At 35.9% G+C, this 52,074-nt stretch carries 51 protein-coding genes and 1 other annotated feature; of the genes, 15 read left to right on the forward strand and 36 right to left on the reverse strand.

The annotated features are described in order from the left end of the window. Positions 1-126: 126 nt before the first annotated feature. The 8 genes from tpx to refZ form a co-directional block, all read right to left on the reverse strand. The gene (tpx, locus tag BN999_RS01890; RefSeq protein ID WP_096269696.1) at positions 127-627 is read right to left on the reverse strand and encodes a thiol peroxidase; all 501 of its coding nucleotides are present in this window, start codon (positions 625-627) and stop codon (positions 127-129) included. A gap of 83 nt (positions 628-710) precedes the next feature. Then, a complete protein-coding gene (gene ytfJ, locus BN999_RS01895) occupies positions 711-1,301 on the reverse strand; it encodes a GerW family sporulation protein (RefSeq protein ID WP_096269697.1) in 591 nt (196 codons plus the stop codon). 19 nt (positions 1,302-1,320) lie between these two features. Continuing rightward, on the reverse strand, positions 1,321-1,923 hold the full coding sequence (locus tag BN999_RS01900) for a DUF2953 domain-containing protein (RefSeq protein ID WP_176481843.1): 603 nt from the start codon (positions 1,921-1,923) through the stop codon (positions 1,321-1,323). Positions 1,924-2,057: 134 nt separating this feature from the next. Beyond that, positions 2,058-2,267, reverse strand: a complete 210-nt coding sequence (locus tag BN999_RS01905; protein ID WP_096269699.1) for an alpha/beta-type small acid-soluble spore protein — start codon at positions 2,265-2,267, stop codon at positions 2,058-2,060. A gap of 114 nt (positions 2,268-2,381) precedes the next feature. After that, positions 2,382-3,584 (reverse strand): tRNA uracil 4-sulfurtransferase ThiI, encoded by a 1,203-nt coding sequence (gene thiI / locus BN999_RS01910; protein ID WP_096269700.1) that lies wholly within the window; start codon positions 3,582-3,584, stop codon positions 2,382-2,384. Between the two features lie 6 nt (positions 3,585-3,590). Beyond that, the gene (locus BN999_RS01915; RefSeq protein WP_096269701.1) at positions 3,591-4,730 is read right to left on the reverse strand and encodes a cysteine desulfurase family protein; all 1,140 of its coding nucleotides are present in this window, start codon (positions 4,728-4,730) and stop codon (positions 3,591-3,593) included. 98 nt (positions 4,731-4,828) lie between these two features. Beyond that, positions 4,829-6,520, reverse strand: coding sequence for a septation ring formation regulator EzrA (ezrA, locus tag BN999_RS01920; protein WP_096269702.1), 1,692 nt, complete (start codon positions 6,518-6,520; stop codon positions 4,829-4,831). Between the two features lie 697 nt (positions 6,521-7,217). After that, positions 7,218-7,826 (reverse strand): forespore capture DNA-binding protein RefZ, encoded by a 609-nt coding sequence (gene refZ, locus BN999_RS01925; RefSeq protein WP_096269703.1) that lies wholly within the window; start codon positions 7,824-7,826, stop codon positions 7,218-7,220. A gap of 116 nt (positions 7,827-7,942) precedes the next feature. Between refZ and BN999_RS01930 the strand changes: the two genes are divergently transcribed. Next, the gene (locus tag BN999_RS01930) at positions 7,943-8,422 is read left to right on the forward strand and encodes a GAF domain-containing protein (RefSeq protein ID WP_096269704.1); all 480 of its coding nucleotides are present in this window, start codon (positions 7,943-7,945) and stop codon (positions 8,420-8,422) included. A gap of 111 nt (positions 8,423-8,533) precedes the next feature. Here BN999_RS01930 and BN999_RS01935 read toward each other — a convergent pair whose 3' ends face one another. Continuing rightward, entirely contained in the window at positions 8,534-10,372 is a 1,839-nt protein-coding gene (locus BN999_RS01935; RefSeq protein WP_217988456.1) for a sensor domain-containing diguanylate cyclase, read from the reverse strand. A 348-nt stretch (positions 10,373-10,720) separates the two neighbouring features. Between BN999_RS01935 and rpsD the strand changes: the two genes are divergently transcribed. Together rpsD and BN999_RS01945 are read left to right on the forward strand one after the other, a co-directional pair. After that, positions 10,721-11,323 (forward strand): 30S ribosomal protein S4, encoded by a 603-nt coding sequence (gene rpsD / locus BN999_RS01940; RefSeq protein ID WP_096269706.1) that lies wholly within the window; start codon positions 10,721-10,723, stop codon positions 11,321-11,323. Between the two features lie 205 nt (positions 11,324-11,528). Continuing rightward, positions 11,529-12,584, forward strand: a complete 1,056-nt coding sequence (locus tag BN999_RS01945; protein WP_096269707.1) for a hypothetical protein — start codon at positions 11,529-11,531, stop codon at positions 12,582-12,584. Positions 12,585-12,710: 126 nt separating this feature from the next. On the opposite strand, the gene BN999_RS01950 is transcribed toward BN999_RS01945, so the two are convergent. Beyond that, positions 12,711-13,667, reverse strand: coding sequence for an acetamidase/formamidase family protein (locus BN999_RS01950; protein ID WP_096269708.1), 957 nt, complete (start codon positions 13,665-13,667; stop codon positions 12,711-12,713). A 289-nt stretch (positions 13,668-13,956) separates the two neighbouring features. Between BN999_RS01950 and BN999_RS01955 the strand changes: the two genes are divergently transcribed. Then, entirely contained in the window at positions 13,957-14,496 is a 540-nt protein-coding gene (locus BN999_RS01955) for a DUF6241 domain-containing protein (RefSeq protein WP_096269709.1), read from the forward strand. Between the two features lie 51 nt (positions 14,497-14,547). On the opposite strand, the gene tyrS is transcribed toward BN999_RS01955, so the two are convergent. Beyond that, positions 14,548-15,819 (reverse strand): tyrosine--tRNA ligase, encoded by a 1,272-nt coding sequence (gene tyrS / locus BN999_RS01960; protein ID WP_096269710.1) that lies wholly within the window; start codon positions 15,817-15,819, stop codon positions 14,548-14,550. A gap of 58 nt (positions 15,820-15,877) precedes the next feature. After that, positions 15,878-16,093 (reverse strand) — a binding site (T-box leader). Positions 16,094-16,216: 123 nt separating this feature from the next. Here tyrS and BN999_RS01965 point away from each other — a divergent pair. Continuing rightward, positions 16,217-19,174, forward strand: coding sequence for a transglycosylase domain-containing protein (locus tag BN999_RS01965; protein ID WP_096269711.1), 2,958 nt, complete (start codon positions 16,217-16,219; stop codon positions 19,172-19,174). 134 nt (positions 19,175-19,308) lie between these two features. On the opposite strand, the gene BN999_RS01970 is transcribed toward BN999_RS01965, so the two are convergent. Then, entirely contained in the window at positions 19,309-20,178 is an 870-nt protein-coding gene (locus BN999_RS01970) for an aminoglycoside phosphotransferase family protein (RefSeq protein ID WP_255247379.1), read from the reverse strand. 253 nt (positions 20,179-20,431) lie between these two features. Here BN999_RS01970 and BN999_RS01975 point away from each other — a divergent pair, with 253 nt between their 5' ends. From BN999_RS01975 to BN999_RS01985, 3 genes are read left to right on the forward strand one after another with little or no spacing between them, the layout of a single operon-like run. Further along, positions 20,432-21,079 carry a GNAT family N-acetyltransferase gene (locus BN999_RS01975; protein WP_096269712.1) on the forward strand — a complete coding sequence of 216 codons (648 nt, stop codon included), beginning with the start codon at positions 20,432-20,434 and terminating at the stop codon, positions 21,077-21,079. Next, positions 21,079-21,729 carry an acetoin utilization AcuB family protein gene (locus BN999_RS01980; RefSeq protein ID WP_096269713.1) on the forward strand — a complete coding sequence of 217 codons (651 nt, stop codon included), beginning with the start codon at positions 21,079-21,081 and terminating at the stop codon, positions 21,727-21,729. The genes BN999_RS01975 and BN999_RS01980 overlap by 1 nt, the downstream gene beginning before the upstream one ends. Next, positions 21,726-22,874 (forward strand): acetoin utilization protein AcuC, encoded by a 1,149-nt coding sequence (locus BN999_RS01985; protein WP_096269714.1) that lies wholly within the window; start codon positions 21,726-21,728, stop codon positions 22,872-22,874. Before BN999_RS01980 ends, BN999_RS01985 begins: the two co-directional genes overlap by 4 nt. 49 nt (positions 22,875-22,923) lie before the next feature. Here BN999_RS01985 and motS read toward each other — a convergent pair whose 3' ends face one another. The 3 genes from motS to ccpA are packed head-to-tail and all read right to left on the reverse strand — an operon-like array spanning position 22,924 to position 25,587. Beyond that, a complete protein-coding gene (gene motS, locus BN999_RS01990; protein WP_096269715.1) occupies positions 22,924-23,718 on the reverse strand; it encodes a flagellar motor protein MotS in 795 nt (264 codons plus the stop codon). Continuing rightward, on the reverse strand, positions 23,708-24,532 hold the full coding sequence (motP, locus tag BN999_RS01995; protein ID WP_096269716.1) for a flagellar motor protein MotP: 825 nt from the start codon (positions 24,530-24,532) through the stop codon (positions 23,708-23,710). Before motP ends, motS begins: the two co-directional genes overlap by 11 nt. Positions 24,533-24,591: 59 nt before the next feature. After that, the gene (ccpA, locus tag BN999_RS02000; RefSeq protein WP_096269717.1) at positions 24,592-25,587 is read right to left on the reverse strand and encodes a catabolite control protein A; all 996 of its coding nucleotides are present in this window, start codon (positions 25,585-25,587) and stop codon (positions 24,592-24,594) included. 214 nt (positions 25,588-25,801) lie between these two features. Between ccpA and BN999_RS02005 the strand changes: the two genes are divergently transcribed. Beyond that, a complete protein-coding gene (locus BN999_RS02005; RefSeq protein WP_176481844.1) occupies positions 25,802-26,347 on the forward strand; it encodes a hypothetical protein in 546 nt (181 codons plus the stop codon). A gap of 63 nt (positions 26,348-26,410) precedes the next feature. On the opposite strand, the gene BN999_RS02010 is transcribed toward BN999_RS02005, so the two are convergent. After that, positions 26,411-27,484 (reverse strand): bifunctional 3-deoxy-7-phosphoheptulonate synthase/chorismate mutase, encoded by a 1,074-nt coding sequence (locus tag BN999_RS02010; protein WP_096269719.1) that lies wholly within the window; start codon positions 27,482-27,484, stop codon positions 26,411-26,413. 183 nt (positions 27,485-27,667) lie between these two features. Between BN999_RS02010 and BN999_RS02015 the strand changes: the two genes are divergently transcribed. Beyond that, positions 27,668-29,806 (forward strand): cell division protein FtsA, encoded by a 2,139-nt coding sequence (locus BN999_RS02015; protein WP_096269720.1) that lies wholly within the window; start codon positions 27,668-27,670, stop codon positions 29,804-29,806. A 68-nt stretch (positions 29,807-29,874) separates the two neighbouring features. Here BN999_RS02015 and BN999_RS02020 read toward each other — a convergent pair whose 3' ends face one another. The 8 genes from BN999_RS02020 to BN999_RS02055 all read right to left on the reverse strand — a co-directional run bounded on the left by BN999_RS02020 (position 29,875) and on the right by BN999_RS02055 (position 38,688). Further along, positions 29,875-30,270 (reverse strand): YtxH domain-containing protein, encoded by a 396-nt coding sequence (locus BN999_RS02020; RefSeq protein ID WP_096269721.1) that lies wholly within the window; start codon positions 30,268-30,270, stop codon positions 29,875-29,877. Between the two features lie 13 nt (positions 30,271-30,283). Then, positions 30,284-30,685 (reverse strand): DUF948 domain-containing protein, encoded by a 402-nt coding sequence (locus tag BN999_RS02025; protein WP_096269757.1) that lies wholly within the window; start codon positions 30,683-30,685, stop codon positions 30,284-30,286. 307 nt (positions 30,686-30,992) lie between these two features. Next, positions 30,993-32,294, reverse strand: a complete 1,302-nt coding sequence (murC, locus tag BN999_RS02030) for a UDP-N-acetylmuramate--L-alanine ligase (protein WP_096269722.1) — start codon at positions 32,292-32,294, stop codon at positions 30,993-30,995. A 143-nt stretch (positions 32,295-32,437) separates the two neighbouring features. Then, a complete protein-coding gene (locus BN999_RS02035; RefSeq protein WP_096269723.1) occupies positions 32,438-33,559 on the reverse strand; it encodes a nicotinate phosphoribosyltransferase in 1,122 nt (373 codons plus the stop codon). A gap of 76 nt (positions 33,560-33,635) precedes the next feature. Next, complete coding sequence (locus BN999_RS02040; protein WP_096269724.1) at positions 33,636-35,969, reverse strand: DNA translocase FtsK; 2,334 nt, start codon at positions 35,967-35,969, stop codon at positions 33,636-33,638. Positions 35,970-36,608: 639 nt separating this feature from the next. After that, entirely contained in the window at positions 36,609-37,211 is a 603-nt protein-coding gene (gene ytpR / locus BN999_RS02045; protein WP_096269725.1) for a YtpR family tRNA-binding protein, read from the reverse strand. Between the two features lie 19 nt (positions 37,212-37,230). Further along, complete coding sequence (locus BN999_RS02050; RefSeq protein ID WP_096269726.1) at positions 37,231-38,034, reverse strand: DUF1444 domain-containing protein; 804 nt, start codon at positions 38,032-38,034, stop codon at positions 37,231-37,233. A 141-nt stretch (positions 38,035-38,175) separates the two neighbouring features. Beyond that, positions 38,176-38,688: a hypothetical protein gene (locus BN999_RS02055; protein WP_096269727.1), complete on the reverse strand. Its 513-nt coding sequence runs from the start codon at positions 38,686-38,688 to the stop codon at positions 38,176-38,178. A gap of 153 nt (positions 38,689-38,841) precedes the next feature. Between BN999_RS02055 and BN999_RS02060 the strand changes: the two genes are divergently transcribed. Beyond that, on the forward strand, positions 38,842-39,282 hold the full coding sequence (locus BN999_RS02060; protein ID WP_096269728.1) for a YtoQ family protein: 441 nt from the start codon (positions 38,842-38,844) through the stop codon (positions 39,280-39,282). 26 nt (positions 39,283-39,308) lie between these two features. Here the strand turns inward: BN999_RS02060 and BN999_RS02065 are convergent, their stop codons facing one another. Both BN999_RS02065 and BN999_RS02070 read right to left on the reverse strand, forming a co-directional pair. After that, the gene (locus BN999_RS02065) at positions 39,309-39,812 is read right to left on the reverse strand and encodes a DUF84 family protein (RefSeq protein ID WP_096269729.1); all 504 of its coding nucleotides are present in this window, start codon (positions 39,810-39,812) and stop codon (positions 39,309-39,311) included. 66 nt (positions 39,813-39,878) lie between these two features. Beyond that, complete coding sequence (locus BN999_RS02070; protein WP_096269730.1) at positions 39,879-40,943, reverse strand: M42 family metallopeptidase; 1,065 nt, start codon at positions 40,941-40,943, stop codon at positions 39,879-39,881. 173 nt (positions 40,944-41,116) lie between these two features. Between BN999_RS02070 and BN999_RS02075 the strand changes: the two genes are divergently transcribed. Continuing rightward, on the forward strand, positions 41,117-41,431 hold the full coding sequence (locus tag BN999_RS02075; RefSeq protein ID WP_096269731.1) for a PepSY domain-containing protein: 315 nt from the start codon (positions 41,117-41,119) through the stop codon (positions 41,429-41,431). A gap of 93 nt (positions 41,432-41,524) precedes the next feature. Here BN999_RS02075 and BN999_RS02080 read toward each other — a convergent pair whose 3' ends face one another. From BN999_RS02080 to trmB, 3 genes are all read right to left on the reverse strand, one after another. Beyond that, positions 41,525-42,271, reverse strand: coding sequence for an SDR family oxidoreductase (locus BN999_RS02080; protein WP_096269732.1), 747 nt, complete (start codon positions 42,269-42,271; stop codon positions 41,525-41,527). 21 nt (positions 42,272-42,292) lie between these two features. Beyond that, a complete protein-coding gene (locus BN999_RS02085; protein WP_096269733.1) occupies positions 42,293-43,147 on the reverse strand; it encodes a YtnP family quorum-quenching lactonase in 855 nt (284 codons plus the stop codon). Between the two features lie 89 nt (positions 43,148-43,236). Beyond that, the gene (gene trmB / locus BN999_RS02090; protein ID WP_096269734.1) at positions 43,237-43,881 is read right to left on the reverse strand and encodes a tRNA (guanosine(46)-N7)-methyltransferase TrmB; all 645 of its coding nucleotides are present in this window, start codon (positions 43,879-43,881) and stop codon (positions 43,237-43,239) included. A gap of 76 nt (positions 43,882-43,957) precedes the next feature. Here trmB and BN999_RS02095 point away from each other — a divergent pair, with 76 nt between their 5' ends. Further along, complete coding sequence (locus BN999_RS02095; RefSeq protein WP_096269735.1) at positions 43,958-44,245, forward strand: YtzH-like family protein; 288 nt, start codon at positions 43,958-43,960, stop codon at positions 44,243-44,245. On the opposite strand, the gene BN999_RS02100 is transcribed toward BN999_RS02095, so the two are convergent. From BN999_RS02100 to BN999_RS02125, 6 genes are all read right to left on the reverse strand, one after another. Further along, positions 44,237-45,043: a phosphotransferase family protein gene (locus tag BN999_RS02100; protein WP_096269736.1), complete on the reverse strand. Its 807-nt coding sequence runs from the start codon at positions 45,041-45,043 to the stop codon at positions 44,237-44,239. The genes BN999_RS02095 and BN999_RS02100 overlap by 9 nt on opposite strands. A gap of 97 nt (positions 45,044-45,140) precedes the next feature. Continuing rightward, positions 45,141-46,073: a diacylglycerol/lipid kinase family protein gene (locus BN999_RS02105; protein ID WP_096269737.1), complete on the reverse strand. Its 933-nt coding sequence runs from the start codon at positions 46,071-46,073 to the stop codon at positions 45,141-45,143. After that, positions 46,070-46,996 (reverse strand): NERD domain-containing protein, encoded by a 927-nt coding sequence (locus BN999_RS02110; protein WP_096269738.1) that lies wholly within the window; start codon positions 46,994-46,996, stop codon positions 46,070-46,072. The genes BN999_RS02105 and BN999_RS02110 overlap by 4 nt, the downstream gene beginning before the upstream one ends. 4 nt (positions 46,997-47,000) lie before the next feature. Beyond that, positions 47,001-47,564: an RNA 2',3'-cyclic phosphodiesterase gene (gene thpR, locus BN999_RS02115; protein ID WP_096269739.1), complete on the reverse strand. Its 564-nt coding sequence runs from the start codon at positions 47,562-47,564 to the stop codon at positions 47,001-47,003. A 9-nt stretch (positions 47,565-47,573) separates the two neighbouring features. After that, positions 47,574-48,287: a pseudouridine synthase gene (locus BN999_RS02120; RefSeq protein WP_096269740.1), complete on the reverse strand. Its 714-nt coding sequence runs from the start codon at positions 48,285-48,287 to the stop codon at positions 47,574-47,576. A gap of 8 nt (positions 48,288-48,295) precedes the next feature. Further along, a complete protein-coding gene (locus BN999_RS02125) occupies positions 48,296-49,915 on the reverse strand; it encodes a putative polysaccharide biosynthesis protein (protein ID WP_096269741.1) in 1,620 nt (539 codons plus the stop codon). A 170-nt stretch (positions 49,916-50,085) separates the two neighbouring features. On the opposite strand from BN999_RS02125, the gene BN999_RS02130 reads away from it, so the two are divergent. Continuing rightward, the gene (locus BN999_RS02130; protein ID WP_096269742.1) at positions 50,086-51,354 is read left to right on the forward strand and encodes an NAD(P)/FAD-dependent oxidoreductase; all 1,269 of its coding nucleotides are present in this window, start codon (positions 50,086-50,088) and stop codon (positions 51,352-51,354) included. 82 nt (positions 51,355-51,436) lie between these two features. After that, a complete protein-coding gene (locus BN999_RS02135) occupies positions 51,437-51,625 on the forward strand; it encodes a hypothetical protein (RefSeq protein WP_096269743.1) in 189 nt (62 codons plus the stop codon). A 61-nt stretch (positions 51,626-51,686) separates the two neighbouring features. Here BN999_RS02135 and BN999_RS20470 read toward each other — a convergent pair. After that, a partial coding sequence (locus BN999_RS20470; protein ID WP_096269744.1) for a hypothetical protein occupies positions 51,687-52,074 on the reverse strand: 388 nt, incomplete at its 5' end.

A 52,074-nucleotide genomic window follows, 5' to 3' on the forward strand; every position in this document is an offset into this window, starting at 1 on the left:
CTCCGTTCATTCAAACCTGTATTATTGTATCAGATACCAATGCAACTGTACAAACTAATGATTTTGTCAGAAATTTTCATTATATAAAAAGCTCCCCAGCTTCTGCTCGGGGAGACTTTTCAGATATTATTCAGCTTGTTTCGCAGCTTCTAGTGCTTTATCATAGTCAGGATGATTACTTACTTCACTAACATATTCCACATATGTAATCTTATCATTAGAGTCTACAACAAAAATAGAACGGGCTAGTAATCGTAGTTCTTTAATTAAAACTCCGAATTTCTCACCGAAGTCTCCATCACGATGGTCAGAAAGCATTTCTAAGCTCTCAACTTGATTAACTTCTTTCCAACGCTTTTGTGCAAAAGGAAGGTCCATACTAATCGTTACAACTTGTACATTGTCTAATTTCTTAGCTTCTTCATTGAAACGGTTTGTTTGAATAGAGCAAACTCCAGTATCAATAGAAGGTACAACACTTATTAATTTTATTTTCCCCTTATAGTCTGAAAGAGACTTTTCTTCTAAATCATTCGTAAGTGCCTTAAAATCTGGAGCAGAATCTCCTACTTTTAATTCATTGCCTAATAATGTAACAGGCTTTTCGCCAAATGTAACGTTTGTCATTTTATTCCTCCTATAAATTGACTTATCTCTATTATAGACAAACAAAAAGGCGATTTCCAAGAAATGAATCGCCTAGCTTATAATTAAATATCATAAATCGATGGAGATTCTTCTGAATCCGATTTTTCCTTGTTCGTTGACTCTTCCTTGTCATCCGATTTTTTATCTTTTTCGTTTTTATCCTCTTTATCTTTTTCTTTCTCTTTTCCTTTACTTTCTCCCTTCTCCCGTTTCTTTTCATCCCCTTTTGATCCTTTTCCAATATTACTTTCTTTTAATAGTTGTTGAATTTTTTCGACTGCTTTTGGTGCAAAGTCTAGCAACTTTTCGTAGATATGAGTATTTTCATCGAGATGCACCATCTTTATACCCTTTGGACTTACAATTAGGAATGCTACAGGCGTAATGGAAACACCTCCACCACTACCACCACCAAATGGAAAAACAGCCTCACTTCCACTTCCTCCACTTTCACTATCCCCTTGAGAACCTGAACTACTTGGCATAAATTCAGTACCACCAGCTGCAAAACCAAACCCAACCTTTGAAACTGGAATAATCACACTACCATCAGGTGATTCAACTGGGTCACCAATGATGGTATTAACCTCAATCATATCCTTTAAGTTTTCCATTGCTGTCGTCATAAGACCTTGAATTGGATGTTCTTCCATTGTAATCCTCCTTAAGCAATTATATATAAACTTCTTCCTTCACTTTAAGATTGCGCATTACTCGTATAGCTGTACGGATAGCTTTTCCTAATCGAATCGTTACAATGCAATCAACCTCCGAATAGAGCCCCCTTTGTTGGAAATGCGGGGTTACGGAAACTTTTGGTTGAACCTTTAATTCTGTTTGTTCAATGAGAAACCCTATCATTGTTCCTTTTAAGGCCCAAATACCACCAGCCAATGCTCCAGTACTACTGGCATCTCCCGTTCCAAAATGTGTTATCCACTTAAATTCATGAAAAGAAATACTCTTAAGCATGAACATGAAAATTTTACTAATCTCATTAATTTGATTCGTCATTTTTTTAAGTATCCCTAACAAATTATCATCCTGATCTTCTTTTTTAAATTCCTGGACTAATTCAATAAGCTGTGACTCATCAATCGTATATTCATTTATTTTTATAGTTCGATGGATTAATCTCATTTTCATATAAAATAAATGTATTGTGGCCTGATGTTTATCTTTTTGATAGCGATATTGTATTCTTATTTTTAATTGCATTAAGAGTAGAAAGATAATAAGAAACAACAATAAACCAATCACAATAACCCAAATCATACTTCCATCTCCAAGAATTAATATTGGTAGTCTGCCACAAGTTTCCATTTTTATACGAAAATGTCCATAGATAAAATAAAAGGGCTATTCTCATAGAGAATAGCCCTAGCCATTTTATACCTATTTACTTTTTATTATCCGTTATATCCACCAAATTGTTGTTCAGCCATTTGAACTAGACGCTTAGTGATTTCTCCACCAACAGATCCGTTAGCACGAGAAGTTGTATCTGCACCAAGTTGAACACCAAATTCTTGAGCAATTTCATACTTCATTTGTTCTAGTGCTTGTTGTGCACCAGGTACAAGTAATTGGTTAGAATTGTTGCTGTTATTGTTTGCCATGGTATTTCACCTCCTTGGTACGCTTATATTGTGTCGTTAGGAGGTGATTCATTCATAATTTTTATTGGAAAGTGTTGGAATTGATTTTCGTACTTCCACAACCTCTATTTATGCTTAAAACAACCCTTCAAATGCGTCTTCTTCCACTTTCCTATCATTAATTTTAATTACCTCTATCCCCTCGATTGCTTCTTGGATAAGGTCATCGTAGTTAAATTTTGATTCATAATAATTTACACGATCACGTTTAGGTTTTGTTTTTGGTGCTTTTGGTACAAAAATTGTACAACAATCTTCGTAAGGTCTTATTGAAATATCGAATGTATCAATTGCTTTAGATATTTCGATTATTTCATCTTTATCCATAGTTACTAGTGGTCTAATAATTGGATAGTTTGTAACTTCATTAATAGTATTCATACTAGTCATCGTTTGACTTGCTACCTGACCTAAATTCTCTCCAGTCGTAAGAGAAAGAATCCCTTCGTTTTGACAAACTCTTTCACTTATTCGAAGCATCATTCTTCTCATCACAGTCATACCATATCCATCAGGTGTTTCTTGGAATATCTTTTGTTGTAACTTTGTAAAAGGAACAACATGAACCTTAATACTAGGCCCAAACTTGGTTAACTTTTCGGCTAAGTCTAATACCTTTTGCTTAGCACGGTCACTAGTGAATGGAGGTGATTCAAAGTGGATTGCTTCAATTTGCACACCACGCTTCATTGCCAAATACCCTGCAACAGGACTATCTATACCGCCAGATAAAAGTAATAATGTTTTATCAGACGTCCCTACCGGTAAGCCTCCTGCTCCACGAACAACACTAGAAGTGATGTAGGTTGCTTCCCCACGGATTTCTACCCGTACGTCTATGTCAGGTGAATGAACATTTACTGTGTAGGATTCGGTATTACTTAATAGATGCCCACCTAGAATTTGATTTAATTCTTGTGAGCGCACCGGAAATCCTTTATTAATTCTTTTCACAGAAACTTTAAATGTGTTAACATTCTCAGAATTTGTTAAAGCATATAACGCAGCATCTTTAATTTTCTCTAGGTCATTTTCCACTTTAATTGCAAGGCTTAAACTATGGATTCCAAATACATTCTTTACCTTGTCCATAATAGGTTGTGGTGCATGACCATTTAATAAAACAAACATTCTTCCTTGTGTTCTTTTTACTTTTACTTCTGGAAAATCCACTAATTTCTGTTGGATATTATTCTGCAGTTTCTCAACAAACTTTTTACGATTCTTTCCTTTTAAGGATAATTCTCCATAGCGTATTAAAATATGATCAAATTCCATTAGTATCTACTCCATAACTTCTTTTAATTGGTTAATTGCTTCATTTAATTTATTCAAGAAAATCTTAACTTCTTCTATTGTGTTATCGTAAGACAAACTAACGCGAAGTGCAGATTTAGTTCTTATTTGATTGTAGCCACAAGCTTTGATAATTCTACTTTCATCTAAATCTTTAGAAGAACATGCAGATTTAGTAGAAATAAATATCCCTTGCTTTCCTAAAGTATGAATCATAACTTCTGGTTTTAACCCAGGAATTGAAAAGTTAACAATATGTGGTGCTGATTCTTCAGGTGTATTTAACACCACTTTTTCCATATTCTTTAGTTCTTGACGAAGAAAATGATTTAGTTCTAGAAGTTTGCCTGACTCTTTTTCTTCACGTTCTTTAATCAACCTGAGAGCTTTCACCAACGAAACAGCACCAGCCAAGTTCTCTGTTCCAGATCGAATTGCAAATTCCTGATCTCCTCCATGGAATAAAGGGAAAAGTTTTACACCTCTACGACAATATAACAGGCCAGTTCCCTTTAACCCATGAATCTTATGGCCAGACATCGTACATAAATCGATTCCACTATTATCTAGTGAAAGTGGAACCTTACCTAAGCCTTGTACATGATCGACATGAAAGAATAATTTTGGGTGTTTTTTAGCGATTTCCCCAATTTCCTTTATAGGTTGAATAGAGCCAATTTCATTATTTACATGCATGATACTTATCAGGATGGTATCCTTTCGAATTGCTTTCTCAACATCTTCAATCGACACGACTCCATCTTGATTAACAGGTAAAAAAGTCACTTCGAAACCTAGCTTTTCTAAGCTTTTACATCCTTCATAAACAGAAGGATGCTCAATTTCTGTCGTGATAATATGTTTTCCTCTTCCTTGGTGCTCCAATGCAATACCTTTGATTGCTATATTATTTCCTTCCGTACCACCTGATGTAAATATAATTTCATCTTCATGTACTTTTAATAGCATTGCCGCTTGTTGCTTTGATTTTATTAAGAGCTTTTCTGTCTCTCCACCAAGTTGATGTATAGAGGAAGGATTAGCGAAAAAGCTCGTTGAAACTTGTTCAAAGCTTTTTAAGACTTCTGGATGTGGTTTTGTTGTAGCACTATTATCAAGATATATCATTTTATCCTCCCCATTTAACTAAATTAACAAATAAACAAAACGGAAGGCTGTCTTTAGGAAAAGTACATTTCCATAAAGCAGCCTTTAGAGACTCTTACTTATCGTATCGTTAATTGATTTTCTTCAATTCGTTTCAATGCACCTGGTTCTACTTCCTCTAGTGCACGAGCAGCTTGTTCCAAAGCAACTTCATAATCAAAATTCCTAAATAAGGTTTCTGCTTCTAGAAGCTTTGCTGCGAGTAAAGGATACTTACTGCGGTACCTATTCGCATACTGAATAACCTGTTCCGTAAGATCAGCTTGATCTAACATTACATCTGTCTGTTCAATTAATAAGTCAACGGATGATTTAGCAGTTGAAAGTGATTGTTGAACTTCAGAGATATCCAATGGGTTCTTCTCTAAGACTGTTAGCACTTGATTACAGTTCTCTAATGCGGTATCCATAGAATTCCAGATGAAACTTGGTACACCTGGGATATTACTCTTTTTAAGTCTACGATTAATTTCGTTAATTTGATCACGGATATCTGCTAATTTCTCTTTTGCTTCTATCTCATCTTTTCTCAAGTTGTATACACTTACTTTGAAATCATGGTGTTTTTCCAGTAGCTCTTCCAATTGACCAAATCCTGCTTCTAGTTGAGCCCGCAATTCTGAGTGCGGGGTTTTCTCATCTTCTAAGCCAATTTCTATTTCGTCATATACTTTTTGTAAATGTGTAATACTCTTTTCTAACGATAAATACTTTTCCATGTCTTGATCGTCAAAGTAATAGGTTTGTTTTAATGTTTCAACTTCTGATTTTGTTTCTTCAAAAGAGGCTGCAATTTCTAAAACAGATTTATGATAGCTTGTTGCTTGTGACTCCATGTAATTTTTTGCGATGGCTTCTTTTTCTAGAAGTTGGTACATTTCTTGAATTCGATCTACAATCTCACTAGTTAACGTTTTAGCATCGGTTGCTTTACCGGTTTCTAAAGCTTTCACACAATCTAAGAGTCGCTGTTGATATCCTTGTAGTTCCTTTTCAAATCCAAGGTGGTCAATGCGGAATCCTTCTTCTTTCATTTCTTTAATACCAGCATACAAATCATCTATCTGGGAAGGGATGTCCTGTTTACAAGCACGGTAAATCTCTGGGAATTCTTCAATCTCAGTTTGCATTTGTTCAAGTTGTAGCTTGAGAGAGTCTACTAATTCTTTAGCCTCTGTATAATTGCCTGAATCAACTAATTCATGATAATTATCAAGATTCTCACTTAATTCATCAATTTCAACTTCAAATCGAACTTCCGCCTTCCCATATTGGAATCGATTTTGGGCAATTGTTTTACGTAAGTTTTTTATAGTAGGTTGTATATATTCAACTTCCTTACGACTTGACTCCTCAGATTCAACTAGTTCATCTAGTTCCGTTAGGATTTTCTCAATATCTTTTTCGATAGTTTGTAAAGCCTGTTCTGTTTTTCGAAGAATCTTTTTGGCGGTTGAAAAACGAAACTTATCTGCTGCTTCTTCCGCATCAAATAGAAATTCTTCTATGTCAGGCAGTTCACTAGAAAGGATTAATTCCCAACGTTCTTTCCAAGACTCAAATCGATCTTGAGTCTCACCTGACAGATTCAGTGCTTTAATTTTTGTAAGTTGAGCGGACACATTACGATTCATAATGTCTAATTTCCAGCTCTCTAATCTGTCTACAAAATCATATATTCGTTTCCTCATAATTAGGCTTATAATGATTAAAACAATAACCAATAGTATAATTCCAATAATAATTTCCATCGTAAAGCCCCCTAAAAATCCCCAAAGAAATTCCTTTTATAAAATATGAATAAATTTCATGTTAACGTATATTTTCTATAATCTTTATAATACCATGTATATGCGATATTTGGCTAAAAAAATCGTATAAAAAGTGATTTTTTGTCAAAAAGTATATGATTTTGTAATAACCGTTGTCTAAAAGACAGTTTTTTTCCTTATAATTAACTATTAGTAGATAGAAACTGTACGATAACTAAACGTTTTTGGATAGCGCAACATAGCCGCTTCGGAAATACACTCCGCTTTTACTGTCAGCACAGGGGCGACATCTGCTCGAAAGAACCGTCGCAGTGTCTACCTTGCCGCGGGCGGCTGGTGAGCCTCCTCGCGCTTACGCACTGCGGGGTCTCACCGATGCCTATCCTCCCGCAGGAGTCTCCGTGTATTTCCTTCGCTAGTAAGAAGTATTGAAGAAAATTAATGGCTTCCATTTATTAAAATACGTAATTTAACCTCTAACATTAATTAGAAAACTAAACTAGCGCAGGCAGTACATCTATACCCAATACTAATTCTTTTGTAGGAACCCGTTTACCGCACAGTTTCTAACAAAATAGCAAGTAAATGTACTAAAACACCATATTTATAAAGTGCGAATCATCTTATAATAAGAACAATAAAAAAGGTTGTTTGTGCAGCAACCTGACAAACAACCTCATTCCATTATATAGTCCAACCACTTATGAATTGTCTTGACATAACGATCTACAAACAGAGAATGTGAATAGTCACCAACTACTTGGCTTCTCCACTCATTATGTAATACATATGGCGTTACAAGCATCCCTTTTAATTGCATTAATAAAAATTGGCGATCAACTTTGTGTTTGTCTTCTTTCTTATTTTTAAATACATCAGAAAATGTATTACCAATGATAAAATTTTCTTTTGCAAGATATGTGACAGCCATTTCACGGACAAACACAGAGTCCATCGATAATTCTCGATGAATAAAACAGGATAATTGTAGATTCATATGTTTATATTGTATAATTCTATGTACTAATTTTTTTAATTTTTCGATGGGGGAGGCATCTTGAGATTCCTCTAGAGTTGTTTCAACGATTGTTAGGTACTCTTCATAGTATTTAGAAATCGCATATTCCAATAGTCCTTGTTTTCCTTTAAAATAATAGCTCACTGAGGAAACATTAACTGAGGCTTTTTCTGCGATATCTCGAACAGAAGTACCATGGAACCCTTTTTGATAAAATAGGGTTGAAGCAGCCTCTACCACTTTACTTTTTGTAGGGGAATCTTTCATTGAATATCAACTCCTTACGTTTATAGTAACCCTATATTATTAATACGACAAACAAAGCAATTATCCTGCTTGAAACAATAGGATAATTTTAACAAATTTTAGGGAGGATGAACTAAATGTTTCAAACAACAGCAAATTCCGGTGACAAAGTAAAAGATTATGAATTATTAATTAAACAACTTGCAGCACTCGTACATGACGAAAAAGATGTAATCGCAAATTTATCCAATGCATCTGCCCTCTTAAATCAATTTCTTGACCAAGTTAACTGGGTAGGATTTTATTTATGGAAAGAAGATGAGCTTGTGCTTGGACCATTCCAAGGACTACCAGCTTGTATTCGCATTGGTTATGGAAAAGGTGTATGTGGCACAGCTGTCAAGGAACGAAAAACACAACTTGTAGATGATGTACATCAATTCCCTGGACATATCGCGTGCGACAGTGCAAGTCAATCTGAAATTGTAGTGCCTATAATTAAGGATGATAAGATTTACGGTGTCCTAGATATTGATAGTCCTATTTTAAATCGTTTTGATGAGACGGATAAGGTTTATTTAGAGAAGTTTGTTGAGGAATTAGTTAAAAGTTTATAAAAATTGGGAGGCTGGAACATTATTATTATTAATTGGAAATGATCGGTGTAGATATTATTCAGTTGGCCGTTTCTTGTATTAATCATTTCGTTTGTTCCAGCCGCTTTCCTCTTAACTATCAATTACCTGTTCTTTAAAACTGTATTTCACTACGCAATTCTTGCCGTAGCTCTTCGCTTCATATAATGCCTTGTCAGCTCGAATAAAAAAGTTACGTGCAGTGTCCTCTACATCATTTGACCAATTGGAAACTCCAGCTGATAACGTTACATTTGGATCTGTGAAATTCTCAACTTCCGTATTTATAGATCTAGCTAACTGTACACCCGTATTTAAATCGGTATTTGGCAAGTAAATAGCAAGCTCTTCCCCACCCCATCTCGCAGCAATATCTTGTTCTTCGATATTTTGAATGATTATATTGGCCACTTGCTTTATCACTTCATCGCCAACATAATGACCATATTTGTCATTTACCTGCTTAAAATTATCTATGTCAAAAAGAATTAATGTCCCCATTTCCCCTTTAGCCATATGCTCGTTTATTTTCTCATCCAAATAACTACGGGAAAATAATTGTGTAAGATAATCAGTTGATGCAGCCTTTTGTAATTTCTCAGCTAATATTGCATTAATAAAAGCTAAAGTTGAGTGGTGAATAATAGATTGCAACAATTTAAAATGGTCAAATGTAAAAGCATAGGTTTCATGACTTAAAGCAACCAAAAACCCATTGATTAAACCTGCATTTTCCATTGGAAAAATCATTAAGGAACGATAAGGAATCTTTCCACCACCAGCATGGTAGTCCCCTGAAAAAATAGCTTCTTTTCGTTCTAAGACTTCACGCGCGGCATCCCTAATAAACCCATGACCTTTAAGCGTACCAAAGAAATTAGTACTACCATCAATCACATCATATTGATGAGTACCGTTTCCCTGCTTATTATAGATAAAACCAATTTCATCCGGATGGCAAATTTGCTCTATTTGATCTCTTATCAATCTAGTAATCTCGGTTAATTGCAGATGTGAATTTAGTTGATGGGTCAAATCATTGATTAATCTTAAATCTGATACTAGATGATTCGAATCTTGGTAAAGTGTTACACTTTCAATAGCTAGTCCCGCAGTATTAGAAAACTTTGTAATTAAATCCAAGTCCTCATCTTGAAGTTTAAGCATGTTTGGTACAATAATCTGTAATACACCATAAACACCTTGGTGCCCCTTAAGTGGTGCATAAATACATGTATCCTTTTTCTCTACCTGAATCTCTATTTGCACTTCGCCTGTTAGATAGGCTTGTGAACTAACCGTTTGATCACTAAGCTGAATAGTTTTTATAGGCAAATTCAACGAATTATCATGATCCTGAGAAAGTAATAGATTTACATCATAATTCGGATAAATGCTTTGAATACTTGAAATTATTTCGATTAGAATATCGGTTTTATTCGTTAGCACTAAAAATTTATTAATCGTTTCATATAAAAGTTGATGTTTTTGTTCGCTTGCTATCGATATAGATGCTTGATATGTAATAGATAATATCCGTTCTAATTCTTCTTTAATAATTAGAGTTATTTCATTATCTACTATAGACTGTTGATTTGGATTAATCCCGTAAACCATTATTCCAATTGGTCCTTCAGTTGGATAGAATGGAATGGTGTCTATTCGTATACCCTGTGGCACTTCCTTTACAATACTACTTTTTTCCACAGGAATGTCTACCTGACTATTTAAAACATCGGTAGAAGAGGAAACCAATTTATAAGAATTAGACCATTTATCAATTATATAGATAGCTGAAAAAGCAAAATCAAAGACTGTATTTAGATTTTTTGTTAGCTTCTCATAAAAGTATTCCTTACTTTTTGGTGACAACTTACCTAGTAATTCATAATTCAAAATTTTAAGGTTATCTTGTAGTTTTTTTCTGCTCATCATAATCACCTGTCAAGGAATTTTATACAATATTTACTTCAATTATATAGAACTTTATAAAATTTTCCTATTCTAGTATACTGAACTAGTTCATTATTCACCCAAAATTACTTTTAAAAAAAGAATCATTGACTTAAGTCACAAAAAATTATATACTAGTCTTTGTGTAAAATAACAAGGCAGCCTTAGTGCATCACCATTCGAACCATTTTGTTCCTCTAATCCCTGAGGTGTATCGCGTAACTCTTAGCTGCTGGAGCGATGGTACATGAAAACATAATGGCGGTTGGAACGATCACGGCCTAAATTTTGTTTTATGCAAATACAATATAAAGGAGGAAATGTCCTATGGCACGCTATACAGGTCCTGTATGGAAAAAATCTCGTCGTCTTGGCATTTCATTAACTGGCACTGGTAAAGAGCTAGACAAACGCCCTTATGCTCCTGGGCAACACGGAGCTAACCAACGCAGAAAGCTTTCTGAGTATGGTCTACAATTACAAGAAAAACAAAAACTACGCTTTATGTATGGATTAAACGAGCGTCAATTCCGTACTCTATTCAATAAAGCTGGTAAAATGAAAGGTGTTCATGGTGAAAACTTCATGATTCTTCTTGATTCTCGCCTTGATAACATTGTTTACCGTCTAGGTCTTGCACGTACTCGTAGACAAGCTCGTCAGCTTGTAAACCACGGCCACGTAACAGTTGATGGATCTCGCGTTGATATTCCATCTTACCTAGTTAAACCTGGTCAAGTAATCGGTCTTCGTGAAAAATCAAGAAATCTTGATATCGTGAAAGAAGCGATTGAAGTTAATAACTTCGTACCAGAATATTTAACTTTTGACGCTGATAAATTAGAAGGTACTTTCAACCGTTTACCAGAACGTTCTGAATTACCATCTGAAATTACAGAACAGTTAATCGTTGAATTCTACTCTCGTTAATACTTGCTTATTGCATATTAACATACAAGAACCCCGTGAAATGTTGTTTAGTCAATGTTTCCGGGGTTTTTTTCTTTTTTATTTCTATTGCAAAATAGTGTATGATGAAATATATCACATAGAATTAACTCTGAATATACATATTAGATATATTTCGCTTTGAATATTAAGTTACTTTACAGACAGGTTAAAAGGAGTCTAAGTAATGGATAATGTAAAACTAAATGTCGCATTTTTACGTAAGCGTGTACCTAACCTAACAATAGCAGCTAAAGAGAAAGGGTTGCGCCCTGCCACAGTTTCAAATTTATGTACGGGAAAAACTCCAGTAGGTCGAGCTGAAGTACGCACATTAGTTGCACTAGCAGAACTTGCAGAATGCAAGGTCGATGATTTACTCATTCGTGGAAATCAAGTTCAAATGATTGAAACAGGGATTAAAGCACTGGATTTTCTTGCTCCTATTACAAAAGGCGGCATAAATGGATTTATAGCAAGACCAGGAATGGGACAACTAGTATTACTAGCTGAGATTTTTTACCGGTTAAAAGAAATGGATTATGCAACAGTATTAATAACACCTAGCTTTGAAAGCCCAGATCTTAAGGAAGTGAAAGAATCATCCACTAACCTATGTCAAAATACAGAGATTGCGTATCAGGAAATAAATGATTTAAAAGGTAAGCATGATATAGCTCTAGCTGTTGATAGGTCCTTAGTTGTTTCAGGTGAAATATATTCCTTGCTTGAAAAACTAGAACAAAAAGAAGGAACAACCATTACTACTTTCCTAATTGATCCAACAGGGGAAGCTGTAGATGAAGAACTTCCGTATGGACCACTAGACACGATCTGGAATTTTGATGCTGAACTTGTCTCAAGAAAACTATTTCCCGCTTTAAATCCTATCTCATCCACCTCTGTTATAACAGAGGGAGCTCAATTAGATAAAAAGCATTTCGACCTACAACAAAATGCAAGGAAGATTATGCGGAGATACCGTGAGCTAAGATTTTTAGTAAGTGCATTTGGCTATGATAGATTACAATTTGCCGACAAGAAAATTTATACTCAAGGAATGCGGCTCGAAGCATATTTAACTCAAGCTTTTTATGTCTCAGAACCTTTCACCAAAAAGAATGGCACTTCAGTACCCTTATCTGATACATTAGACGATATTCATCGAATTCTTGATGGCCAACTAGATGCTCTAAACCATGATCAACTATTTTATATAGGATTATTAAATGATTCAAGATAGCTAGGATATATCACCATATTCCTCCTACAGTAAAGGAAGGCGTACAGGTTATTTCTCTGTACGCCTTCCTTTTTCATCCTGGAGAATCGGATTAGTTTCTATCAAATAGTTTAATAGATTAGCATATTACCCTAAGGCATCAAATGGTAAATAAGCGTGAACTCCCTTGGAAAAATTAACAATTTGTGTAACGCGTAAATCCACTACCATTGTCGCGTAAGCATAAGCTTCTGTCCTAGAAATACTGTATAACTCAGACATCAAATCTAGCATGTCACTTAACGCAAGCCACATCGCTTCATCTAAATCTTCATGGAAGGCCATAGTAATCCATCCTGATTTTGTTTTAGCTCTGGGTCTTTTGAGTTTCATATCTTCTCTAACATGAAAAGTTAAGTCCACACGCTCCATAGGACACTCTAAAGCTGGACCAGCAACTTCACCATCCCCCTGTGCTCCATGGCCATCACCTGTAGAGAAAAGCCCTCCTTCTACCGCTATTGGTAAATATAATGTGCTTCCCGCTTGTAAATCTTTACAATCTATATTCCCTCCAGTGTTTCTCGGAACAAAGGTTGAGTGCTTCCCCTCTTCCTCAGTGGGCATACCCATAATGCCCATGAACGGATGTAATGCTACATTGTAGTCAAAATTTCCAAATTGGCTTGTACCCAACATTTTTTTAGGATCAAGATGAAAATCAAATAGGACCTCCTCTTCTTGATCCATTCCTAATCTTTTATTCCAGTAACTTGGAAAGCCACCTGCTGAAGTCCATCCCCATGATCCTGGAACAATTTCATTGATTTTTATCTCTAATGTATCACCAGGCATAGCATTCTCTACATACACAGGTCCAACTAGTGCGTGACCGAATTGATTTGTTTGCCTGTTAGGTTTCAGCTCTGTAAATTTCTTTCTCGGTTTTCCTGGAGCTAAACGCCTTTCTAATCCCCAAGCAGAATCTAATGTTCGGAAGATAACGGTATCTCCTGATTGAATGGTTAATACAGGTTCTAACTCTTTACTGAAAAATCCATGTAATGTGTCAGAAGTAGGCTCTAATTCATAAATATTCGTCATATACAAACCTCCATTCGAAATAGAATTGCAAACTGAATATTGTGATCCGGAAACTAGATAATGGTATAACATCCCACCCCCCTTTACTTTATAACGTAACATATTTTACTTTATAAAGTAAATGTATTTCAGGGACATTTATGAATTTTTTCATTAGACTGTAAAATATTAGGATATACAGTTATTACTTGATGACCTACCACTTTCTTACTAATTATCTTTTAAAAAGTAGTTATTTTTCCAAATTTTTGTTATATATATTAAACTATTAATAGGGGGTTTATTAGATATGAATAAAGTGATAATTGTATTAATCATCTTGACGATATTAATATTCGGTGCTGTTGGATATATAGTATATAAGGATATAAAAGCCTCTGAAGCTAGTAATACTAGTGAAAGTAAAAGCTCTAGTGAAATTGACAATATGCGGGAATCCGCTGGTGGAAGTATCACAGAGGCAGAAATGCAGTCTTTTAAAGAACAAGGATTAAACCCCTTTGGCCACCCTACATCAACAGAGAGTTTAACAGATAGTGACTACCAAGAATACATTCATGGTATGAGTCATCAAAAAGTTAAAGCTGAAGAAAAATGGGGTTTTTATCAAATTAACGAAGTGAGAATTCAATGGTTATTAGAGGGTCTCAACGATGTCAAACATGCCAATCTGTACAGAGAGATTTTAGAGAAATGGGCAAGTGGTGATTTTTCATCCGCCGATGATGATCATAATGCCATTTGGGAATTACAGGGTGGTACTGTTGGTAAAGCAACAGGCGTCCTTTCTGCGGAAGAAGAGAAAGCATATATTGAAAGTCGTCAATAACAACAAAAAGAAACTGTCCCTTTTTCATGTTGGAACAGTTTCTTATTATTGTTATTTATATCTAATTAAGAAATACTTCTTCTTACCTCGTCTAATAATCGTAAATTTACCTTCAATTTGGTCAGAAACAGATACTACATAATTTACATCTTGTTGTCTTTCGCCATTAATGTATACAGCACCATTGGTAATATCTTCTCTCGCTTGACGTTTTGAAGAAGAAATGTTGGCGTTAACCAAAAGATCAACTAATCCTATATCATCTTTATCAGCCTGGAACGATGGTACATCCTTAAATCCTTGTTCTATCTCATCAGCGGTTAGAGATTTTAAATCGCCACTAAATAATGATGCTGAGATTTTCTGTGCTTGTTCTACCGCTTCTTGACTATGAACCATTCTTGTTAATTCTTCAGCAAGACGTGTATGTGCAACACGTTTTTCAGGATGGTTTTCAACTTCTTGTTCTAATTCAACTAGTTCTTCATCGCTAAGGAATGTAAAGTAGCGTAAAAACTTCATCACATCACGGTCATCCGTGTTAATCCAGAATTGGTAGAACTCGTAAGGACTTGTTTTTTCAGCATCTAACCATACCGCATTACCAGCTGACTTACCAAACTTAGTTCCATCTGCTTTGGTTATTAAAGGAACAGTTAAACCAAATACCTTTACATCTTCTTCCTCATTTTCTCTTCCACGACGGATTAATTCCATTCCTGCTGTAATATTACCCCACTGATCACTACCACCAATTTGAAGTGTGCAATTCTCTTGTGTGTATAGCTTCTGAAAGTCGAGTGATTGTAAGATCATGTAACTAAACTCTGTAAAAGAGATTCCTTGTTCGATACGAGCAGAAACAGATTCCTTTGCTAACATATAGTTCACACCGAAATGTTTCCCTGCATCGCGCAAGAAATCAATGATGGTCATACTGCCTAACCAATCATAGTTATTTCGTACAACTACTGGATTTTCATCTTTATCTACTTCTAGTACTTTAGATATTTGTTTTCTTAGGGCATCACTATACCCATGTACTACATCCTCTGTATTTAGCGAACGCTCCGATGAACGCCCACTAGGATCCCCAATCATACCTGTACCGCCACCAACAAGTGCTATGGGCTTATGGCCAGCTTTTTGGAATCGTTTTAACATCATTAGGGGGACTAAATGTCCGATGTGCAAACTATCTGCTGTCGGGTCAAATCCACAGTATAATGTTACCTCATTTTCGGATAAATGTTTCTCTAAACCCTCTCTATCCGTTACTTGATTAATAAGGCCTCTTTTTTCTAAATCCTCTAAGATATGCATCATTTCACACTCCATCATTTTTTTCTAACAAAATAAAAAAACCCATCCCTTATGATAAATAAGGGACGAGTTTTAACACGCGGTACCACCCTTGTTGCAGATTACTGCCACTTTGGGGTTGTTAACGATGACTTCACCGTCTTAATTTCACCTGTTGGCTAATTAAGATTGCTCTGGAATTGTACTTCGCATGCAAATATATTCTGGTTTCCACCAACCACCAGCTCTCTTAGATAGGGATTTGCAACACTACTATTTCCTTCATTGCTTTGATATATAATATTACACCTATCATATTAAATTAAAACAAAAAATGCAATTATTTTTGTAAATTTCTTGTACCAACTGCACCATTGCATATGCTATAATTATTCTTGGAATAATAGGGGGTTTTATCGTGGATTTTAAAGAATTCTTCCAAAAATCTGGAACCAAGGTAAAAACAATCTGGAGCACAGGAATTGTACAACGTGCATCAAGAATTACATATGATGTTGTCTGGAATGTTATTTTATTCTTTATTGTAATAGGTATAATTGGGATGTTCTTTGGTGTTGGAGTAGGGTTTGGATACTTTGCCTCTTTAGTAAAAGACGAGCCTATCCGACCTTACGAAAACATGGAAAAAGATATTTACAATTATGAGGAAACATCCAAATTGTTTTTTGCAGGAGATATTTATTTTGGGGATATACAATCAGACCTTCACCGTGAAGAAACAAAATTAAAAGATATCTCACCAACATTAATTGATGCTGTAATCGCAACAGAAGATGAATATTTCAAGGAGCATAATGGAGTTGTTCCAAAAGCAATAGTCCGTGCCCTTGTACAAGAATTTACTAATTCTGATATGAAATCTGGAGGAAGTACACTAACACAACAGCTTATCAAGAACCAGATTCTAACTAATGAAGTATCTTTTGAACGTAAAGCCAAAGAAATACTGCTTGCTATGCGTTTAGAACAATTCTTCGAGAAAGATCAAATACTAGAAGCTTACCTAAATATCATCCCATATGGCCGTGGAGCCAATGGAAGAAATATTGCAGGAGTACAAACAGCTGCTCAGGAAATTTTTGGTCTGAATGCTGACGAAGTTAATCTTCCACAAGCAGCATTTCTTGCCGGACTTCCTCAGAGCCCATCGTATTACACACCGTATCAAGGTGGTGGTGGACTAAAAAGCGAAGAAGGTCTTGAGCCAGGGATTACTAGAATGAAAGTTGTTCTTAGTCGTATGCATGAATTAAAATATATTTCAGATAAGGAATACAACGAAGCTCTGAACTACGATATTGTAGCTGACTTTGTTACAAAATCTGAAAGTCCAATTGAAAAATATCCATATCTAACATTTGAATTGGAAAAAAGAGCGAAAGAGATTCTGATGTACATTTTAGCTGAAAAAGATGGCTACACAAAAGAAGATTTGGCTGAAAGCGATGAATTAAGAGAAGAATATATGATTTTAGCTAATCGTGATCTTCGTCAAAGTGGCTATAATATTCATTCTACCATTGACAAAGAAATCTATGATGCTTTCCAAGAGGTTGCTAAGAACTTCGAATATTATGGGCCAGATTGGCATGGAAAAACGATTGACCCTGCAACTGGTGAAGAAATTACCACGCAGCGTGTCGAGGCTGCCGGTTTCTTAGTTGAGAACAAAACCGGGAGAGTGATTAGTTTTCTAGGTGGACGTGGATTTAGTTTTGAGAACCAAACGAATTATGCTACTGACATGGTACGACCAAATGGTAGTACGATGAAGCCTTTATTAGCAATTGCACCTGCAATGGAAAAAGGAATAGTTCAACCTGGAACTCCTGTTGCAGATGTTAAGACTACGTGGTCGACTCCAGCAGGACCTTGGACACCACAGAACTTTAACTATCGCTATCATGGACTCTTGTCTGTGCGTGATTTTATTACTGATTCTTATAACGTACCTACAATCAAGGTTTATTCACAAATAGCACATGAAAATCCTGTTGATGAGTATTTACGTAAAATGGGAATTACAACACTCGGTGATGGAGAATATGCAAACCTATCATTATCAATTGGTGGTACTACTCACGGTATCTCCGTTGAAGAGAATACTAATGCCTTTGTAACATTTGCTAATGGCGGGAATTTCGTTGATGCCTATATGATTGATAAGATTACTAACCAAGATGGTGAAGTAATTTACGAACATAAAGCAGAACCGGTAGAAGTATTTTCACCACAAACAGCTTATCTGACTACGGATATACTTCGAGATGTTGTTAGTGAAGGTACAGCAAATTATTTACGTTCACAACTGAAATATCCAAATGTCGACTGGGCAGGTAAAACGGGAACTACTCAGAATACACATGATGTTCACTTTGTTGGTTATAACCCGAATGTAACCATGGGAACTTGGTTAGGTTACCGAATTGGACAGTCATTGAAGTGTGATAGTTGTGCTTTATATGAGGGGAACAGAAACGTAAAACTATGGGCAGAGCTAATGAACGCAGCTTCCGAGATTAGACCAGATCTAGTGGCCCCTTCTGAGAAGTTTGAGCGACCTGATGGTATCGTAACAAGAAGTATTTGTGCTACATCTGGTATGCTAGCTTCTGATTTATGTCAACAAGCTGGACTGGTGTCTAGTGATCTCTTTAATGCCAACTTTGTACCAACACAAGTTGATGACAGTTTAGTATCCGGTTCCTATGTTCTAGTAGATGGTAAGGCAGTTCTTGCTGGACCTAAGACACCGAAAGAATTTGTTCAGGATGATGGGTTGTCCTTTAACCCTGAATGGATCATCCGGAATGGATACGATAAACTTGATGATCTAACAGAGCTATTCCCTAGATTCAGAAGAGAGGCCTGGGAAAAGATTTCCCTTCCGAATATAGAAGGTCATAAATCAGTTGTAGATGATGATGGTAAAGCTCCTGGAGCACCTGCATCATTAAAAAATAATGGAAGTAATTTAACATGGGAAGCTTCTGGAAGCAAGGATGTTATTGGATATCGAATTTATCGTGCCAATAAACCAGGGGAATCATTTGGACTAATTGGCCACTCAATCGAGACTAGTTTTAAATTGCCAAGTGGTAAAGGTGTTTATCATGTAAAAGCAGTTGATTACTTCGGATTAGAATCTTCTGCTTCAAAGGAGATTGTTGTCGGTGACTTCTCAGAGCCTGAGAAAGAAGAAAAGCCCGAAAAGCCAGATCCTGGTAAAGAAGTAGATAAACCAGAAAAACCGGAGAAACCAGACCCTGATCCTGAGGACCCTGTTGATCCGGATCCAGAACCTGAGGATCCTGAGAACCCTGTAGAGCCAGATCCGGATCCAGAAGAGGAATAAGTTAATCTTTACCCAGTCAAAAGCACCGTGTTTTCAGTGCTTCAGCATCAAAAATAGCAATAGCCTTATTCGAAATTCTGAATTGGCTATTGCTATTTTTTCTTTTTAGTAATTTATTCTTAAACCATTGTTTACTATTTCTCATGGTCTCTCAATCTTATTCTTATCTCATTCACAAGTAATCGCTTTTCTTCATCAGAAATAGCATCTGCTGATAGTTTGCGAGCTGCTATTGGAACAATCCAAGGCTCAATCTCTTTATAGCGAGTTCCAGTATGGAGTGTATATTCCTCTACAAATATATTTATTATCTCCTCTCTTAAAGAGTCAAAACCGTTAATAACTTCCTGTGGTGTGTCCGTTGGTAATACAGCAAATCTAATCATAATAACGAATTCAGCAAGATCTGATTCGGGATTACCATTAGTAGTGTCATTCCAATCAATCAATATAGGTCTTCCATTGCTCATCAGTATATTATTCGGATTAGGATCGCCATGACAAATTTGATTTTTTATAGGCAGTTGATCTAATCTATTTATTACTGCTTTCTTTTCATCCTCTCTTAAATAATCTACACTAAGTATTTGTTTCTTCAAAAACTCTCTTTGTGTTGGTATCCCTCCATGAGAAAATTGATGAACTTCACTTATAAGTCGAGCAGTATTTCGAATATCATTCCAATCAAAGTTTGATTGACCTCCATGAACATGTTGCATAAAACCTTTAAATAAGCGCTCTTTTAACGGTTCTCCGTGAATTCGCTCAAATACAATTCCAGGACGATTTTCTACCTCCACAACCTCATATGGTTGCGGCACAGATAACCCCATTTTCCATACAATCAGACTGTTCCTGAATTCCCTTTCTAATGCAAACATAGTAGTGTTTGGTTTTGCTAATTTAATTATTCTATTGTTATTCCCCCACTCAAATACATCCGAGTTTCCACCCTCGCCTATTTTTCTACCTAACATCAATCTATTCCCCCAACTATTTTTCATTTCATTCCCCCACTGTATCTAAAATCACCCGCTTTAATAGTAACATAAATAATCTGAATATTGATATATTTCATTTACCTTCTTTACTTTAATAGAAAATCAAATAACTAAGAAATTCTACATGCGCTAATAGATTAAGCCATGTTTCCTATGGCTCATAAGTACCTTTAATAAATTTATCTAGAAAAGACTAAAAATTACAACGATAATCTTGTATAATAAAACTAATACAAATTTGAGTGGTGAACAAAGAATGGAACATATCAAAACTTACAATAGAATAGAACACCAAGCAAACAACGTTATCATTGAGGGACCTGTCCCTGCATCAACACTCGAAAACTATAAATTTCATCGAGAATTAACATCATTTAGACCCTCATCAAAGCAATTTCATGCACTACTAGAAATTGCTGCATTAGCTGACGGCAGAATTATTATTGCAAGAACAGAGGATACCATCATTGGATATGTAACCTACCTCTATCCAGACCCTTTAGAAAGATGGTCGACTTTTCAGATGGAGGATTTGATAGAGTTAGGTGCAATTGAGGTTATACCTGAATACCGAGGAAGTGGAATCGCATCGAACCTACTAAGAGTATCTATGATGGATCCTTATATGGAAAATTATATTATTATTTCAACAGAATATTATTGGCACTGGGATTTAAAAGGAACAAGTTTAAGTATATGGGAATATCGAAAAGTAATGGAAAAGATGATGGCATCTGGCGGGCTACTACCTGCCCCTACAGATGACCCTGAAATAATTTCACACCCAGCAAATTGTTTAATGGTTAGAATTGGTTCTAACGTGAAAGAAGAATCGATACAGCAATTTGACACGCTACGTTTCTTAAAACGCCATCAGTTTCGAAATTATAGGGAGGGTTTATAATGCATGTAGAAAAAATTATGAATCGAAATGTAATCTCATTAAGTCCTTCAGATCCAATTGAGAAAGCATACCAATTATTAGTTAAGCATAAGATCAGGCATATCCCAATTGTAGATGAGGACCATTTTGTAATCGGAATTGTATCCGATCGAGATATCCGAGACGCAAGTCCATCCATCTTCACAAATAATCCAGATATGGATGTATTAAATAAAGAGATTTCTTCCATTATGAGTAGCCCTGTAATCACGGCTCATCCACTGGACTTTGTTGAAGAGGTTGCCCGTATTTTTTATGATCGAGAAATTGCTTGCTTACCAGTTGTAAGTAATGAAAAACTAGTAGGTGTGATTACAGAAAAGGATCTATTGTATACCTTAATACAGCTAACTGGTACACATGTACAAGGTTCGCACATTGAAGTTAAGGTTCCACATAAGCCTGGAATATTACCTGAGGTTGCATCTGTATTTGGTAATCGTGGTGTAAATATTTCTTCTGTATTAGTTTATCCTTTTCAAGACGATCCTGAATATAAAATTTTGGTATTCCGAGTGCAGACAATGAACCCACTCCCAATTATTCGCGATTTACGGAATGCTGGATATGAATTAATGTGGCCAAACAACATTCCGGAGCCAAGATTATGAGCAAAAATATAAAATTCGTTTTTGATCAATCTCTTTTAGATTACCATTTTCACAATGAACATCCTTTTAATCAGCAACGGGTTGTCTTAACGAAGGAATTATTAGAGGATTCGGGTCAGCTTTCAGAAAGTCATATCATTGCACCTCGATTAGCGTCTGATGATGAAATAGCACTTATTCATGATTATCCATATATACGCGCAGTCAAATCTGCAAGTCGTTTGACAAAGGAAAACTTAGCCCAATATGGTATAGGTACCGAGGACACACCCGTCTTTCCAAATATGCATGAGGCTTCAGCTCAAATAGTAGGTGCAACACTCACAGCAGTTGATGCTGTCTTAGCAGATGGTGCTCATAGTGCTGTTAATTTTGCCGGAGGATTACATCATGGCTTTAAGCAAAAGGCTTCAGGCTTTTGTATTTATAATGATGCTGCAATTGCGATTAAATATATTCGAAAGAATTTCAATTTAAAAGTATTATATGTTGATACCGATGCACATCATGGAGATGGAGTTCAATGGGCTTTTTACGACGATCCAATGGTATGTACATTCTCTATTCATGAAACAGGCAGATATCTTTTCCCTGGTACAGGAAATGTAAATGAGCGAGGAATTAAAGAAGGCCACGGGTATAGCTTTAATTTACCAATTGATGCTTTTACACAGGATGATTCTTATCTGGAAGTTTATGAAAACGCTTTACGTGAGATAGCGGATTTCTTTAAACCAGATGTTATCGTAACTCAAAATGGCGCTGACTCACATTTTTACGATCCACTCACCCACTTATGTGGTTCCATGACCATTTACGAAAGGATTCCTAAGGTTGCACTAGAGATTAGTAAACAGTATTGTAACGGAAAATGGATTGCTCTTGGTGGTGGAGGTTACGACATTTGGCGTGTTGTCCCGCGTGCATGGTCCCAAATTTGGAATGTCATGAAGGATGAGCAATCTCTACATGGTGACCTTCCCATTGCCTGGACAACTAAATGGCAAAAAGAAGCACCAGTTAAATTACCAACAACTTGGCATGATCCAGTAGATGAAATTCCAGCTATTCCAAGAAAAAAGGAAATAGAGGAAAAAAACCACGTTACATTAATGAACTTACTTAAATATACAAAAGTAACGTGATACTCTAATCCATAATGAGACCAAAAAAGGAGTTGAAAATTCAACTCCTTTAACTTTGTTCTTCTGTTATATGTTTCTCAAGAATTACTATTTCAACTCTTCTATTCTTACTTCTATTACTAGCATTATCGTTTGGAACAAGTGGTTCTGTATCACTGTAACCACTGATTGTGAAACGTCTTTCATCTAAATTATTCTCGTCAACCAAGAACCTTACTACACTACTAGCTCTTGCACCAGATAACTCCCAGTTAGAAGGATACCTAAAACTCGACATCGGTACATCATCAGTATGTCCTTCAACTTTTATATCATTATCGATTTGCGATAGTAGATTACCAACCTTTGTTAAAAAAGGAAGTGCAGAGGGTAAAACTTCAGCTTCCCCTGGATCGAATAATATACTATCTTGTAATACTAGTACAACCCCACGCTCTGAGCGATTTGCAGATACTACATTATTTAGTGCATTTTCATCCAAGTAATTTTCTACTTCTTCCATTAACTCATTAAGGGAGTCATTTTCTTGACTAGATTCTGAATCACCATCAGCCTCATCTTCCTTATCTGATACTGGTAACTCAAATTCATTTGACTCTTGACCTTGTTCTTGAACACTTGTACTCTCGGTAGGATTATCCATTGGCACTGGTGAAGGGAAAAAATCAAAAATCATTCGATTCCGAAAAGAATCAGAAATTGCTTCAAATTTCACGGCGTCTATTTGGGACATAGAGAATAACAAAATGAAAAAAACCAGAATCAATGTGACCATGTCTGAATAAGTTACCATCCATTTTGGGGCACCTTTATCAACTTTTTTTCTACTTTCTCTACGCTTCATTTAGGCCCTCCCCCACGAATGAGGATGCCTCTTCAGGACTTTCTTTTGATTTCGTATCGTTTGAAAGAAATGCTCCTAATTTTTCTTCTAATATTCGTGGATTTTGACCAGATTGAACACCTATAACGCCCTCAATGATAATTTGTTTAATAAACACTTCTTCTTCTGTTTTATTCTCAAGTTTGCTTGCCATCGGAGTAAATACTAAGTTAGCAAGAACAGTTCCGTATAGAGTTGTTAACAATGCAATAGCCATGCTTGGACCTAGTGTTGATGGATCTTGCAAGCTATTTAACATTAACACAAGACCTATTAACGTACCTATCATTCCCCAGGCTGGAGCATATTCAGCACACTTTTCTAATATCATGCGACCACGATAATGTCGTTCTTCCATAGCTGTAATCTCAGCATTCATTATGTCATGAATAACCTCTGGTTCAATACCATCAACAGCAAGATGAATCCCTTTTTTAATAAATGGGTCATCTACATCGTCTAAATCATTTTCTAAAGCTAAAATCCCTTCTCTTCTTGCCCGCTCAGAAAGTCGAATAAAAAGATTGATTAATTCAGGAAGTTGGCGATCATTTTTAGTAAATGATTCCTTTAATACTTTTCCTGTTAATTTAATTTGATCCATATTAAAGTTAATAAGTAAAGAACCTACCATCCCACCGATAACAATAAGGATGGAGGCAAAATCAAGAAAAGATATAGCTTCTTCAGGTCCACCACTTTGAAGAATTGCAGACACAATCATGATAAAACCTAAAGTAATGCCGATAGGAGTTAATAAATCTCGTTTTCTCATATTCTCTCTCCCCAAACTTTTGCTCAAATTACATTATACTGTTTATATCGACATTATATTTATTTTGTTGAGTTTCTTTCTACAAGGCGATGTGGTAATACTACTTTTTTCTCTTCCACTTCTTCTTTATTCATGTATTTAGTAAGTAAACGCATAGCAACAGCACCGATATCATATGTTGGTTGAACAACCGTAGATAACGTTGGTCGAACCATAGTAGCTAATTTTGTATTATCAAAACCAAATACTTCTAGATCCTCTGGAACCCTATAGCCTAAATCCTGCGCACCATGGATAACACCAAGTGCGATTGCATCAGATGCTGCAAAAACGGCAGTTGGCTTATCTGGTAAACTCATAAATTTCTCTACATTCTCCATTCCAGATTCGTATGTGTAATCACCACTTACAATATAATCTTCTACTACCGGAAGATTAGCCTCTTTCAATGCTCTTAAGTAACCCTGATTTTTCAATTGATTAATTGTATACTCTTCTTTCCCATATATAAATGCAACCTTTTCATTACCTTTACTAATAAGATGATTGGTTGCTTCATATGCAGCTTCTTCATAATCAATATTGACAGAAGGAATAGAATCAGTTCCATCGTAGGTTGCAGCTAACACAACCGGTACAGACGCAGTTGAAAACTGTTGAACATGTTCTTCTGATATATTGCCTCCCATAAAAATAATACCGTCCACTTGTTTTTCCAACATCGTATTAATTAATTGTAACTCTTTATCCTTATTTTGATCCGAGTTACTCAAAATGATATTGTACTTATACATCGTAGCAATATCTTCAATTCCTCTAGCTAATTCTGCAAAAAAGATACTTGAGATATCAGGTATAATTGCTCCCACAGTAGTTGTCTTTTTACTAGCTAGTCCTCGAGCTACTGCATTTGGGCGGTACCCTAATCTTTCAATTGTTGCTAACACCTTTTTTCTTGTAGTTGGTTTTACATTCGGATTTCCATTTACCACACGTGATACCGTCGCCATAGAAACATTTGCTTCTCTTGCTACATCATATATTGTTATTGTCATAAAATAAACCTCCTAATTCCGTACTAATAGACAAGTTTCTACTCATTATCATACTCTAGTGTGAAAAAAAACACAAAAAATATCTTATTAAAAATTTGTTGAATTTCTGGTACTGCTCCGGCCTTCGTGGATGCTCGGTAGACTCGGGTGATTCCTTCTCAAGTTTGGGCACATGCTCGGCTGGATTGGGGGCATCCTCCCCAAGTTTGGGCACATGATCGGCTGGGTTGGGTGCATACTTCCCAAGTTTGGGCACATGATCGGTGGACTCGGGTACATCCTACTCATGTTTGGGCGCATGCTCAGAGGAATCGGGTACATCCTACTCAAGTTCAGGCACATGCTCGGCTGGATTGGGGGCATCCTCCCCAAATTTGGGCACATGCTCAGAGGACTCGGGTACATCCTACTCAAGTTTGGGCACATGATCAGAGGACTCGGGTACATCCTACTCAAGTTCGGGCACATGCTCGGCTGGATTGGCTGCATTCTCCTCAAGTTTGGGCACATGCTCGGAGGACTCGGGTGCATTCTCCCCAAGTTTGGGCACATGCTCGGCTGGATTGGGTACATACACCCCAAGTTCGGGCACATGCTCAGCTGGATTGAGTGGATCCTCCTCAAGTTCGGGCACATGCTTAGCTGGATTGAGTGGATCCTACTCAAGTTCGGGCACATGCTCGGAGGACTAGGGTGCATACTCCTCAAGTTTGGGCACATGCTCGAAAAACTTGGGTGCATCACCCCGACCTCAGGCTAATCCCTACACTCAACACCCCTAAGAAAAACTAAAAAACTAAGGATTTGACTACTAGTCAAACCCTTAACTAATGGATGTGCTGTATTTAGAAATCTCTTTTAAAAAGTCTTCAAACATAGGTATGTCCATTTGTTGTGCAGAATCAGACAAAGCAACAGCTGGGTCTGGATGAACTTCTGCCATAATACCATCTGCTCCAATAGCTAGGGCTGCTTTAGCCATTGGTATTAACAAATCTCTTCGACCTGTTGAATGCGTAACATCAACCATTACAGGTAGGTGAGTTTCTTGCTTTAGTATAGGCACAGCAGAAATATCAAGTGTATTTCTTGTGGCTGTCTCATATGTGCGGATTCCGCGTTCACAAAGAATTATTTTACCATTTCCTCGGGAAATAATATACTCTGCTGCATTGATGAACTCAGAAATAGTTGCGGATAAACCACGTTTTAATAATACTGGTTTATCAACTTCTCCCGCCGCTTTAAGTAATTCGAAATTTTGCATATTTCTTGCGCCTATCTGGATAACATCCACGTAATCTAATGCAATTTCAATATGTGCTGGATTTACTATTTCACTAATTACTGCTAAGTCAAATTCATCCGCAACTCGCCTTAAGATTTGTAATCCCTCGATACCCAATCCTTGAAAATCATAAGGGGAAGTTCTAGGTTTAAATGCTCCACCCCGAAACAGCTTAATACCATTCTGTTTCACGGCCTTTGCAACTTCACGAACTTGTTCATAACTTTCAACAGCACAAGGTCCCATAACGAAATGAGTTTTCCCATCACCGATTTTTTCACCTTTAACATCAATTACTGTGTTTTCAGGTTGGCGTTTTCGCGATACTAGTAGTTCTTTTCGATGATCATCCTCTATCAACTCAAGTCCGGCTTTAAACATTTCTTTAAAAATATGTTCTATAGTTGAATTATCAAAAGGACCATTATTATGTTGGATTAACTGATCTAGCATCTCACGCTCACGAACAGGATCAAACCTCTTTATTCCCTGTTTATTTTTTATTTGACCAATTTGTTTTACAATAGCTGCTCGTAAGTTCACAAGTTCAAGTATTTGTAAATTAACATCATCTAATTTGGTCCGTAACTCGTCTAAATCGTTATTCATATCTTAAAAGCCTCCTGAAAGGAATAACTGCAAAATTTCTACATAATGTGACATCATTATAGCTAATAATTTTCCCTTTGTCATCTTACAGTTTATAATAAAAATAAAGATTTACGGGAAATTATGCTCAGGAGATAAAGAGATTTTTTGAATTAGCTTTTCATTCTTAGGGGGATTTACATAATGAAGGACGATTATATATTTGCATTAGATATCGGGACCCGGTCTGTGACAGGGGTTATCTTAGAAAAGACCGAGTCCAACTATACATTAATTGATTATTGCGTAAGAGAACATCGTGTAAGGTCCATGGTAGATGGCCAAATTCATCACGTAGAGGAAGTTGCTGAAGTTATAAAAGAAGTAAAACAAACGTTAGAAGCTTCTCATGGTCCATTACTAAAGGTTTGTGTTGCAGCTGCTGGAAGGTCATTAAAGACGATTACATCATCAGCTACAATTGAACTCAATCAAAAACCAGTTACAGATCATGAAACGATTAAGCATTTAGAATTAAGTGCTGTTCATAATGCACAACTTAAGTTAGCTTCGGAGGATACGGGTCATAACTTTTCAAACTATTACTGTGTTGGATATTCTGTACTTCATTATAAGATCGACGAAGATATAATTGGATCGTTAATTGATCAGAGTGGTCAAGTGGCTTCTGCTGAGATTATTGCTACTTTCTTACCAAAAGTAGTTGTAGAATCCTTATTATCTGCATTAACACGAGCAAATTTAGAAATGGATGCTTTAACATTAGAGCCAATTGCAGCTATCCAAGTACTTATCCCTGAGTCCATGAGACGACTAAACGTTGCTCTAGTGGATATAGGAGCTGGGACGAGTGATATCGCACTGACTAATTCAGGAACAGTTGTTGCATACGGCATGGTCCCTATCGCAGGTGATGAAATTACGGAAGCTGTAAGTGACCAGTATTTATTAGATTTCCCATTAGCTGAGAAAACAAAGCTTCAAATTGTGAATGAAGGACAGTCAACTGTTCAAGATATCCTTGGCTTTGAAGCAACCATTACATATGATAATTTAGTTAACGATATTAGTGAAAGCATAGATAAATTAGCAACATCCATAGCAAAGGAAATATTACATTTAAACGGAAAACAACCAAAAGCAGTCATGCTTATTGGTGGTGGTAGTCAAACACCTGATTTCACATCACGATTAGCTAATAAATTACAATTACCTCCTAATCGTGTTGCGATTCGTGATATCGAGGCAATTCAAATATTAAATAGTACAGATAACTTACCAAAAGGGCCAGATTTTGTTACACCTATTGGGATCGCAATAGCAGCCAAACAGAATCCAATCCATTATATCTCCATAAAAGTTAATGAAAAGATAATTAGAATGTTTGAAATGAAACAGCTCACAATTGGAGATTGTCTTGTACAAGCAGGTATAGAAATCAATAAATTATATGGAAAACCGGGAATAGCATCCATCATTACATTGAACGGAAAGTCAATAACCTTACCAGGTGAACTTGGACAAGCCCCAACAATCCTTTTGAATAAAAAAGAAGCGACCGTTGATAGCATTGTGAATAATGGAATGGAAATTGAGATTTTAAAAGGATTGGATGGCTCTCAACCAAAAGTTACACTTAGTGAACTTCTTGGAGATATTGCCCCAATACAAATTCACTTTAACCAACAAGTTTATGACTTGAAACCAACATATTATGTAAATAACATGATAAAAGATCAGAACTATATCATTCAAGATCATGATAGTATTGAAGTTCAAACACCAAAGACGGTTAAGGATTTCTTTACCTTTATCAGTTCAGATAAAAAGCCTGTTCAAAATGAATTTATTCTTTTTGTTAACCAAGATAAAATAAAATTAAGTTTTGCTGAGAATCAGATTACAGTAAACAATATGGCCGTTTCTTTAGATTATAGATTAAGCCATGGTGACAAGTTAAATGTAATTCCAAAAAACATTCCCACAGTTCAACTGTTGTTAAAACAATTGAACAAAGAATATTATCACAATATACGAGTAACCTTTAATCAAGAAACTATCATGATTAAACAACCTCAACTTAAAGTTAAAAAAGGCGACATCGAATTAAATGAAGAAGATAGAATATATCCCAATGACAAGTTATCAGTAGAGGAAAAGGAAATAGAGCCATACATATTTCAAGATGTCTTTCGCTATATTGAACTTAATTTAACAAATGCTAGTGGTAATTTCACCTTGTTAAAGAATAACCAACCCACTACCTTTTATGAACAGATAGTAGATGGTGATAGTTTAGCTATTGTTTGGGATTTAGAATAACCAATAGATTTTATACTATCATAAAAAGGATGTCATAGGTGATGGTCCACCGTACGACATCCTTTTTATTATTTATTTTCTTCTACGTTTGTTTCTTCTAATGTCACTTCTTCTGTAGTTACATCATTTACAAACTCATCTTTATTTCTCATTTCTTGAATTTTAGATTGCACATTAGATGTAACTTCTTGTGTCTTATGTTTTAGCTCAGACCCTTTTTCTGTTGCAAGCTCTTTCCACTCTTGACCTTTTGCCTGTGCAATGTCCTTCCATTCAAGGCCTTTAGTTTGTGCGATATCTTTCCACTCTGTCGCACGGTCACGTACTTGAACAGCTCCTTGGTTAATATCCCCTCTTAACTCTTTACCGGACTTTGGAGCAAATAATAATGCTAAGCTTGCACCTAATGCAGCACCAATAACTGTTCCTACAATAAAATCTTTACCGCTATTATTTTCTGCCATGATGGTTCCTCCTTTATTTTCTCTTTTTTATTAAATCAAATAGCGCAGCTCCCCATGTAACTGCTTGTGAAGCCTTCTCCTGATTTTCAGAAGCTGCTCTAGAGACATTGGATGAAAATTGTTTTAATGAGTGATTAAAGTCCTGTACTGTTTCACCAATTCCTTTAACTCCATCAAATAACCCATCTAATTTAGCTGTTTTTTTATTTACATCTTCTGCAAGAGCATTAGTCTTGTGAAGTAACTCCGTTGTTTCACTTGTAATTCCTTGCATTTGCTTTTCTAGACTCTCCAATGTATTCGCAACGTTGTTCAGTGTTCGAGTTGAAGCTTTTAATGTTTTTGCTAAGTAAATTACTAGCACTGCAAAAGCAACGGCAGCAATTATTGCAGCAAGATAAAGTAAGATTTCCATAGCCGTAATCATTCCTTTCTTTCTAAGTGAATTTGCCAAAATGCAAGTGCTTGTACATATCATATTCCCTTTTATTTCGACAAATAAACATAAATTTTCATAAACACATTCTTTATTAGTATATCTCCATTATAGGCTTTTCTATCATAAATATCGAATGTTATGTAGTATTTTTCCATATAATACATTTCATTCATTACAAATGTTGGTATTAGAAACTAATTGCCCCTGCTCATAGTAATTAAAATTACTTACCTTGATTAGTAAAAAGCCTGTCACTTTGTTAGTAACAGGCTTTTATAAATTATTATTTTATTTGAAGAATATCTTCATAGGCCTTTTGAAACTTCTGGATATCTCCAGCACCCATAAAGATTAAAACCCCATCTTCATATTTCTTTAGTTCTTCGATTCCTTCTAATTCTAGTACCGAACTATTAGGAATCAGTTTTTGTAGATCTTGAATGGTTAGTTGACCATTATCTTCTCTAGCAGATCCGAAAATCTCACATAAGTAAACGGAATCAGCTGGACTCAAACTATCCGCAAATTCTTGTAAAAACGTCTTTGTTCGAGTAAATGTATGCGGTTGGAAAATAGCAATAACTTCTTTATTTGGATATTTCTTTCTAGCTGATTCAATCGTTGCTGTAATTTCTCTTGGATGATGCGCATAATCGTCGATAATAATTTGATCATTTACCTTTTTCTCAGTAAACCTTCGTTTAACCCCTTTAAATGTATCAAGGTTCTTTATCGCTTCTGCTTCCATCCCCTCATATTGGCAAATGGCAATAACAGATAACGCATTTAACACATGATGGTTTCCATACATTGGGATGGTAAATGTATCATAATAAGTATTACGTACAAACACATCAAATTCTGTTCCATGTTCTGTTTCTTTCACGTTTTGTGCTTGGAAATCATTTGTCGGTAAGAATCCGTAATAAACAACCGGAACTTTTGCTTGAATTTGCTGAAGCTTTTCATCATCCCCACATGCAATAATTCCTTTTTTGACTCTTTCCGCCATCGATTGAAAAGCATCAAAAACATCATTGATACTTGAGAAGTAATCGGGGTGATCAAAATCAATATTGGTCATAATTGCATAATCTGGTTCATAACTCAGGAAATGTCTGCGGTACTCACACGCTTCAAACACAAAATAATTACTGTCTACATGTCCTTTTCCAGTTCCATCCCCTATTAAGTATGAAATAGGATAAACAGAGTTTAGAACATGAGCAAGTAAGCCTGTAGTAGATGTTTTACCATGTGCTCCGGTTACAGCGATACTAGTGTACTGTTTTAACCATTCACCTAGAAATTCATGATAACGGTAAAAGGGTAGCCCTTTACTTTTGGCTTCTGCAATCTCTACATGCTCATCAGGAAAAGCATTCCCAGCAATAATAGTTAAATCATCAGTTATATTTTCTTTTGAGAAAGGAAAAATCGGTATGTTTTTCGATTCAAGAGCTTCCTGGGTAAAAAATGATTTTTCTACATCAGAGCCTTGCACTTTTTCTCCAGAATCATGGAGTATTTGTGCTAGTGCACTCATTCCAGTACCCTTAATACCAATAAAATGGTAAGTTGTCATAAAAAAGAACCTCCAACTATATGTGTAAGAAAAAGACCTTGGTGTACAATAATTCTAACATCATTATAAAGCGATTAATAACATTAAGTAATTATAACAAATCTTATTTCGTATTAAAATAGTAATTTGGTTGTGTACTGTGATTAATAGATGTGATGTAACTCTTTATATTCTACTTTTTCTAATCTTGGATTTGGACGATAACGACGTCCATCTTTTGCTTCGGGAGAACCGTTTAACATAACATTATCACCCGTAAATCCAATATTAAGCTTTAATAGGCTTCTACCAATCCCATACGTATTAACTGGAACTCCTAACGATTCAAAGTGACGAATTTTTTCTTCCGTGAATCCACCAGTAGCAACAATTTCTACATGATTAAATCCATTATCGTCAAGTGCTTTCCTTAATGCAAATACTAACTCTGGATTTACTCCCCTAGGATCAAAAGAACCCATTACATGATAATTTCTAAGAAAATACTTATCAACAAGTGTATTAGAAGTATCTAATCGGACACCTTTCAGTTTATCGCCAAAAGCTCGGGCAACTTTAAGAGCGTCTGTGATGACATCATTGTTATAGTCCACAAGTGCAACTAAATCATCTTCCGGATAGACTTCATGATAAGCCTTCGTAGCCGCTACGACATCGCCTTTAAACATTTGAATCATTGCATGTGGCATAGTTCCCATACCTTCTTTACCCCACCATTCATTCATAGCATGGGTAGCTTGAGCAGTGGATCCACCTATAAAGGCTGCGTAACCATCACCAGCTTGTGTTGTATAATGATCATCCCGGTCTCCCATGAAGATCACTGGCTTTTGCTTTCCAGACGATCTTGCTGCTTTTACAACATTATATACATTCGTTGCGACAGATGTTCTTCTAGCCAAGATCCCATCAATTATACCCTCTAAATAGCCAAACTGCTGGTATTTCCCCGATATAGTTAATACTGTTTCAAAAGGACTAATCTTATCTCCGTCTTTAAGTGAATGAATCTCTAAAGAACCTGGATCATCGGCAAATGTATGGATAAGCGCTATCGCTTCATCAGTTCCACAAAGTACAGCATCTTGCTTCTGAAAGAATTGCATTGTGACATGATTATTCGGAACTTTTTTCTCCACAATTTCTTTAGTCTTTAAAAAATATACAGCTGAGAACCAGCCTTCCTTAATACGCTCATCAAATTTAAACGTATGATTCGTTAGGCGATCTAATTCCCCATTAAGCTTTTGTTCTATTTCTTTCATAATAGTCTCCTTCATTTCTATTCCCTTATTATCATATATCCAGCCTACTAATTTAACAAGTATTCAAGTTACTGTATTATGATAATATCTCGTCCAATTCTACTTTGGTAATTAATACATCTCGTGGCTTACTTCCATTTTGACCTGAAATAATCCCTTTTACTTCTAATGCATCCATCAATCTTGCAGCACGATTATAACCTATTTTAAAATGACGTTGTAGTAACGATGTACTCGCACTATCTTGTTCAAAGATAAATTCAATAGCCTCTGTAAGCAACTCATCTTCTTCCTCATCTGCAACGAATTGTTTCAATAACGACTCTTGTTCAAATAAGTACTCTGGTTCTGCGATTGTACGGACATAACTAGTTATTCGTTCAATTTCTTCATCAGAAACAAATGGACCTTGCAAGCGGACTGTCTTTCCTGCGCCGTTTTCAACGAATAGCATATCACCTTTTCCTAATAATTTTTCCGCACCACCAGTATCAATAATAGTTCTAGAATCGACTTGAGAAGATACACTAAATGATATTCTTGTAGGAATATTGGCTTTTATTAGACCTGTTAAAACATCAACAGATGGACGTTGGGTTGCAAGTAATAGGTGAATCCCACATGCCCTAGCCTTCTGAGCAATACGACTAATAGCATCTTCCACATCTTGTGGTGAAACCATCATTAAATCTGCTAACTCATCAATAACAATAACGATAAATGGCATTTTTTCATTTGCTCGATTTTGATTTAATACTCTTTGGTTGTAGCGTTCAATATCTCGAACACCTTCCTGTACGAATCTCTCATAGCGTTCTTCCATTTCATTCACTGCCCATTTCAAAGCAGCTGTTGCAGCTTTAACATCTGTTATGACAGGTGATACTAAATGAGGAATACCATTATAAGGTGCAAGTTCTACCATTTTAGGATCAATTAGCATAAATTTCACATCTTCATGATGAGATTTATAAATTAGGCTTAATAGAATTGTGTTGATACAAACACTCTTCCCTGATCCAGTAGCTCCAGCAATTAATCCATGTGGCATCTTTTGTATATTAGTTACAACTGGCGCCCCTTCAATATTAAGACCTAACGCTATGGATAACGGTGACTTACTGTCTGTAAATGAGTCTGAACCTAATATTTCTTGAAGTCCAACCATTTGTGACGATGGATTGGGAACTTCTATTCCAATTGTGTTTTTTCCAGGAATAGGTGCTTCAATTCGAATATCCTTAGCAGACATGTTCAATTTTAAATCGTCGCTTAGATTCTTTACTTTACTTACTTTAACCCCTAGTTCTGGATGAACTTCGAACCTCGTTACTGCTGGTCCTTGAGTAGCATTTACGACACGTGCACGGACATGAAAATGTTTTAAGGTCTGTTCAAGCAATTCTTGTTGTTCTAATATCCATTGATCATTTAAATTACTCTTAATAATTGGGTCATTTAGTAAATGTAATGGAATCGTGGTATGATTCGATTCTACAGTTCCTTGACGAATTACTTCGTTAGGCTTCTCTTCTTCAACGTTTTTCTTCATTTCCACTTGATTGCTTTGTTTCCATTCTGCTTGACGATCATTTGACTGTCTTTGTTTTCCCAATTGTTGTTCAAGGTTTCTATGTGAAATCCTTCGTTTATCCTCGGGTGTCATCATAACATTATAAGGGATACTAACCGGCTTATTTTCATCAGAATTTGTTCTTTTAACTGTTTGATTTTTCTCAACTTGTAATGTTTGATGAGTTTCGAAACTAGGACGTTTTTTCTTCTCGATACTTCTTGATTCTTCTATTTTTCTAGAAGGCTTATTATCTTGAGAAGTTTGTTCGTTTACTAGTTTACTAGTTTCTGTATGCAAAATTGGGATATTAGCTGATTGATGTTGTTTATCAACAGCCTCTTCATTCTCTTGATTAGATACTTTCTGTTTTCGAATATATGTAGGAACAGAATCTACTTCTTTTTGTTGTTTTCTACTCTTGAAGCCATAAACTGGAGATGGTACATCAGTTCTTTCAAATGGCTTTTTAGTAGTAGGAATTATATCATTTTCTTTGGTAACGACTTGGTTTTCTGGTTTATTTTGTTGTAATGGTCTAGAACGTGAGCTTTTATAAGTATTTTGGTTAATAGGACCATTACTCTTTGATCTATTTCCCTTACGAAGATAAGCAGGGGTCTCAATATCAACCTTAGGGCTGCTGATCTTACGGTTTTGTTCTGGAAACTGTGGAATATGGTATGATTCGTTTTTGGGATATTGATATAACATTCTTGTTTTAATGTCAGGATGTACTTCCTGTAATGGATGCATTTCTCGGATGTCTTCTTCTACCTCTACTTCTACTTCCTTCCATATAAAGTTTTCTATCTTTTTTTTCCAGTTATCCCACATGTTTTTCACTCTTTCTTTACTATTCTAGCTAAATTTTTTTATTTTATTTTTTTATTACATATCTGATAGTAACTAATGCTACCGCTCCGGCAGAATACTCCGCTTTCCACGGGCACGGCCTCAGCCTCCTCGAGGAAAGTTCGCCTCTGCGGGGTCTTCGGACACGTGCTATTCCCGTAGGAGTCTACGTATTCTGCCTGCGCTAGTTGAGCTTTGTAATTATTATTAGGGTTACATTATGATTGTTAGATATAATTGCTAAGAATTTATTCACTCATTACCAGCGTAGGAAATACACGGAGACTCCTGCGGGAGGATAGGCATCGGTGAGACCCCGCAGTGCGTAAGCGCGAGGAGGCTCACCAGCCGCCCGCGGCAAGGAAGACACTGTGAGGTCTTTTCGAACAGATGTCGCCCCTGTGCTGGCAGTAAAAGCGGAGTGTATTTCCGAAGCGGGTACGATGCTCAATACAAAATCCCTAGTTACCGCATAGTTTCTATTATACTGTGAAAAAAGTAACAAACATTACTCACTTTAATACTACTATAGTTAATTACAATATTCTTTTACATTGTTAAAGCTAACTAAATAGATTATTAACTAAAAAGCAACCTAGTATTAAACTAGGTTGCTTTCTATTATACAGGAAAAGCTTGGCCAACTGAATAGGAATTGTCTAGTACATAGATTCCTTTTTCTTTTGGAGCATTTGGCATTCCAAGTTCCTTTTGGGAACAAATCATACCGTTTGATGGAACTCCCCTTAATTCGGTTGGTTTTATTCGGAGCCCACTTGGCATGGTTGCACCAACTTTTGCAACGACTACCTTTTGCCCTTTATCAACATTTGGTGCACCACAAACGATTTGTAATACCTCATTACCAACGTCTACTTTACACACACTTAACTTGTCTGCATTTTCGTGTTGGTCTTTTTCTACTACATAACCAACTACAAATTTAGGACTAAGGTCAAAGTCTAGTGAGTCTTGGATATGGTTTGTTTCGAATACATGTTTAATTGAATCCAATAATTCTGTTGTTAATTGAATTTTTCCTGTCTGTTCAAGTTCTAAGTATTGAGAGGCTTGATGTATGTTATACCCTAATGGTTGGTCATTTTCCAATACTTTAGTTACAGGGCCCACCGTTTCATAGGTTACATTATATCGATCATCAGCATCTTTTAAAGGGATTATTAATACATCACCAATTCCAGTTGGATTATAAAATACGTCCATGAATATCACTCTTTCGATTTTATTTTTCAGGTCTATTTTTAGCTAATATAAAGATTGGTGTTAATTTCTTATCTTCATAGAGAAAGGGTAATGCCGTTATCGGTATTCTACCTTCCGTAAAAAACTTCATAGTCATTTGCGCTAAAATATCATAGCCTGTTTTATTACGGATATCAGCCATAATCAACACATCTTGATGTGGTACGGCAACAGCTAGTTCACCGTTACTTTTTCCTTTTATTTCTTCTAGTAATGTATCATTAAGAATCCTACTAGCGTCATAACCATCTTGTTTCGCAAAGAAATAAAAATCATTATCACGAACGGAATCAATTCTATAACTATTCTCTAATGACCTTAAATTAAATGTTGCAATCTCATCTATTTGTTTTAGAGACCAACCCTCTTTTTCAAGCATGGTTTCATCCACTAAACGATATGATTTACCTAAATCAAGTGCATAAAAAACCCTTGTTTCCGCAGTATGTTCCTTGTATGCTAGATTGACACCTGAATTTGCTTTCGTAGGAAATGAGGTGGACCTGATAACCGGAAAGATATATTTCTCCATTCCCTCAAGCTTGTGTGTTTCATTCATAATTCGTAAGGATTCTGTTACATGTTCAACAAGTTCATCAATAGCTTTTTCACCTTGTTGATTATATTTCCCAATAATATTTGGTAGTTTTATACTTACACCTTGTTTTGTGTTTTTCAACTCTACCCGAAATGTATCATCATCTCGATTATATCTTGTATTAAAGTTTGAATTTGACAGTCTATCCTCTAACATCTTTTTCATTTTAAGACTGGTCATTTTCATATAGAAAGCCTCCTATCTATCGGCTATATCAAATAAAGATAAACATACCTCTTCTATGATAACTATGATTTAGGTAACGTTCAACTAATTCACTTTGATATAAAAAAAGCTAGCAACATTGACATTGTGCTAGCTATTTCACTAGTGAACGATGGATAAAGCAATATTCATTAGATTTTCAGCATCATTGATTACTTCACTCTTATCCGTGATTGTTGTTACTTTTACACCACCGACACCAATTTGAATTTCATATTCGCCTTCAGTATCAGTTGGAAGTATACGAATGTAACCAAATTTGTCATCATCCTCAAAAGAGTCGAATAGAACAGCTTTGTCTGTACTAGCTGCCTCATAATTTAGTTTACTCAGATTACCTTCTAATGTATTGTAAAAGATAATGATTGTCTTATTTCCACTTTCTAGTATTGCGTTGAAATCATCAACTTCTTCCACTTCCATTGAGTCTGGGAGGAAAAATGAAAAATGTTCGCCCTTATAATTATCCTTTGGTATATCATCATGATAGAAAGTCTCTTCAGCAGTATTCCCTGCTTGTTCAATAATTGATTCCTCTGATTGATAGCTAAATACACTTATTACAATTATAAATAGTAGTAATAAGGCACTTGCTAGATAAGCTAATTTTGGCATGACTTATTTTTCCTCCTACTATAGCCCTATATCATTCTTTTATTATCATACTACTAATTAAAAATATTTAAAAGCACATGGTCGAATAACTTTAATTATTTACCCTTATTAGATACTATTAGGGTATACATATTTTTGGGGAGGTAAAACATTATGGAACTTGTTGTTTATTTAGCTGGTCAAATTCACGATAATTGGCGAGAAGAAGTTGTAAATAAGGCAAGAGAGAAAAAATTGCCATTAAAGTTTGTAGGACCTCAAACTAATCATGATCGATCTGATGATATTGGTGAAGCTGTATTAGGGGAACAACCAGGAAAATATTATAAGGATAATGCCGCTTCGGATATTAATAATTTTAGAACTCAAGTACTTATGCAAAAAGCTGATATCGTCATTGCTTTATTTGGAGACAAGTACAAACAATGGAATACAGCAATGGATGCTTCAACTGCAATTGCACTTAATAAACCAACCATCATTATTCGACCTGAAAACCTTATCCATCCATTAAAAGAGCTTTCTAACAAAGCAAATGTTACCGTTGAAACAGTTGACCAAGCAGTGGAAGTTCTTGCCTATATCTATGAATAACTAGGAAGGAGATGTACTCCTTCCTTTTAATTATCCCAATAACTCCATTGGCCTTTTAATAGAGTCACTACTTGTGAGAACATTTCTTGACGTGTTAGTAAATCCTTTGTGAAAATACCAATAGCCCCTTCTTTTTTTGAAACGCCAGACTTTTTGGCATAGCGATCCATAATGATCCCTAATTCTACTCCATTGGTTAGTTCCACTTCAATTTCCTTAGGTAATAATATTCTGGCACCACTAGCGATGTATGTTTTCCCACTCTTTGTAACTAGCGCACCCCAATTACATAAAAATAACTGATCTTCAACATACATAACGCCTCCCTCTAAACCTATACCAACAACACCAGGCTCATATTCTGCACACTGCTTAGCCCGATTAATTGCTCCTTGCATTGTTTCCTTGTCTGAAAAAGGCTGGGGAGACACTAGGGAATCCACTTCAAGACCCATTATCTCATCCTGTGGAAAGGCATCCTTTACTGCGTTTACTTTTGTTGGATTTGTAGATCCTACAATGATCTTCATTAATATTCTCCTTTAGGAACCGTATATTACCAAAAAAATAGCTACTCACTAGGAGCAGCTATCTTATTATCGTTTACGAATTACATCAACTGCATTCTGGTCCGTTGATTTCACTAGTTTAACTAAAAGTTCCTTTGCAGCTGCATAGTCATCCACATGAATAATTGAAGACGAAGTATGAATATATCTTGAGCAAATACCAATAACTGCTGATGGTACACCATTACCAGATAGATGAACACTACCTGCATCTGTTCCACCTTGAGAAATAAAGTATTGGTATGGTATATTATTCGATTCAGCTGTATCTAAGACAAAATCTCTCATCCCATGATGGGTAATCATAGAGCGGTCAAAGATACGTAATAAAGCTCCTTTACCAAGATGGCCAAATTCATTCTCGCCACCTGTCATATCATTAGCAGGTGATGCATCTAGTGCAAAGAAAATATCGGGATTGATCATATTTGCTGCAACCTTTGCACCTCTAAGTCCCACTTCTTCTTGAACTGTTGCGCCTGAGAACAATTGGTTTGGTAATGTTTCATTTTGTAATTCTTTAAGCAATTCAATTGATAGTCCACAGCCGTAGCGATTGTCCCAAGCCTTAGCTAATATTTTTTTGTTATTAGCCATTGGTGTAAATTCTGAAACTGGAACAATAGTTTGACCTGGTTTAATCCCAATTCGTTCAGCATCTTCTTTATCATCTGCACCAATATCAATCAACATATTCTTGATGTCCATTGGCTTTTTCCGTTGTTCTTCTGTTAAGTTATGTGGAGGAATTGAACTAATTACACCTACGATTGGACCATTGTCAGTCATGATTTGCACGCGCTGTGCAAGTAACACTTGATTCCACCAACCTCCAAGTGGTTGAAAACGGATTAAGCCTTTTTTGGTTATCTGTGTAACCATAAATCCAACTTCATCCATATGTCCTGCAACCATTACACGAGGGCCTGATCCTTTTTTAACACCGAAAACACCACCAAGATTATCTTGAATAATTTCATCTGCGTATTTTTCAAGCTCACCTTTCATAAAAGCACGAACAGCATGTTCATTGCCAGGGGCACCTTGTAATTCTGTTAAGGTTTTAAATAATTCTAATGTTTCCTGATTCATACATAACCCTCCATTACTATGTAAACTACTTCTTTAGTATAACGAAACGTCACAATTGTTTCCACAATTCATGCATATCACAATTATATTTTCTATTTTATTGTAATTACGGTATACTAAAAAATAAACTTACATACTTGTGAATGTAAAGAAATGATGCATGAGGTGATGTTATGAGTTGGAAAAAAGCAGTAGTTGCTGCAGGAGTTGGATTTGCAGCTGGGTATGTAGCAAAGCAAACAATGGAACAATACCAGAAAATAACACCTGAAAAAGCATTAAAGAACGCCAAAGAAACGTTTAAGAAACAAGGACCGATAAGTGGTTCATGGATCTATATGAAACCAGAAACAATCGAAAAAAATGGGTTACAGTACAATGCTTACCGTGGTGGAGTAACTCGAAGTATTGATGGACAAAATAGGCAATTTGAATTTTACGCCGATACAGAAACTGGAGCAGTAATTGATGTGGTGGAATCTGTATAGTATCTCGGTTTATAGGTAATTGGATTAAAGCAGGGCCATAACTAATTTTCTAACTAGTTATGGCCCTGCTCATTTATTGGCTCTTAATGGTGTTTATCCACGAATGAATCCACCTTCAGAATGGATTACCTGACCAGTGACCCACTTTGCGTCATTACTTGCCAGAAACCCTACAATATTTGCAACATCATCCGGTGTTCCGATACGTCCCATAGGAAACTTTGGTAACAGATGTTTTCTTATTTCGTCTGTCATCCATGTTGAATCTGTTGGGCCAGGGTTTATCGCATTTACGGTAATCCCAAGTGGTGCCAGCTCTTGTGACAATGATCTAGAAAAAGCTGATATTGCACCCTTAGTAGCTACATAAGCAAGTTCACCAGGCATTGGTCCAATATCCTGTCCTGATGTCATATTAATAATTCTACCTTCTTCTAACCCACTTTTTTCAAACCGTCGTGCAAATTCAACACATTGTAGAAAACTTGATCTCATATTAACTTTATAATGGTCGTCAAGGATTTCGGCATTTAACTTTGAATAACCGTCACTTATTGAATGTGCGGCATTATTCACTAAAATAGAAGGTATCCCTAATCTATTTGATACAATATTCAAGAGTTCAGAAGCTGCGTTTTTGTCAGATAAATCTATTTGTATTTCTTCACATCGGACACCCATACGGATAACTTCTTGTTGAAAACTATCTATCCAAACCTCATCAGAATTCCAGTGCGTAAAGAATATATCAATTCCTTGTGATGCCAACTTTCGACAAATTGCTGTTCCAATATCTCTCGGACTACTGGCCCCTGTAATAATCGCTATCTTATTTTTCATGTTAATGTTGCTTTCCCCTATCTATTTATACTCGTATCTATTTCTTTCCAGTACTTCAACTCTATCGCCTGTTTCATTAAATTTTATTGCACGATAAAATGCATCATGATAAAAAGTATACCAAGCATTTTTGTTATATCCATAGTCCATCCACTTTTCCTTCTCATGTACAGAAGTTACTGGATAATCATCATAAGCCATTGCCCATAATTTATTTTGATGTGCATTTGTCGGCATAAGATCAGCCATGTGAATGAAACAGTCCTCATTGTCTTCAAAAATGATAATGGAATGACCGTCACTATGACCACTTGTATGAATCATTCTCAGTCCAGGACTGATTTCAACCTTCTCTTTAAACGGTTGGACCTGGTCAATTACTGGCTTCCAATTCATTTCCCAGTATGTATTTACAGAACGGATATTAGGATTTCTCATTTCGTTCCATTCCGCTTCTGAAGTATAAATAACTGCATTTTTAAATACAGATTCATACCCATCTTCTGATTTAGTAGTAAGTCCACAGGCATGATCAAAATGTAAATGTGTCATAAGAACAATATCAATATCTTCTGGTGTTAAGTTTAATTTTACTAAAGAAGATTCAATTGAAGATTCCTCCAGAACACCAAAATTTCTTATTTGTTTAGCTGTTAATTTACCATTTCCGATACCAGAATCTATTAACATTTTCTTATTGTCAATTTGTAATAGGATAGGGTCTGTTCTTAATTCTATTTGATTTTTATCATTTGAAGGGTATTTCTTGCCCCATAATGCCTTTGGAACAACCCCAAACATTGCTCCTCCATCGAGGTAGTTTACCCCACCATTTAACCATGTTAATGTTGCACGCCCAACTTGTAACGTTTCCATCCATATCTCCCCTTTCACTCCATAACTAGTGTATCGGATGGCAAACATTCCTGCAAACGCTATCATAATTAAACAAGAAAAGAGGGGAATTATTCCCCTCTAAACACAGCTTTGCAACGATATATTGGTTGACCCTTAGCAGAAAATTTTTCTTCATATTCTGTCATAACATTTTCTGGATCTTGGATTTTATGCAGATCTAAATTTATTTCTTGTAGTAACATTTCATATTCGGAAAAACTTACTAACGAGTACTCAAATAACCCTCTATTATCTGTCTTGAAAATTAATTCCCCATCTGGGTCTAATACATTTTCATATCGTTCTAGAAAAGCACGGGAGGTTAATCTTCTCTTTTCATGGCGATTTTTTGGCCAAGGATCGGAAAAGTTTAAATAGATGGTAGAGACTTCGTTTGTTTCAAAGATCTCATTTAAGTTCTCAGCGTTTTCTTGGATTAGACGAATATTTTGCTGTCCAGATTCTTGTACCTTCTGTGCAGCAGTTACGATTATACTCTTCGCAAGCTCAATTCCAATAAAATTGATATTGGGATACTGTTTTGCCATCCCTACAATAAACTGCCCTTTTCCAGTTCCAATTTCAACGTGAATAGGGTTATTATTACCGAATACCTCTTGCCATTTATTTTTATGTTCACTTGGGTTTGGAATCACTAAATGGGTATTTTCTTGTAAGAAATCATCCGCCCAAGGCTTATTACGTTGACGCAAACTATTGCACCTCTTTCTCTCTTTATATTACATATTTTAGCTGAATTATCGAATACTAACCGGTGAGGTGAGTCACATGTCATTAACAGTAAATAATCAACTAGAATTATTGATGGACTTATTAGATGAACAACAATCTGAATGCTGTGCACAAATTTCTGAATACCAACAAATTAAACGATTAGTAAAATCGATGATGGCCAATAACACGATAACAGATGAACAACTGTTACAACTTCTTCCCGAGATCTACAATTATGGTAGACAAGGCGAGAGTGTTCAAAACCATGAAGAACATATTACATCAAATAAAGATAATATAAATAATTGGATAAGTGCTATTGAACAGACTAATTTACAATAATCTCATTTGGAAGTTCAGTTCTCTTAATGACACAAGACGTTCTTCATACTTATCATGTTCGTTTCGCTCATAATGAAAAGATAAAAAAGTTAAGGCATCTGCAATCAGGTGCCAATACATTCGAATTAAGAACTGGTTATCAAGCTGAACACCATAATTTGTTAACCAGTTTTTCCAATTTTCTTTTGGGATATAAGAATTAAGAACCTTACCATAATCTACAATAGGATCCGCTATCATGGCATTATCCCAGTCTATTAAAAATAATTGATTGTCATCGGTAAGAAGTAAATTATGATGGTTCATATCCCCATGACAAACTGTTTGCCTTTGTTGCCTAGCAATAGGTAAGTATTTATTTAAATAGGTAAGCCCATCTTTTATTTCTAATGATGCATGTCGAATATTATTTGAATTTAAACGCGCCTCAATAGAGTGAATACATTCATCCGCTGTAATGGGCTTCTTTCCTAACCGCAAAAGCATATGCAATAACTCTGTGGAATGGTGAATTTTATGAAGAAGATCCGTGACACGTTGATGCTGCATTTCAACTGGTCTTAATTCTCTTCCAGCTAGCCACTTTTGCGCCGTAACGACATCTCCATTATGCATCCGCTTCGTCCAGACTAACTTCGGCACAATACCTTCTGCTGATAATACAGCTAGAAAAGGTGATGAATTTCGTTTAATAAATAACTGTTTTGATTCTTTTTTTGCAAAATAGGCCTCACCTGTCAGCCCACCAGCAGGAGTTATATCCCAATCTTCATCTAATACTTTCTTAAACCATTCCATCATGCATTCCTCAAATCACAATAATTATCTCTATTTAAAAACAAACATGTTAATAGATTATCGAATTATTACATTATTTTCAAGATGTCAAAGAGATTTAATTACCAAAATCAGATCCCATTATTTGGATTTCCTGCTTATTTTTAGTAATAGAACAGGATTGACAGGAATTAGTTTGACCATCAACCTGATAAGTAATAGGGTGATTTGTCTGAATTGATAATGTCTCTGCATGGTATAGATTAACTTCTTTAAACCTGATATGCTTACCAGTAAAAACAGTTATAAAAAGTCCTAATATTTTCCACTTAGAAATATGGTGAATGATTAAAATAGGTATCACATTAGGCTGAATTTTAGCTGTTGGGATTATTTTCATTCCACCACCATAATATTGATGATTAGCAATTGTTACCATCCAGCAATCTTCAATTATTTGTTTTTTTCCATCCATTATAACCTCAACCTGGAACGGTCTGAATTTAAATAATACCTGTATAAGTGCTATAACATAACTTAGCGTTCCAAGCCTTAGAGTATTTAGGAAATTCTTATAACTGGATTGGTTAGCCTTTTTTGCTATCTCTGCATCAAATCCGAAGCCTATACTATTAATAAAATCCCTTTGCTCGTTAAGATCAACACTATAACTACCTTTCCAGTATGGGATTCCTTGATTACCTTCTACTATTTTCTTCAAAATAGTGAGTGGAGAACCCTTAATGCTACACCCTCTACCAAAGTCATTTCCAGAACCACCTGCAATAAAACTGATAGGTATCTGAGAGTCTCCTAAACCATTGATTACTTCATGAACTGTACCATCTCCACCAATAATTATAATTGATTTAAGGTTATTAATAGTTTCAATTTTGATTTGATTCGCTATTTCCTCTGCATGGCCAGGATATTCTGTTAAATAGACTCTACTTATTAAACTTTGATAAAGTTCACTTTTCTCGATCTTCTTAAATATATTTAATCCTCGCCCATTACCAGCTACAGGATTTACGATAAAGATATACATCATCGTTCATCCTCTTCTATGAATGAAAATCCATTTTGATTTTCATCTTCTTCCCACTCAGGGCGCTTCACATAAGAAGATTGGCAATGTTTTAACAAGGCTTCTGCGGCCTTTAATTGGCTACCTTTTAATGGAGAGATTAAGGAACGTTTTTCTTGAAACCACTTTTCATATTCCTGTTTACCTACTACTCTAGTTTGGTATGGTTCTGAAAGATAATTAATTACATTAGTACGAGAAAGCACTATTTTTTCAATCGGGAAGTTAATATCATGCTTCTCAAGAATACCCTTGATGATTTTCTCAGACCTCTTTAAAGCAAACATAGGACTTAATCGTTTCGTCTGCTTGTTATCATATTCGTGTGTCCAACTTCGATCATCAGATGCCGTAATAACAGTATCTAAATGGTCTTCTAATAAATAAATAACTTCAATACCTACAGGACTTATTAGAATAATCTCCGCCTCAATAGGTGCGTTACGAAGTTCAAAAATAGGGTAATACATGAGTAGGTACGTGTCAGGAAAGCGTTTCAGAAAATATTGCAAAGTCATATCTGAGTAATACTTTTTATCTACAAAAGACACATTAGAAATCGTAGATGTAGCCCACTTCATTTGAAATGGAAGTAAGTGCTCCAAAAAGTAATGTTTTAACTCCTCTTCGGATTTCGGTATGGCTGTTTCCTTTTCTTCTTCTACAACTGGATCATCTTGAACTTTTCTTTTTAAGAGTGTTTTCCATTTAGATTCTTTTGGAATTTCCTCTTCTTCCACGTTACCCGTCAGTGGCTCATGATTACTCCAGAGATGAAGTATCCTATTCCAGTTATCTTGTTTCATACGGATAAATTGGCTTGGATATCTGTAAATATCCCATTCATAACGGGTAATATAATTTTGCAACTTAATTAATTGGGCCAATTGATTACCCCCTTAAATAAAAAGTTTCCACTTTCTCATACTTTGGAGATTTCGATGGAAAGATTTGATATAATACAAACTCTTCTATATTTATATGAAATCTTTCCGCTTCATAGTTCTCCTTTATAGCTTTTAAGTTTTCAGCATGTTCATGTGAACCACTCCATTTTTTAGCTAATGTGATATGAGGTCGATATGGTCTGTTTTCTTTATTAAAGCCCATAGAAGTTGCTACAAGTTCTACTTTTTTATAAAGTTCTTCCAGTAGATTGTTATTCTCTACACCCGCCCACAAAACACGAGGTTTATCATGTTTACCAAACGTTCCAATTGAACCGACCGATACAGTAAATTTAGGGTGTTCAATTGAACGTAATGAAACCCGTAATTTTTCTAGTCTATCTTGATCGACTGCCCCTAAAAATTTAAGTGTTATATGTAAATCTGCTTTATGTGGCCAGATTTTATAAGAAAGTTCATCTTGCAATTGCACTTGCCAATTTAGAAATTTTTCTTTTAACTCATTGGCCACGGGTAAAGCTATAAAATAATGTGATGATTGTCCCATCTAAATCCCTCACTTAATAGACTTACAATAAGAAAGTTCTTCTTCATTTAATTCACGATATGTTCCGATTTTTAAAGTTTGATCTAATTCTAGCTTCCCCATGGACAGCCTTTTCAAGTACACAACTTTTTTCCCCACGGCTTCAAACATGCGCTTCACTTGATGGAACTTTCCTTCCGTTATGGTTACTTCGATTTCAGATTGGCTACCAGCAGATAGGATTTTAAGAGATGCAGGTTTCGTTATATAACCATCCTCTAGTGATACACCAGAAGCAAATGCCTGAACATCTTCCTCCGTTACATGTCCAGCAATTTTAGCATAATATGTTTTGCCTACGTCCTTTTTTGGTGACAGAAGCTGATGTGCGAGTTGACCATCATTCGTAATTAGTAGAAGCCCCTCCGTATCCTTATCCAACCTACCTACAGGGAAGGGCTTATAATGCTGAAATTCTGGCTCTAATAAATCTATAACTGTTTTATCATGACGATCATCCGTTGCCGAAATAACTCCCGGTGGTTTATGCATCATTAAATAAATATATGGCTTGTATTCCACAACATTTTCTCCGACCATAATCACGTCATTTTCTGGATCGACTTTTGCTCCACTGTCTTTCACAATCGTATCATTTACCCTTACAGCCTTACTTTTTACTAAGGCTTTAACGTCCTTCCTTGAACCAAATCCCATATTTGAAAGTAATTTATCTAATCTCACTTCAACACCTACTTAAATATCTTTCCTAGTATTCGTACGCGGTCCCCTAATACTCTTTCTAATAATGTGGACTTATATGCAAAATATAGGTAAACAAACCCACCAACGCTTACTCCCAAGATAAGCATAAGCATTAAACCTAATCGTGATTCTTCAAATGGGAATATAGCACCAAGTACTAGCTTCAATATAAGCACCACAATCCACATAAAGAGAACAAAAATACCAATTAATATAGTACGCTTTATAAGTTGCTTAAAAGGAAATTCAACTGACTTTTTAATACGTATTAGATTTAAACCAACCGCTATCCCTACACCAATTGCTGTAGCAAAGATAGAACCCTTTGCTCCAAACCAATGAATAAATTGGATATTAAACAAGATTTTAAATAATAAGCCTGCAAGTAAATTAAATACTGCATGATTTTGCTGGTTAATACCTTGAAGTACTGCTGCAGTTACACTTAGTAGAGCAAACAATATACCAATAGGTGCATACCAACCTAATAGAGCCCCTGTTTCCTCGATATTTTCTAGATTGTATAATGTTCCATAGGCCTCTTTTGAAAGCATGGATAAACCAAACGAGGCAGGAATAACTAACACTAAGATTATCTGTAATGCTTGATTAATTTGATTAATTAATTGCGGCTTTTGTCCTTGTGTAAAGGAAGATGTAAGAACTGGCATTACAGCTAAGGATAGCCCAGTAGCAAGTGTTACCGGAATAATAACTAATTTATGTGATAATGTATAGATCGAACCTAATAATGCTGTTGCAATCTTTTCTTGACCGATATCATCCATCGCGCGAAGAAATGTAAAGTTATCCACCAATTGAAACATTGGAATAGCAATAGATACAATGACAAAAGGTCCTGCGTAACGGAATAACTCTGATAGTAATTCTTTCTTAGGAATATCATGTGTAAATTCTTGTTGCGTAATATTCTTGTCTAAATGTCGTTTTCTTTTTTTCCAATAAACTAATAAAACAACATAAGAAGCTATTGCACCAATAAATGCTGCAAACGTTGCAAAGCCAACCGCAGTAGTTACTTCTCCATCCAGAATATTTAGGATAATAAATACTGCAATTAAAAGGAAAATAATTCGAACTATCTGTTCAATAACCTGTGATACAGCTGTTGGACCCATGGATTGATGCCCTTGAAAGAATCCACGGAAGATACTCATCGATGGGGTAATAATTAATGCAAAACTGACCATCCGAATAACCATGGTTATGTCTTCTACTCTTATTGTCGTTTCAATATCACTTATAATTTGATTTGCTATAAACTCAGCACCGAAGAATAAAGCTAAAAAGGTAACGATACCTGTTAAGGCCATGATGGACATCCCGGTCTTAAACATTCTCATACCTGTATAATAGTCCCCTAAAGAGTTATATTTAGATACAAATTTGGATACTGCCAATGGAACTCCGACTGTAGCAACAGTAACCAAAATACTGTACGGTAGGTAAGCAAATTGGTACAATGTCACACCGTCTGCTCCAACCATAGCATTAAATGGTATGACATAAATCATTCCTAGAAATTTAGATAAAAATGAGGCTGCTGTTAAAAGAAAAGCGCCTCTAACAATCGTTGACTTCGACATTTTTTCACCTGCATCTACAATTAAAATATTACATTAAGCCTATTTTATCACACTACCGGTTACATAGTTAACCATATATACCCATTCGTAAAGAACACCGAATTTTATGCCTAATAATGGTGTATATGCATAAAGAAATGGTAAAATACTTTAGAAAGGAATGAGTACGCTTGATATATGATGTAATAGTAATTGGTGGTGGACCTTCTGGTTTAATGGCTTCCATTGCTGCCGCTGAACACGGTGGGAAAACCATGCTAATTGAAAAAGGTAATAAATTAGGGAAAAAACTGGCCATTTCTGGTGGTGGACGTTGTAATGTGACCAATCGATTACCTCAAGAGGAGGTTATTAAACATATTCCCGGGAATGGTCGTTTTCTATATAGTGCGTTTTCAGTTTTTAATAACTATGATATAATCGATTTTTTTGAAAATATGGGAGTGGCATTAAAGGAAGAAGACCATGGCCGTATGTTCCCAGTCTCCAACTCAGCTAAAACCGTTGTAAATGCCTTAATTGATAAAATGGATGAATTGAACGTGAATGTACAATTAAATACTGCTGTAGAGGCCATTCACTTCGATGAGAATACACATACGATTATCCTTCAAAGTGGAGAGAAAATCGAAACAAAATCCGTTGTTATTGCTGTTGGTGGTAAAGCTGTTCCTCATACAGGTTCGACAGGTGATGGATACGCCTGGGCAAAAAAAGCTGGTCACACAATCACCGAACTGTATCCAACTGAAGTTGCATTAACTTCTAATGAAGGATTTATTAAAGAAAAGACTTTACAAGGACTGTCATTAAGAGATGTGGCATTATCTGTATTAAGTAAAAAGAATAAACCAATTATTACGCATAAGATGGATATGATATTTACACACTTTGGTGTATCTGGACCTGCAGTATTACGCTGCTCTCAATTCGTTGTGAAGGAAATTATGAAAGGTAACAAGAAAGTAACGATGCATCTAGACGTATTACCTGAAAAAAATGAAAATCAGCTTTTACAGGAGATCACCTCTTCACTGGAACAAAACCCAAAAAAGGCAGTAAAAAATTTACTTAAAGGAATTGTACCCGAAAGATTTTTAAGCTTTGTTTTAGAGAAGAATAATGTTCCTGAAGATTTAAAAGCAGCAAATCTCGGAAAAGACACATTGCGATCCATTGTCCAAGACTTAAAAAATTTCACTTTTCTTGTGAATGGATCATTACCTCTTGAGAAAGCCTTTGTTACGGGTGGTGGAGTTTCAATTAAAGAAATTGTCCCGAACACGATGCAATCTAAAATTATGGAACGCTTATTTTTCTGTGGAGAAATTCTAGATATTCACGGTTATACTGGTGGATATAATATAACATCTGCTCTTGTGACTGGAAGACTTGCTGGAATGAATGCAGCATTTGAAGCATTCTATACTGGTATTTGATTCCGCTTATCTTTTCACCTTGGTGTGGAACTATATAAATGTATGGGGACAAAAAATGGCACAAAGAAAGGGTTGGTTATGAATGCAAACAAGAGGCAAATGGTTGCCCATCCTTGCATCAGTTGGTGTAGGTGCAGCTACTTACTATACCATGAGAAAGAACAACCATAATCTTGGCCAAACGGTTGCTAAGATGGTTCCATTTTTTGCTGGAATGCGTGGCGGTAATACAGGAAACTCTGGAAAACTTGGACCATTCGGCATGGCATAGAAAAGCGCACCTTCGAGGTGCGCTTTTTTATTACCTTCTATACTGGTGAACTTGAGAACAATTAGGTGTAACTGAATAGCACATAGTTTGGCACTTTGGAAACATTATCCATTGTCTCGAGTGCATGATTTATAGTTTTGGGCTCATGCTTCATGGTTTCGGATGCATGATTCATGGTTTTGGGCTCATGAGCCATAGCTTCGGGAGCATACTTCAGTGGATTGGGATCATGATCCATAGCTTCGGGAGCATACTTCAGTGGATTGGGATCATGATCCATAGCTTCGGGAGCATACTTCAGTGGATTGGACTCATGAGCCACAGCTTCGGGAGCATACTTCAGTGGATTGGGATCATGATCCATAGCTTCGGGAGCATACTTCAGTGGATTGGGATCATGATCCATAGCTTCGGGAGCATACTTCAGTGGATTGGGATCATGATCCATA

It is taken from the genome of Paucisalibacillus globulus, from assembly GCF_900184735.1.
Classification (GTDB): Bacteria; Bacillota; Bacilli; order Bacillales; family Amphibacillaceae; genus Ornithinibacillus; species Ornithinibacillus globulus_B.

Bases quoted from the DNA above. Each gene is read 5' to 3' on its own strand.
- BN999_RS01980 (WP_096269713.1), top strand. From the start codon at position 21,079: ATGCATGTAGAAAAAATTATGAATCGAAATGTAATCTCATTAAGTCCT.
- BN999_RS01915 (WP_096269701.1), bottom strand. From the start codon at position 4,730: ATGATATATCTTGATAATAGTGCTACAACAAAACCACATCCAGAAGTC.
- BN999_RS02070 (WP_096269730.1), bottom strand. From the start codon at position 40,943: ATGAATCAGGAAACATTAGAATTATTTAAAACCTTAACAGAATTACAA.
- BN999_RS02135 (WP_096269743.1), top strand. From the start codon at position 51,437: ATGCAAACAAGAGGCAAATGGTTGCCCATCCTTGCATCAGTTGGTGTA.
- BN999_RS02065 (WP_096269729.1), bottom strand. From the start codon at position 39,812: ATGAAGATCATTGTAGGATCTACAAATCCAACAAAAGTAAACGCAGTA.
- BN999_RS01935 (WP_217988456.1), bottom strand. From the start codon at position 10,372: ATGAGCAGAAAAAAACTACAAGATAACCTTAAAATTTTGAATTATGAA.
- motP (WP_096269716.1), bottom strand. From the start codon at position 24,532: ATGAGAAAACGAGATTTATTAACTCCTATCGGCATTACTTTAGGTTTT.
- BN999_RS02020 (WP_096269721.1), bottom strand. From the start codon at position 30,270: ATGGCAGAAAATAATAGCGGTAAAGATTTTATTGTAGGAACAGTTATT.
- BN999_RS02095 (WP_096269735.1), top strand. From the start codon at position 43,958: ATGTCATTAACAGTAAATAATCAACTAGAATTATTGATGGACTTATTA.
- BN999_RS01930 (WP_096269704.1), top strand. From the start codon at position 7,943: ATGTTTCAAACAACAGCAAATTCCGGTGACAAAGTAAAAGATTATGAA.
- BN999_RS02105 (WP_096269737.1), bottom strand. From the start codon at position 46,073: ATGATGTATATCTTTATCGTAAATCCTGTAGCTGGTAATGGGCGAGGA.
- BN999_RS02085 (WP_096269733.1), bottom strand. From the start codon at position 43,147: ATGGAAACGTTACAAGTTGGGCGTGCAACATTAACATGGTTAAATGGT.
- refZ (WP_096269703.1), bottom strand. From the start codon at position 7,826: ATGAAAGATTCCCCTACAAAAAGTAAAGTGGTAGAGGCTGCTTCAACC.
- BN999_RS02100 (WP_096269736.1), bottom strand. From the start codon at position 45,043: ATGGAATGGTTTAAGAAAGTATTAGATGAAGATTGGGATATAACTCCT.
- BN999_RS02040 (WP_096269724.1), bottom strand. From the start codon at position 35,969: ATGTGGGATAACTGGAAAAAAAAGATAGAAAACTTTATATGGAAGGAA.
- BN999_RS02125 (WP_096269741.1), bottom strand. From the start codon at position 49,915: ATGTCGAAGTCAACGATTGTTAGAGGCGCTTTTCTTTTAACAGCAGCC.
- BN999_RS02025 (WP_096269757.1), bottom strand. From the start codon at position 30,685: ATGGAAATCTTACTTTATCTTGCTGCAATAATTGCTGCCGTTGCTTTT.
- BN999_RS02050 (WP_096269726.1), bottom strand. From the start codon at position 38,034: ATGAAAATGACCAGTCTTAAAATGAAAAAGATGTTAGAGGATAGACTG.
- BN999_RS02075 (WP_096269731.1), top strand. From the start codon at position 41,117: ATGAGTTGGAAAAAAGCAGTAGTTGCTGCAGGAGTTGGATTTGCAGCT.
- BN999_RS02055 (WP_096269727.1), bottom strand. From the start codon at position 38,688: ATGCCAAAATTAGCTTATCTAGCAAGTGCCTTATTACTACTATTTATA.
- ytpR (WP_096269725.1), bottom strand. From the start codon at position 37,211: ATGGACGTATTTTATAATCCAACTGGAATTGGTGATGTATTAATAATC.
- thpR (WP_096269739.1), bottom strand. From the start codon at position 47,564: ATGGGACAATCATCACATTATTTTATAGCTTTACCCGTGGCCAATGAG.
- BN999_RS02060 (WP_096269728.1), top strand. From the start codon at position 38,842: ATGGAACTTGTTGTTTATTTAGCTGGTCAAATTCACGATAATTGGCGA.
- BN999_RS02035 (WP_096269723.1), bottom strand. From the start codon at position 33,559: ATGAAAGAAATAGAACAAAAGCTTAATGGGGAATTAGATCGCCTAACG.
- tpx (WP_096269696.1), bottom strand. From the start codon at position 627: ATGACAAACGTTACATTTGGCGAAAAGCCTGTTACATTATTAGGCAAT.
- BN999_RS02010 (WP_096269719.1), bottom strand. From the start codon at position 27,484: ATGAATAACGATTTAGACGAGTTACGGACCAAATTAGATGATGTTAAT.
- BN999_RS02080 (WP_096269732.1), bottom strand. From the start codon at position 42,271: ATGAAAAATAAGATAGCGATTATTACAGGGGCCAGTAGTCCGAGAGAT.
- BN999_RS01950 (WP_096269708.1), bottom strand. From the start codon at position 13,667: ATGACGAATATTTATGAATTAGAGCCTACTTCTGACACATTACATGGA.
- BN999_RS01970 (WP_255247379.1), bottom strand. From the start codon at position 20,178: ATGAAAAATAGTTGGGGGAATAGATTGATGTTAGGTAGAAAAATAGGC.
- BN999_RS01900 (WP_176481843.1), bottom strand. From the start codon at position 1,923: ATGATTTGGGTTATTGTGATTGGTTTATTGTTGTTTCTTATTATCTTT.
- murC (WP_096269722.1), bottom strand. From the start codon at position 32,294: ATGACAACTTACCATTTTATTGGTATTAAGGGTACTGGAATGAGTGCA.
- BN999_RS02005 (WP_176481844.1), top strand. From the start codon at position 25,802: ATGATCGGCTGGGTTGGGTGCATACTTCCCAAGTTTGGGCACATGATC.
- motS (WP_096269715.1), bottom strand. From the start codon at position 23,718: ATGAAGCGTAGAGAAAGTAGAAAAAAAGTTGATAAAGGTGCCCCAAAA.
- BN999_RS01905 (WP_096269699.1), bottom strand. From the start codon at position 2,267: ATGGCAAACAATAACAGCAACAATTCTAACCAATTACTTGTACCTGGT.
- ezrA (WP_096269702.1), bottom strand. From the start codon at position 6,520: ATGGAAATTATTATTGGAATTATACTATTGGTTATTGTTTTAATCATT.
- tyrS (WP_096269710.1), bottom strand. From the start codon at position 15,819: ATGCATATCTTAGAGGATTTAGAAAAAAGAGGCCTTATTAATCAAGTA.
- BN999_RS01985 (WP_096269714.1), top strand. From the start codon at position 21,726: ATGAGCAAAAATATAAAATTCGTTTTTGATCAATCTCTTTTAGATTAC.
- BN999_RS01945 (WP_096269707.1), top strand. From the start codon at position 11,529: ATGGATAATGTAAAACTAAATGTCGCATTTTTACGTAAGCGTGTACCT.
- BN999_RS01955 (WP_096269709.1), top strand. From the start codon at position 13,957: ATGAATAAAGTGATAATTGTATTAATCATCTTGACGATATTAATATTC.
- BN999_RS02015 (WP_096269720.1), top strand. From the start codon at position 27,668: ATGAAGGACGATTATATATTTGCATTAGATATCGGGACCCGGTCTGTG.
- ccpA (WP_096269717.1), bottom strand. From the start codon at position 25,587: ATGACAATAACAATATATGATGTAGCAAGAGAAGCAAATGTTTCTATG.
- ytfJ (WP_096269697.1), bottom strand. From the start codon at position 1,301: ATGGAAGAACATCCAATTCAAGGTCTTATGACGACAGCAATGGAAAAC.
- BN999_RS01975 (WP_096269712.1), top strand. From the start codon at position 20,432: ATGGAACATATCAAAACTTACAATAGAATAGAACACCAAGCAAACAAC.
- thiI (WP_096269700.1), bottom strand. From the start codon at position 3,584: ATGGAATTTGATCATATTTTAATACGCTATGGAGAATTATCCTTAAAA.
- rpsD (WP_096269706.1), top strand. From the start codon at position 10,721: ATGGCACGCTATACAGGTCCTGTATGGAAAAAATCTCGTCGTCTTGGC.